The 57671-nt window shown below is 41.4% G+C and carries 42 protein-coding genes and 7 tRNA genes (2 of these 49 cut by a window edge); 10 read left to right on the top strand and 39 right to left on the bottom strand.

Translation table 11 applies throughout. The features are described from left to right. The 3 genes from ACNEUN_RS01215 to ACNEUN_RS01205 form a co-directional block, all read right to left on the bottom strand. Window positions 1-2216: the 5' portion of a hypothetical protein gene (locus ACNEUN_RS01215; protein ID WP_463630286.1), read on the bottom strand. Its footprint begins 1453 nt before the window's first position; the window shows 2216 of its 3669 coding nt (coding positions 1-2216); the start codon lies at window positions 2214-2216; its stop codon lies beyond the left edge, outside the window. Window positions 2217-2652: 436 nt separating this feature from the next. Continuing rightward, window positions 2653-2739: transfer RNA gene (locus tag ACNEUN_RS01210), tRNA-Ser, on the bottom strand. Between the two features lie 135 nt (window positions 2740-2874). Then, entirely contained in the window at window positions 2875-3807 is a 933-nt protein-coding gene (locus tag ACNEUN_RS01205) for an EamA family transporter (protein WP_463630284.1), read from the bottom strand. Window positions 3808-3926: 119 nt separating this feature from the next. On the opposite strand from ACNEUN_RS01205, the gene dinB reads away from it, so the two are divergent. Continuing rightward, window positions 3927-5243 (top strand): DNA polymerase IV, encoded by a 1317-nt coding sequence (dinB, locus tag ACNEUN_RS01200; RefSeq protein WP_427875837.1) that lies wholly within the window; start codon window positions 3927-3929, stop codon window positions 5241-5243. Window positions 5244-5362: 119 nt separating this feature from the next. Here the strand turns inward: dinB and fdxA are convergent, their stop codons facing one another. The 10 genes from fdxA to ACNEUN_RS01150 all read right to left on the bottom strand — a co-directional run bounded on the left by fdxA (window position 5363) and on the right by ACNEUN_RS01150 (window position 12909). Next, entirely contained in the window at window positions 5363-5692 is a 330-nt protein-coding gene (fdxA, locus tag ACNEUN_RS01195) for a ferredoxin (RefSeq protein WP_427875838.1), read from the bottom strand. Window positions 5693-5822: 130 nt separating this feature from the next. After that, window positions 5823-7454 carry an APC family permease gene (locus ACNEUN_RS01190; protein WP_427875839.1) on the bottom strand — a complete coding sequence of 544 codons (1632 nt, stop codon included), beginning with the start codon at window positions 7452-7454 and terminating at the stop codon, window positions 5823-5825. Window positions 7455-7651: 197 nt separating this feature from the next. Beyond that, on the bottom strand, window positions 7652-8974 hold the full coding sequence (locus ACNEUN_RS01185) for an FAD-binding protein (protein WP_427875840.1): 1323 nt from the start codon (window positions 8972-8974) through the stop codon (window positions 7652-7654). A 129-nt stretch (window positions 8975-9103) separates the two neighbouring features. Further along, window positions 9104-9274, bottom strand: a complete 171-nt coding sequence (rpmG, locus tag ACNEUN_RS01180) for a 50S ribosomal protein L33 (protein WP_004105548.1) — start codon at window positions 9272-9274, stop codon at window positions 9104-9106. Window positions 9275-9327: 53 nt separating this feature from the next. Further along, window positions 9328-9401 (bottom strand) — tRNA-Met (locus ACNEUN_RS01175). A 4-nt stretch (window positions 9402-9405) separates the two neighbouring features. Further along, window positions 9406-9477, bottom strand: a tRNA-Thr gene (locus ACNEUN_RS01170). Window position 9478: 1 nt separating this feature from the next. Then, window positions 9479-9560: transfer RNA gene (locus ACNEUN_RS01165), tRNA-Tyr, on the bottom strand. A 138-nt stretch (window positions 9561-9698) separates the two neighbouring features. Next, the gene (gene hisC / locus ACNEUN_RS01160; RefSeq protein ID WP_463630281.1) at window positions 9699-10793 is read right to left on the bottom strand and encodes a histidinol-phosphate transaminase; all 1095 of its coding nucleotides are present in this window, start codon (window positions 10791-10793) and stop codon (window positions 9699-9701) included. Between the two features lie 165 nt (window positions 10794-10958). Next, a complete protein-coding gene (gene groES, locus ACNEUN_RS01155) occupies window positions 10959-11252 on the bottom strand; it encodes a co-chaperone GroES (protein WP_004114319.1) in 294 nt (97 codons plus the stop codon). 175 nt (window positions 11253-11427) lie between these two features. Then, a complete protein-coding gene (locus ACNEUN_RS01150; RefSeq protein ID WP_463630280.1) occupies window positions 11428-12909 on the bottom strand; it encodes a hypothetical protein in 1482 nt (493 codons plus the stop codon). A gap of 228 nt (window positions 12910-13137) precedes the next feature. On the opposite strand from ACNEUN_RS01150, the gene ACNEUN_RS01145 reads away from it, so the two are divergent. Both ACNEUN_RS01145 and ACNEUN_RS01140 read left to right on the top strand, forming a co-directional pair. Then, window positions 13138-13314 (top strand): FmdB family zinc ribbon protein, encoded by a 177-nt coding sequence (locus ACNEUN_RS01145; protein WP_427875843.1) that lies wholly within the window; start codon window positions 13138-13140, stop codon window positions 13312-13314. Window positions 13315-13464: 150 nt separating this feature from the next. Continuing rightward, window positions 13465-14202 (top strand): SAF domain-containing protein, encoded by a 738-nt coding sequence (locus tag ACNEUN_RS01140; protein WP_463630279.1) that lies wholly within the window; start codon window positions 13465-13467, stop codon window positions 14200-14202. A 46-nt stretch (window positions 14203-14248) separates the two neighbouring features. On the opposite strand, the gene ACNEUN_RS01135 is transcribed toward ACNEUN_RS01140, so the two are convergent. The 8 genes from ACNEUN_RS01135 to ACNEUN_RS01100 form a co-directional block, all read right to left on the bottom strand. Further along, window positions 14249-14452 (bottom strand): hypothetical protein, encoded by a 204-nt coding sequence (locus ACNEUN_RS01135; RefSeq protein ID WP_427875845.1) that lies wholly within the window; start codon window positions 14450-14452, stop codon window positions 14249-14251. Beyond that, complete coding sequence (locus tag ACNEUN_RS01130) at window positions 14449-18210, bottom strand: helicase (RefSeq protein ID WP_463630408.1); 3762 nt, start codon at window positions 18208-18210, stop codon at window positions 14449-14451. The genes ACNEUN_RS01135 and ACNEUN_RS01130 overlap by 4 nt, the downstream gene beginning before the upstream one ends. Window positions 18211-18295: 85 nt before the next feature. Then, a complete protein-coding gene (locus ACNEUN_RS01125) occupies window positions 18296-19663 on the bottom strand; it encodes an FHA domain-containing protein (protein WP_463630277.1) in 1368 nt (455 codons plus the stop codon). Between the two features lie 62 nt (window positions 19664-19725). Next, window positions 19726-20697, bottom strand: coding sequence for a purine nucleoside phosphorylase YfiH/LACC1 family protein (locus ACNEUN_RS01120; RefSeq protein WP_463630275.1), 972 nt, complete (start codon window positions 20695-20697; stop codon window positions 19726-19728). Between the two features lie 14 nt (window positions 20698-20711). Further along, window positions 20712-21575 carry an aldo/keto reductase gene (locus ACNEUN_RS01115; protein WP_419398878.1) on the bottom strand — a complete coding sequence of 288 codons (864 nt, stop codon included), beginning with the start codon at window positions 21573-21575 and terminating at the stop codon, window positions 20712-20714. Window positions 21576-21772: 197 nt separating this feature from the next. Then, window positions 21773-24529, bottom strand: coding sequence for a polyribonucleotide nucleotidyltransferase (locus tag ACNEUN_RS01110; RefSeq protein WP_463630272.1), 2757 nt, complete (start codon window positions 24527-24529; stop codon window positions 21773-21775). Between the two features lie 443 nt (window positions 24530-24972). Further along, a complete protein-coding gene (gene rpsO, locus ACNEUN_RS01105; RefSeq protein WP_427875850.1) occupies window positions 24973-25242 on the bottom strand; it encodes a 30S ribosomal protein S15 in 270 nt (89 codons plus the stop codon). Between the two features lie 194 nt (window positions 25243-25436). After that, entirely contained in the window at window positions 25437-26240 is an 804-nt protein-coding gene (locus tag ACNEUN_RS01100; RefSeq protein WP_463630269.1) for a teichoic acid transporter, read from the bottom strand. A gap of 236 nt (window positions 26241-26476) precedes the next feature. Between ACNEUN_RS01100 and ACNEUN_RS01095 the strand changes: the two genes are divergently transcribed. Then, window positions 26477-27178 (top strand): DedA family protein, encoded by a 702-nt coding sequence (locus ACNEUN_RS01095; RefSeq protein ID WP_427877620.1) that lies wholly within the window; start codon window positions 26477-26479, stop codon window positions 27176-27178. A 118-nt stretch (window positions 27179-27296) separates the two neighbouring features. After that, a tRNA-Ala gene (locus ACNEUN_RS01090) sits at window positions 27297-27369 on the top strand. 79 nt (window positions 27370-27448) lie between these two features. Here the strand turns inward: ACNEUN_RS01090 and ACNEUN_RS01085 are convergent. The 10 genes from ACNEUN_RS01085 to ACNEUN_RS01040 form a co-directional block, all read right to left on the bottom strand. Further along, the gene (locus ACNEUN_RS01085; RefSeq protein ID WP_463630267.1) at window positions 27449-30013 is read right to left on the bottom strand and encodes a hypothetical protein; all 2565 of its coding nucleotides are present in this window, start codon (window positions 30011-30013) and stop codon (window positions 27449-27451) included. A gap of 85 nt (window positions 30014-30098) precedes the next feature. Continuing rightward, on the bottom strand, window positions 30099-31688 hold the full coding sequence (locus tag ACNEUN_RS01080; RefSeq protein WP_463630265.1) for a hypothetical protein: 1590 nt from the start codon (window positions 31686-31688) through the stop codon (window positions 30099-30101). A gap of 320 nt (window positions 31689-32008) precedes the next feature. Beyond that, a complete protein-coding gene (gene murA, locus ACNEUN_RS01075; RefSeq protein WP_463630263.1) occupies window positions 32009-33370 on the bottom strand; it encodes a UDP-N-acetylglucosamine 1-carboxyvinyltransferase in 1362 nt (453 codons plus the stop codon). Between the two features lie 90 nt (window positions 33371-33460). After that, a complete protein-coding gene (locus ACNEUN_RS01070) occupies window positions 33461-34780 on the bottom strand; it encodes a metallophosphoesterase (RefSeq protein ID WP_427875854.1) in 1320 nt (439 codons plus the stop codon). Between the two features lie 388 nt (window positions 34781-35168). After that, a tRNA-Gln gene (locus ACNEUN_RS01065) sits at window positions 35169-35240 on the bottom strand. A gap of 40 nt (window positions 35241-35280) precedes the next feature. Beyond that, window positions 35281-35353: transfer RNA gene (locus ACNEUN_RS01060), tRNA-Glu, on the bottom strand. A 189-nt stretch (window positions 35354-35542) separates the two neighbouring features. Then, complete coding sequence (gene gltX / locus ACNEUN_RS01055) at window positions 35543-37105, bottom strand: glutamate--tRNA ligase (RefSeq protein WP_463630261.1); 1563 nt, start codon at window positions 37103-37105, stop codon at window positions 35543-35545. 49 nt (window positions 37106-37154) lie between these two features. After that, entirely contained in the window at window positions 37155-38108 is a 954-nt protein-coding gene (locus ACNEUN_RS01050) for a hypothetical protein (RefSeq protein ID WP_463630259.1), read from the bottom strand. Between the two features lie 28 nt (window positions 38109-38136). Further along, window positions 38137-38829: a histidine phosphatase family protein gene (locus tag ACNEUN_RS01045; RefSeq protein ID WP_463630257.1), complete on the bottom strand. Its 693-nt coding sequence runs from the start codon at window positions 38827-38829 to the stop codon at window positions 38137-38139. Between the two features lie 31 nt (window positions 38830-38860). Next, window positions 38861-39367, bottom strand: coding sequence for a GtrA family protein (locus ACNEUN_RS01040; protein ID WP_427875858.1), 507 nt, complete (start codon window positions 39365-39367; stop codon window positions 38861-38863). An 84-nt stretch (window positions 39368-39451) separates the two neighbouring features. Between ACNEUN_RS01040 and ACNEUN_RS01035 the strand changes: the two genes are divergently transcribed. Next, the gene (locus ACNEUN_RS01035; protein WP_463630255.1) at window positions 39452-39799 is read left to right on the top strand and encodes a phenylpyruvate tautomerase MIF-related protein; all 348 of its coding nucleotides are present in this window, start codon (window positions 39452-39454) and stop codon (window positions 39797-39799) included. An 85-nt stretch (window positions 39800-39884) separates the two neighbouring features. Here the strand turns inward: ACNEUN_RS01035 and ACNEUN_RS01030 are convergent, their stop codons facing one another. From ACNEUN_RS01030 to ACNEUN_RS01000, 7 genes are all read right to left on the bottom strand, one after another. After that, entirely contained in the window at window positions 39885-40727 is an 843-nt protein-coding gene (locus ACNEUN_RS01030; RefSeq protein WP_463630254.1) for a BRO-N domain-containing protein, read from the bottom strand. Between the two features lie 254 nt (window positions 40728-40981). Beyond that, entirely contained in the window at window positions 40982-42451 is a 1470-nt protein-coding gene (brnQ, locus tag ACNEUN_RS01025) for a branched-chain amino acid transport system II carrier protein (RefSeq protein ID WP_463630252.1), read from the bottom strand. 295 nt (window positions 42452-42746) lie between these two features. After that, a complete protein-coding gene (gene argS / locus ACNEUN_RS01020) occupies window positions 42747-44543 on the bottom strand; it encodes an arginine--tRNA ligase (protein ID WP_463630251.1) in 1797 nt (598 codons plus the stop codon). Window positions 44544-44673: 130 nt separating this feature from the next. Continuing rightward, window positions 44674-47433 (bottom strand): valine--tRNA ligase, encoded by a 2760-nt coding sequence (valS, locus tag ACNEUN_RS01015; protein ID WP_463630249.1) that lies wholly within the window; start codon window positions 47431-47433, stop codon window positions 44674-44676. Window positions 47434-47480: 47 nt separating this feature from the next. Beyond that, window positions 47481-49049 carry an ABC transporter substrate-binding protein gene (locus ACNEUN_RS01010; protein WP_463630247.1) on the bottom strand — a complete coding sequence of 523 codons (1569 nt, stop codon included), beginning with the start codon at window positions 49047-49049 and terminating at the stop codon, window positions 47481-47483. A gap of 83 nt (window positions 49050-49132) precedes the next feature. Next, window positions 49133-49840: an endonuclease III gene (nth, locus tag ACNEUN_RS01005; protein ID WP_427875864.1), complete on the bottom strand. Its 708-nt coding sequence runs from the start codon at window positions 49838-49840 to the stop codon at window positions 49133-49135. After that, the gene (locus tag ACNEUN_RS01000) at window positions 49837-50634 is read right to left on the bottom strand and encodes a winged helix-turn-helix domain-containing protein (protein WP_427875865.1); all 798 of its coding nucleotides are present in this window, start codon (window positions 50632-50634) and stop codon (window positions 49837-49839) included. Before ACNEUN_RS01000 ends, nth begins: the two co-directional genes overlap by 4 nt. 256 nt (window positions 50635-50890) lie before the next feature. Between ACNEUN_RS01000 and ACNEUN_RS00995 the strand changes: the two genes are divergently transcribed. Then, window positions 50891-51670, top strand: coding sequence for a beta-carotene 15,15'-monooxygenase (locus tag ACNEUN_RS00995; protein WP_463630244.1), 780 nt, complete (start codon window positions 50891-50893; stop codon window positions 51668-51670). 144 nt (window positions 51671-51814) lie between these two features. Here the strand turns inward: ACNEUN_RS00995 and ACNEUN_RS00990 are convergent, their stop codons facing one another. After that, entirely contained in the window at window positions 51815-52309 is a 495-nt protein-coding gene (locus ACNEUN_RS00990; protein ID WP_004105658.1) for an inorganic diphosphatase, read from the bottom strand. Window positions 52310-52668: 359 nt separating this feature from the next. Between ACNEUN_RS00990 and ACNEUN_RS00985 the strand changes: the two genes are divergently transcribed. The 3 genes from ACNEUN_RS00985 to ACNEUN_RS00975 form a co-directional block, all read left to right on the top strand. Next, window positions 52669-55230, top strand: a complete 2562-nt coding sequence (locus ACNEUN_RS00985) for an acyltransferase family protein (RefSeq protein WP_463630407.1) — start codon at window positions 52669-52671, stop codon at window positions 55228-55230. Window positions 55231-55338: 108 nt separating this feature from the next. Further along, window positions 55339-56919: a glucose-6-phosphate dehydrogenase gene (gene zwf / locus ACNEUN_RS00980; protein WP_427875867.1), complete on the top strand. Its 1581-nt coding sequence runs from the start codon at window positions 55339-55341 to the stop codon at window positions 56917-56919. Continuing rightward, window positions 56916-57671 carry the 5' portion of a glucose-6-phosphate dehydrogenase assembly protein OpcA gene (locus tag ACNEUN_RS00975; RefSeq protein WP_427875868.1) on the top strand. It continues 186 nt past the right edge of the window, so the window shows 756 of its 942 coding nt (coding positions 1-756); its start codon is at window positions 56916-56918; its stop codon lies off the right edge, out of view. The genes zwf and ACNEUN_RS00975 overlap by 4 nt, the downstream gene beginning before the upstream one ends.

The following is a 57671-nucleotide window of genomic DNA, read 5'->3' as shown; positions in this document are numbered from 1 at the left end:
CCAGACTGAGTGCCACCACTCTGATTACCACCATTCTGAGAACCAGACACAGGCTTTACAGCACCACCAGACTGAGTGCCACCGTTCTGAGAACCACCATTCTGAGAACCAGTTCCAGGCTTTACAGCACCACCAGGTTGCGAACCACCATTTTGATTACCACCATTTTGCGTACCAGACGTGGTACCGCCAGGAGCAGCATTACCACTAGTACCAGCACCACTAGTACCAGCACCGCTAGTACCAGCACCACCAGACTGAGCACCACCAGACTGAGCACCACCACTCGAACCATTATTCGCAGAAGTTACATAAACTCTACTATCTTTATCGTTATACCTAGATTTCAAAGCAGATACACGTGACGAGTCTGGCAAATCGTAAACAAATACATACCATCCAGATCCACTGTTATCTTTCGCAGAAATATTTACATTTTCTTCAAGAATAGCAGATTTTATCTTACAGCCAGCTGATTCAGAATTACATTTGAATGAAATTCCACCATTGCCGATTTTATACTCGCCATTCATAGCTGGAACTGTCCACTCTTTAATCAAGCGATGATGTTCATCTGCCTTAGGTTCATCAGTTTCACTAGCTGGATTGTACTTATTATTTGCTTCTTTCGTAGGATTGGTTCCACCATCGCCAACCCACCATGCACGAATATGTGCCTGAGAATCTGATTTAAACCCATAATCTGCATTGCCTTTAAATTCACCATAATCTTGAGGTAGTCCAGAAATTGTCATAGTGTTTACAATTTCTTTTCCAACTTCTACAGTATTTTCTTTTACTTTAGAAACATATTTTGGCTTAGCTTTATACGCGACTGTAGATTCTTTAGAGCCTAATTTCCCAGTTATATCACTCTCTAATAGCTTTTTACCTTTATCACTCTGCTTAGAACTGTCAATTACCCAAACCCAGGATCCAAATAATCCTGCGTCATTTGCTCCTACTTTATATTGTTCTGCTTTAGGGTCATCAACATCAGCGTCGGCAGCAGATTTATGCGCTACAACAGACACAGTTTCGCTATCTTTCGAGAAATTCGCTTGAGATGTCGCTACCTGTTTTAATCCTTCTATACCACGTATGCGCTTCACATAATCTGCTGCAGATTCGCCATTCCCACGTTCAGCAGCTTTCATGATTTTATCTAGAGAACCTACAAAGAAATAACCTTGAGCATTAATCTTCGTATCTTTATCCCAGGTTTTAAAATCTCCTGTTACAAGATCTGTAACTTCAGCTTTTACAGTATCTCCAACATTTAACTCTTGTTTATTTACTTTTGAAACGATAGTTGGCTTAAATCTATCTTTACTTACATCAAAAGTAATTTGCTCTTTAACCTCTCTAGTTAATGGAGCTCTAAAAACATCCTTGTAGTGTTCGCTCTCGAGACGTTGCGGAATCGCAACCCTATATTGAACACTAATATCAGCAACTCCATCCTCCTTAGCAGTCCACCAAATATCCGTGTCTTTATCGGTTGTAGTGAAAGTCACAGTTCCCTCAGCATTAGCGAACGATAAGGAATTGTTATTTGATGATACTGTTACAAATATTCCAGCTGCTCTTCCTTGCGAAGGATTAAGTAAACCTAAATGAAGTACACCTCTACCCTTTCCTGCAGTATATTCTGGCTTGGCGTAGACCCTAATAGGCGTATTTTGATATGCTTCATTCCACAATCTTTTCGATTCTTTTTCAACGACATTTGTTTCAATTCCATCAAATCCAATATTTCGTATGGTTCTCCAAAGATCTTTATTAATATCAAATTTTTCATGAATAGCATAACCCATAGCAGCGTGTATTAAATTATCTTCACCCAAGTAGTATTTATGCACCATAGTTGCAGCAACCTGAGCATTTACTCCTTTCATCTCTTTCCAAGTACCAAGTTCTAACTCTATTGAAGTATTCCCAGATTCCATAGAATACGTTCGTCCTGATTCTACAAACCTATCATCAGCGCCTAGCCACTCTTCTTTAACGTCATATAAATCTCCATGCCCAGATTTATACATATATCCATATCCGCCTACAACTGATGCAGAAGAAAGATTGCAGTTCATCATTGCAACTAATGTAAATACAAATACAATTATTGAAGATGTAATACTTGTAATTTTTTCGTACTTACTACTTATTTTTTTACTTCGAGCATGATAAGAACAATGCTTTATTACATGTTGTCTCATCTAAATCTCCTTATCCCAACCTGTTCACTACGAATAAATTCCGTGTGCTGAGCACCATACTTAGAGCTCATGAGTCAACTATGGAAAAAGATTTAAGATGTGTAAATATATTTTTTGCATTGTGGATACAGCCTAAGTTATCCACATTTTTATATAAATCTATGTTGATAAGTCGCAGCAAATCGCCAAAACAGACCCTGCTGCAGAAACTGTACTGCATTATTGTCCGAAGATAGATAATCAGAGGCACTCGCGCAGAAACCATACTGCACCAGTGTCCGAAAATAATCAAAATAAGTGTTAATTACCAAAATGAGCATTAGCACATTACGTATTCTGCGCGCGCTGCAAAGCGGCAATATGCACTTAAGTCTATGATGAAAAATAAAAAATCTCAGCGGAATATGAGGACATATCCGCTGAGACATCAAAATCGCGGAGTCAGAGGGATTCGAACCCTCGAGCCGCTTACACGACTAACACCTTAGCAGGGTGCCCCTATCGGCCACTCAGGCATGACTCCAGTTGCTTCATCTAACACATGTGCGAGATAACGCAACAGGTTGCAACTATAGCACCTCTTGCGGACTGCGAAAAGACCTACGCAACACACCTTATACGGTATCTACACAAAACAAATACGTAGATTTCGAAAATATTAAGCAGGATTTTTATCACCCGAGAATGTAATGAAAACAGCACACATTACTAAAGCCATTCCGAGAACATCAATCCAAGTAGGCATTTCACCAAACCCAATACCAACAAGAGCAGCGATAGCCGGGTATAATGCTTGCATTACAGAATACTTTGCTGAAGAAACTCTTCTTAAAAGAAGCTGATCAAATAATGCTGGGAAGAATGAAGCACACACAGCAATAATTATCATTAAACCAATCAGTTTCAACACTCCACCAGATTCAGCAGCCCAGGTTGCACTCTGCTTAGGCCATATAACGTGCTGCACTGCAGGTACTCCAAGAAAAGTAGTTTGAAGAAGCCATCCTATAAACGCAGCAATACTTACACGATCAATTGCATTACTTCCCTTTGCAAGCATACGTCCAGAAACTATATACATTCCCCACATAGATCCGCCTATAAGTATTGCTACAAGACCGATCAAAAAATTAGCGTTAGATTTATCATTCACAGACGCGCTAGCAAGCACAATAATTCCGCATGCAGCAATAACTATGCCTAGTCTTTCTCTCCAACTTTTTCCAGTAATAACAGCCACCATAAGTGGGCCTACAAATTCGATTGTTACTGCAACACCTACTGCCATGCAACTTATAGCAAGATAAAACATAGTATTCATCATTACTAATGAAATACCGACCGCAACTACAATAGCCCATTCTTTAATAGTTTTCGGCAAAGAACTACGCTTATTCTTAGAAAATGGTCTTCTCCATGCGAGTAAAAGTAACGACATAAATCCAACTCGGTACCACACTGAGTAAAGTGGATCAAGCTGACTAAACGCAACTTTCGCTACCGATGTCGCTAAATAAACCATAGCAGCTTCAACAACAACTATAAGTAATACCGGCATGCGATTTAGTATGCTAACTACCATTCGCTTCATACTGAATACAGTACACGAAGTCAATACTTTTACTAAGAATCGGTTGTTACGTAATAAATTTTCTGAAAGTTTTGCAACACGCAGTAGACAAAATCGAACGTTTGTTCTATTCTCAATATATGAGCACAGCACCTCGAGTATCTGCAGCAAAACGTGATTGGGGGCATGACACAACTGGCTGCACAATACTCCACATCGATATGGATGCATTTTACGCGTCTCTCGAAGCTGCGCGAAACCCTGGGCTTAGAGGGAAGCCCTTGATTATTGGAACAGGTAATCGTTCTGTAGTATCAGCTGCTAGTTACGAAGCACGAAAATACGGAGTAAATTCAGCTATGCCTACAGTAAGAGCTAAAAGCCTGTGCCCAAACGGCATTTTTTTACCGGTAGATATGCCGTATTACCGTGCCGTTTCCTACAAAATTTTTCGGGAAGTTCTCTCTCTTATAACCGACAAAATTGAGCAGGTTTCGGTTGACGAGTGTTACATGGACGTACGCTCAGCACTACTGCGCTGGCATACGCCCGTCGCCATTGGGGAGTGGATAAGAAACGAAGTCGCGCGAAAGTTTCATATCACTTGTTCAGTGGGGATCGCTTCCAATAAACTTATTGCAAAAATGGCGTCTACAAACGCAAAGCCTAACGGCATGCTACTTATCCCCCAAAGTCGCAACTCCGACTTTGTGTCGTTAATGCCATTGCAAGCAATACCGGGAATTGGACCATCATTAACTAAAACACTTGCCACATGGGGTATTAACAGTATTGAAGATTTGCGAAATACCGATGAGACAACATTGATGCGTATTGTTGGGTCAAAAATTACCGCACGAACACTTTATTGTATTTCACGTGGTATCGACGACCGACAAGTCATGCCCTACGCACAAGAAAAATCAATAGGCACAGAACAAACTTTAGAAGTTGACACAACAGACATTGCAGCAGTGCAGCGACTGATCAGACACTGCTGCAATGATGTGGCTCAACAATTACGAAAACGCGAGCTTATGGCTAGAACTTTAACATTAAAAATACGCTTTAGCGATTTACATTATGTAACTCGTTCAAAGACTTTGCGCAATCCTACCGATATTGCACATGAAATGTATAAACGGGCTAGCGCACTTCTAAACGACGCAAATCCTGTTGTACATAATTATGCTATCGGAGGCGATAGCAAATGTTTGCTAAGCCCTGTAAGACTTGCAGGAATAACAGCAAGCAATTTAGTTTCAAGCAAAACTACACTTATACAACCTTCATTGAACGATATTCTTGAAGAAGATGATAGAAGTACTAAATCTGATGCTAGTGCATTAGTTAGCGCAACTGCACTTAATTCAACTACGCGCATGAGAAACGCTGAACACGCACTAGACGCAGTAAAAGAAAAATACGGAGAAAAAATAGCTCAGCTTGGTATTTAATTACACAATCAAATAAAAGCAGTATTAGATATTTTGCACAAAATTAGTAAATTTGCAATTTTTCAAACTAAACAGTCACTAAACAAAGCCACCGAACAAAGCCACCGAACGAAACTATATTACTTATCTTCTTTACTACGCTTAGGCAACGCAGCAACACGATCCTCATCCCAACCAGAAGGTCCTGCATCTGATGCTCCGCCAAGATCACCAAGCTTGTCGAAATAGTCCTCTGCAGCATCTTTATACCATGCCCATTCTTCAGGCACATCATCCTCGTAAAAAATAGCCTCTACAGGGCAAGCAGGTTCACAAGCTCCACAATCAACACACTCGTTAGGATTTATATAAAGCGTGCGATCTCCTTCATAAATGCAGTCAACTGGGCACTCATCCACACATGCCTTATCTTTTACGTCAACACACGGTTCTGCAATAACGTATGGCATAAATGCCCTCCTTTCTGCTTTTATTTTTATGCAACTTTTCTATTATAGAACATTTTTTAAAAGTCTATAACACAAAAAGTCGGCATACGAATATAACCGTATGCCGACTTCTTGCTAAATAAATAATTTATTAATTTTGATTATTTTGCGAGGACGCAGCAGACACCTCAGCTTGAACTTCTGCACGAGCCTGCTCTTCTGTCTCTCCTTCAGCTACCTTTTCTGCAGCGGCAGCATCTTGAGCAAACAATGTTTCTACAGGAACACCAAGCTGCTTAGCCTTTCGTATTTGCCTACCAAGAAGCGAATTGCGGTAAGAGTATCCGAAGTACACAGCAAAACCAATTGCCAGCCACACTGCAAAACGAATCCAAGTCAATACAGACAAGTTAAGCATGAGCCAGAATGTAGAAAGTGCTGCAAATAGCGGAAGCCAAGGATTGCCTGGAACGCTGAACGAACGGTGCAAATCAGGCCTACGCATACGCATAATTGGCACACCTGCAGAAACAAGCAAGAATGCAGAAAGCGTACCAATATTCACCATATCTGAAAGAATGCCAATATCGAGAGTGGAAGCAACAACTGCCACAACAATACCAGAAGCAATCTGAAGTCTTGCAGGAATACCACGCTTACTTACCTTAGAGAAGCTGCGTGGAAGCAAACCATCACGACTTACGGCGAAAATAATACGAGTAAGACCAAGCAGAAGAACCATTACAACGGTTGTTAAACCAATAACAATACCTAGAGAAATGATCTTTGCAGCCCAAGTAGCTCCTACAAGTTCGAAGCTTGTTGAAAGCGATGGAGAAGGCTGATTTGCTAAATCTTTGTAGGAAACCATACCGGTTGTTACGACTGCGACGAGAATGTAAAGAACAGTAACAATAAACAAACCAAGGCCGATACCTCGTGGAATGTTCTTATGCGGATCTTTAGTTTCTTCTGCAGTAGTAGCGACTACATCAAAACCAATGAATGCAAAGAACACGAGTGCAGCACCAGAAAGAATACCTGGAATGCCATAAACAGCTGGCTGCATTCCAGTTATCCACTGCCACAAAGGCTGGCTCATAACACCAGAAACTTCTATTCCCTTAACACTGGCTGGATCTTGAGCTGGAGGCACGAATGGAGTGAAGTTAGAAGCTTTAATGTAGAAGAAGCCCACAACAACCACGAACAAAACAATACCAATCTTCAAGATTGTTAAAGCGCCGTCGAAGCGTGCAGAAAGCTTGGTTCCGATAACAAGCATAGTTGTAAAGAATGCAACGATTATGATTGGAGCCAGATCAATAGTAAAACCACCTAAATTAAAACTGGTAGTCATATTTAATCCAAATAGCTTCATTAAATCGTTAAGATAAACACCCCAGTATTTTGCGATTACTGAGCCGGCCATCAGCATTTCCAGGATCATATCCCAGCCGATAATCCATGCAATAAGCTCGCCAACTGTAGTGTAAGTGAAGGTATAAGCAGATCCAGCTACCGGAATCATTGAAGCAAATTCCGCATAGCACATTGCTGCAGCGCCACACACAATACCTGCAATAATAAAGCTAATAATTACAGCAGGACCTGCATGGAACGCAGCTGCTTGTGCACCGACCGAGAAGATACCGGCACCAACAGCAACAGCAACACCCATAACTGCCAGATCCCAAGCGTTTAAAGTTCGTTTCAGATGACGATCGCCATCCATCGTCTCTGCGATAGTCTGTTCAACAGACTTTTTTCTTAATATTTGCATAAGCTTGCACTTTCGTTAAGGATAAGTGGTATATAGGGTTTTTAATAAGATTAACCGAAAAATACAAACACGGGCACCAAAGTAGCGCCCGTGCCGTAATTTTTACGATATTAAATATGCATACTACTGTGATAACCGTAAATATACAACTAATTATACGAAAATTATCAGAAAAATATTAAGTATTTAACTTTAAATTATTTTGTATTATCCTTTTTTATGTTTAATTGCATACCTATTATTACGGGTTCTGGCACTAATGTTACGTTAAAAACTCGCTTAACTCCGAAAATAATTATATTTGCTAAATTTTCTATATCTTTTGCAGACGCACACGATCTATTTGTTAAAGCCAAAGTGTGCAACGAAGATAATCCTGCAGGAGAAACACCACAGACGTGTTTTTGACAACTAGCATCATCCTCATCAGATTCAAGCCTAAATCCTTTATGGAATCCGGCGTGGTCGATAAGCCAAGCTGCAGAAGTTTTTATTCCATGAGAACCATCTTGCGTTATTGCATCAAATTTTGGAGCATCTTCTGGTAAAGCATCGGCTTCAGCAGCACTAAGTATTGGATTCATAAAGAAGCTGCCGCAACTGTGACGATCACTATAAATATCATCACCCTCATGCCATACACCAGTTACATAATCCTCTTCTTGAAGTTTAATAGCGTTTTCTACACCCAACTTACTTTTAGCACCACGCATATATTCATTTTCATAACGAGTAGCATCTTCTAGCATTCCTTTTGAAGCTCTAACACGCAAAACTTCACGACGGATTGAATTTGTACTCATTCGTGAGCCTACTTCTACTCCTAACGCTCGCGCAAGTTGACTGTGTGCCACTGTGCCCATTTGACTATGACGCAGACGGAATGTTACTGATAACACAATGTAGCGCGGTGTAGGAAAATACTCATTATTTGGCACACCAGGTGTCTTATACATACTTTGTTTAAGACTCGAAGTGCGGTATCCAAATTTGAGATCTTCACTAGACATTTCGCACGTAACTTTTGATTTACGATCCCAAACTTCCACAGAAACAACACTTTGAGACACTTCTTGGCCATATGCACCAATATTCTGCACCACAGACGCACCAACAGTTCCTGGCACTCCAGAAAGCCCTTCAACTCCCTCTAAACCAAGTTCTATTGTGTGAGATACAAAATCATCCCAATTGCATCCAGCTTCCGCATTAACTTCCACAATATAAGCACCAGTTTTTGCGTCAATTCTGTCTTCTGCAGGTAACGCTTCGTCTAATACGCTTATATTTCTGCGAGCATCTCTTACGACTACTCCGTTAAACGAATCATCACTGACGAGCATATTAGAGCCACCGCCAATAACGCATAATGGTAAACCAGATTCATCTGCTGATTCTACTGCTTCAATTACTGCGACTCTACTTGTTGGTTCCACAAAATGCGCAATACTACCGCCGACACCAATAGTTGTTAAATCTGCAAAAGTTGGATTCTTACCAGAAGATTCTTGCATAGCCATGGATTCAATCCTAACAGCACTAAATAACAAAAACCCCGCACAAAGCGGGGTAATAAGTTTCTATCTGCGAACCGCCTAACTAGAAATATAACTGAAGCGGTTTAAGCTCTACGCAGTAAGCTGAAAGTTTCAGCGGGTCTCGCGATGAAGCGTATGCTTACCGCAACGTGGGCAGAACTTATTCAACTCAAGACGATCCGGCGTATTACGACGATTCTTCGTCGTGATGTAATTACGCTCCTTGCACTCCGTGCATGCCATCGTAATGCCCGGACGGATATCGGCGCTCTTGCTTGCCATTTCGTTCACCTCTACAATTCATTGTTGGCCAGCCAGTCTCCTACTGGCCGTTGTAGCGAGGAAGAGACTCGAACTCTTGACCTTACGATTATGAGTCGTACGCTCTAGCCAGCTGAGCTACCCCGCCAGAGAGCCTCGAGTGAGAATCGGACTCACGACCTCTTCCTTACCAAGGAAGTGCTCTACCACTGAGCTATCGAGGCGTGGCGGGTAGTGGATTCGAACCACTGAAGCACGAAGCGGCTGATTTACAGTCAGCTCCCTTTGACCACTTGGGAAACCCGCCAGCAGTCTCCGTAAGAAGTGAACTTCAAACGGCAACTTTGTTATTTTGCCACGAGAACGCGACTAATGCAAGTCTAAGACACGCCGATAGACGCACATAAACCCACTATTTTCAACAATCCCTTGCAAAATAATTTAATTATTTTAGCGAAAAACCGTCATTTTTCAGTTTTTGGCACACTTTAATTACTCGATCATTCGCCTCAACTTCTCCTAGAGAAATACGAATGCCGTCTCCAGGAAATGCTCGAACAGATAATCCAGACTGCACGAAATACTCATTTGCACGCTCAGTATCTGCGCCGAAAGGCATCCAGAAGAAGTTTGCGTAAGGATCAGCAATATTCCACCCCTGCTCTCGCAAGGACTTAACTACACGCTCTCTCTCGCCAACAATTGCATCTACACGCTTATGCATCTCGCAAGTAGCATCTTCTTCCAAAGACGCCAAAGCCGCAACCTGCGCAATCTGGCTTACACCAAACGGAACAGCAACTTTACGCATACCTTCTACAACTTCAGCATTTGCAACAGCGTAACCGATACGCAATCCTGCTAATCCATAAGCTTTAGAGAATGTCTGTGCAACTACAACGTTTGGATACTCTTTATACAGTTTTATGCCGTCAGCCGTGCCTTTTGAAGTGTTGAACTGTACATAAGCTTCATCCATAAGAACAAGTACATCTTTTGGTACTGCTTCAAGCACTCTGCGAGCATCTGCATCGCTAAGAGCATTAGAAGTTGGATTATTTGGATTATTTAGAATAACAAGCTTCGTGTGCTCATTTACAGCATTGATAATTCCATCAATATTATGCGAACCATCTGCAAGATTTGGAACCTTAACACTCGTAGCGCCTGAGCCAGATACAATAATCGGGTATGCTTCAAAACTTCTCCACGGATACACGACTTCGTCGCCAGGACCAGCAACCAAATTTACAAGCTGAGTAATAACTTCGGTAGAACCACAGCCAAGTACTACCTCGTCAGGAGTAACACTGTAGAGTTTCGCTATGCGCTCAACTACATCTATACCGCGCATATTTGGATATCGATTAATAACATTAAGCGCTGTTTTGCTTATCGCTTGCTTAACGCTATCTAATGGTTCGAATGGATTTTCATTACTTGAGACTTTATATGCGCGAATACCATCTAATTTAGGAGCCGGACGACCCTGCTTATAACTAGGGATAGTATCTATTACGCTTCTGTGTTTGTATGTCATACTTCTCTATGATACTCACGAATCATGTAATAAATAAAGCGCATTGCATAAAGAAAACGCTGGAAACTACATTATCGTAATTTCCAGCGCAAATAAGTTAACGTTCGCAGCCTAAACAACTATCTTAAATAGAAAGCGAAAAGGCAACTGACAAAACTATTTTAATTAGCCAAGAATAGCAAGCACATCACGCGAAGAGACGATCAAATAATCCTCACCTTCATAGTGCACTTCTGTTCCGCCGTACTTGGAGTAAAGAACTTTATCGCCGACTTTAACATCCATAGGAATTCGCTCGCCCTTGTCGTCGCGACGACCTGGTCCTACAGCAAGAACTTCGCCCTGCTGTGGCTTTTCCTTGGCATTGTCTGGAATGTACAAACCGGAAGCAGTTTGGGTCTCCGCCTGAGCCTGCTTAACAATAATCTTATCTTCCAACGGTGTGAGCTTAATCGACACTGTCGCCACCTCTTTCTTACGAGAGATTAATCCATTCGCGCAAACACAAACTCGATGAGGCTGACGATCACATCTACTTCATATTTACGCTCTGTGTCTCATGGTACCGCGAAATTAGCACTCTGCCAACTAGAGTGCTAATTTTTTATTAAGAAATTTATATTATTTATTTACGCTACCTGCGGCGGCTTGCTAAAACCTCACGTAAATTGGCAACTCCGAGCGAATCTGCAGAACTATCTGGAGCCTCAACCTTAGCTTGTTTTTCGCTATTATGGAACTCTTCTACGGACTTATCTGCAGAATTAGCTGCAGACACAGCTACAGGCTTACTAGGAACAGCTTTTGCAACTTGCTTAGTTGACTTAATTTCTAAGCTTTCTGGAGCACTACTTGCTGCTGATTTTTCTGTTTTCTCTGAATTTTCAGCAGATTTAGAATAATTAGCAGAGGATTTTGAACCCAGAGAGAAAGATATTAAATCCTGCTTTTCAGATTGCGCAGAAGCTGCTAAATCAAACGCGTCTAAAGCTTTAGAAGCTCTAACTTCACTAATCTCGTTAGTTGAGTCATCATATGAAGTCTTCTCAGACTGCTCAACATTCTTAGTCTGCTCAACCTCATCTTTATTACTACTCTGAGTAGAATCCTTCACCGACGAAGAATCATTAGACTCAGAAGTAGAAAGATTAGAAACAGGCACTTCATTTGATTTTGCCGCGTCAGCAACGTCAATTACTTCCATATTTTCATCGCTACGCATAGAAAGTCCACGCTTACGAAGCGCTTCTTCGCGATCTTTCATAGTGCGACGCAACGCAACGCGAATCTCACGCGCTTCCATAATAGAAGTTTCTGTGCTGTCTCTTACTGCTTGGCAATCTTGCACATAATTCTGATTGCTATAAGAAGAATTTTCGTATGAAGCATTATGGTAGCCAGTATTTCCACTACTGTAATCTTCGCGATTTTCTTTTACGGGATGAGTTTTATTAATAGTCTTGCCGTATTCAGATTTCTTTGCATCAATAAAATCAGAAGCACCAGCGGTAATAGCTTTTACCGTGTTCACAAAGCTATTAACCATGCCAAAACGATCATCATTCTTGGTTATAACTTGCTCACTAACATTAGTAACATTTGCTGTTACTACACCATCAGCGTCTTTTTTTCGCATACTTGCCACGCGCGCTTCCCAAGCACGAGCATGTTTAGAAGCACGAGCGCCACAAACCAACACAATCGCTAAAAATGCTAACGGTATAAGCGCAAAAGCTGGAGAATACAATCCTCCAAAACCAACCAAGGCAACGAGAAAAGTTAGAACCGATAAAGCCAACACAAGCATGCAACGACGACGCACAGCAGCACGCCTTAAACTACGAATATGATTTATATACTCTTTTGTAAATCTTTGTTTACGCTCTGTTTTTTGCTCAGTAGGTTGCATATCAACCCCTTTCGCCGTAGTCCTGGTTCCATCACACACGCGAGTGGCACTCCACTCATCAACAAGATGCAGTGAAGGCGAGTACCTATCCTCGCGATGTTCAAGTATGCTTTTCATACCATTAACCGTGTGCTTAGGCAACCACCCAAACCATAAGGCTACGAGGATGATCAACACAAGCAAAGCACTGACCGATTCATAACCCATAGATACAAATATAAGTAGTGAGCGGGATGTGCAAGCTGTAATAGGAATCGGCGTGTCGCAATTTATATCATCTTTAAGCGTGCCGAACGTATAAGCTGTCTTATTATTGACTAGGATATTTGAAGGAATAGAAAGTTACTAATACTTACAGATTTTGCTTTTGTTAGTTAAAACATTTCGCAAAGTCGTAACTGATTTTTTGATTATAAATGCATATCGGAGGAACCGTTGCCTACTTATCATTACCGTTGCAAGCAGTGTGGATACGATTTTTCGGAACATCAGGATTTTTCAGATGACCCTATTACTATTTGCCCACAATGCGGCAAAGAAACAGTGCGTAAGATTTATTCAGCACCTCCTATTAATTTCAAAGGTAGTGGATTCTATCGCACTGATAAATAATAAAAATAAGTAATAAAAAATAATTTTTTTAAGAACGCTTATATTGATCCGCAAAAGGATTGCAATATAAGCGTTTTTAGTATAAATACCCTGTATCCACAATGCATATTTTTTATTGCAATAGCTCGAAACATACGAGAAGATGCTTGCATGAGTATGAATTTTTCTTTATTTACAGCAGAAACTAGTCCTCTGAAAACAAATGGACTTGCGCGTAGACGGCAACGTGCCTTTCTTCGCAAAATAATTATCGTATTTTGTGCAGGAATTATGAGTTTACTTGTTATCTCAACTATTATCTCTTCTCAAGCTATACAAACTATACCAATTGCAATTCGTCATATTGCACAGGGAGAACATATAAGTAAAAGCGACATACAGTATGTACAAGTACCACAACACTCCGTTTTTAATAATGTTCTTTCCGAAAAAGATAGCTATAAGGATTTGGTAGCAACTTGCGATATTAAATCTGGGATGCCGCTTTTTAGAAACACCACAAGTAGATCTCCAAAAATACCGAAAGGATTTACAGCACTTGACTTAAATTTGGCGAGCGCAGATCACTCTCTTGTACCTGGAAAACGTATAACTATTGCTTTTAGCAAAGTAACTGCAGATACATCTCAAGCAAAAAACGGCAATACTGAGGATGATCAAGACGACGATTTTAAAGAACATGAGGAAGATAATCAAAGCATAGATGACGAAAGCAACAGCATAGACGAAAGGTATGTTGAAACAATACGTCACGCTCTTGTAGTCTCAATAAGCTACCAGCAGCATCATAGTCAAGCAACTCTTGCTATGCCAGCTAAAGATGCTCTTAAAGTGCTAAATGCGCAAGCAATAAACAGTTCGCTATCTATAGTTGCAATACGAGAGTAAAAGCAATATTAAAAATCAGCTTTCCACTCAATACTCAAGTACAGAATTATCTTCCTCGCTCAGAAAACACAGCCCAGTGAGGAGGTAGTTCGCCTAATATTCGATTATCGTCATCACTCTGTTTTTGCTCAACAGTTTGCATATCGGAAGGCTCGAGCTTTACGCCATCTGCGTCGAAACGTTCAGAACCTTTGCGCACTACGCGAGTATGTTCGCGAGGTGAACGTCGATTTGGATTATAACCACTCACTGCTCGTCACCGTAAAGCTCTCCGAGTCTAGAAACTACTCGATCTACTTCTTTTTCAGGATTTACGAATGCTCCAACACTCCACACGTTCATAACAGACCATCCGAGTGATTCCAAATCCTGAACCATTATGCGGTGGCGTTCACGAGTAGATTGCACGCTCATAAACTGCGCATCGTCAGTCAAAATTGCTACAGCAAAAGGTTTATTTGAAAGACCAACGGCCAGCGGTATACGAAGTCCACGATCAAAACCGTAATTTAACGCTACTTTCAATCCGCGAGCGCGTATACGTTCCGCTAGATCTGAGAACAGAACGTTTCCTACAGCTGCGGCTTCAGCTTTAGCAGTTACTGCAGCAAATCCTTCTTCATCTTCTGGTCTAAGAGGATCATCACCAAGCTGTTCTGCCCAAATAAGCAATTCTTTAAGAAGTTTTGGACCTTCCTGATGAATTCTGTCATCTTCCATATCTTTAGAAGTAAAGGCACATACAATATCCAAGTGACGTTTAGCTAAAGCCAAAGCGTCAAGAAGCATTCCACTGCCGCCTTCTTCTTCCAAAATGCCAAACTGTTGCAAAAGTCTTCCGTGAGATGTTTTTGCGTAGCAAAGTGAAAGTATTACATCAGTTGCTACAGCTCCTGGAGCCTCATGAATGCTCACTAGTCGCACATGGCGTAAGAAGCGAGCCATGTTGTCATCTTTAATAGCAAGAGACTTTAACTCTGCTCCTAGTCGACTACGGAACACGTTTGTAAGTGTTACTACTGCAAGAACGTAGCTTGATGGAACCACGGTGAAAGTTTTCGCACGTTGCTCAATGAGTGAAACAACTTCATCTATTTCTCGTTGACTACTCTCGATCAAACCAGTTGACATTACTGGCACACCAGTAGCTTCAATCTGATGCAAACGAACTTTTCCTTGCAAACGCTCAACAGGAATATCGTGTCGAAGTAAACCATATCCGTGTTCTTCAAGGAAATTAGCTAAACGCAGCGAACGCCTCGATGCGCGAGATTCTACTGTAACATTCGGAAGAATATTAATCAGCGCATTTAAACTTTGCGAGCTAACAGTCTTTTTATGAGCTAACACAACTACTTGCTTAGCGCGCGCAAGAATAGAAAGAAGCTCAAGATTATTCATATGCTCTGCGGCATCTATTATAACCGTGTCAACAATTGGACTGCACGATGTGAGCATTACAAGAGTAGACGGCATAGCAACAAGAATTGGCTTAGCTGCTAACACAATATCTTTGTGATTTTTAAGTAGATTTTTAAGAGTAATACCAGCTCTGTTACTTGCGAGCATAGTATGAAGCTGATTAGCTTCTTGTGTACGCGAAAATAGCAAATCACAAAGTTTCTTCATGCTTTCCTGTTGAATCATAGGACCAACAGAACGAACATGCTCAGTATCGACTTGTACGAAACGGTCAGAAGCATCTTGTAAAGCAGAACCATCTTGATTAGAAATAATCGCTGAAGAACTAACGATATCTTCAAAAACAGTAGTCCACCATGCTAAGTGAATTTCTCCGTCCAATGCTTCACCAGTTACTTTACGATGACGCAAATCGTTTACTAAATCAGATAAACCGACGCTCTTAAACTCACTTTCGAGCTTGCAGCGTCCAGGTAAAGTATCTAAAGCAGCGCGATCATCATGTAGGTCTTGCAAACGGTTATCGAGTTGAGCAAACTCAATATTTTCAAGATCTGCACCAAGTTTTGTAGTTGCAAGTACTGTATCAAGTGCTACAAGGTGACGAGCAAGCATTTCTTGAGTGCTAACTATTTCGTCTAATTTTGGTGGTAGTACAGGCCAGCCTCCATGAGGTACGAACATGCGCCATTGATCTGCCTGCTGTGACACGATTTTCAGTGCTTCATGAAGATCGTCGACTTTTGCTCCAACTCGTAGCATATTACGAGCTTCTTTAACGTAATGTCTACGCTGCCAGAAGCCCATAACAGTACCCTCAGCTTTTCGCACAGCTTTAGGCTTGCTTGCCTCTATCATAGCGTCTAAGTCACGCTCAAAAATTTCAGGCTGGAAAACGTCCAGAACTCTACGCAAATTTTTAAGTACACTAACCTGCCTTCCCCATTCCCGAGCAGTAGAAGGAACTGGGAATCCACAGCTTTGTACAGTAGTTTTTACTTGTTCTCTAGTTGCAGGAAGAAGTTTAAGAAGCAAATCAACTACACGCTGATAAACTGCTACAGCTTCGCCTTCATCAAAAACAGACGCACCAAACCAAGGTGTATCATCAGGCTGAACCGTAAACTCACCAAGCTCATCAGCTTCATGAAGTTTTTGTACCCACTTGTCAAGATCATTAGCAAGAGACCTAGCAGCGTCAACATCTAAACGCACATGAGTAGAAGGATGTGAAGGGAGCATTGCAATAGCAGCCAAATTTTGCATAGTCTGGTATGCGGAAACGCCCCAGCTCTCATTTACTCCATGCAAATCACCAAGATATCTTGTTAATCGAGAGCGAACTCCTACAAGCTCATCAGCAACCTGCTCAAAACGAGATGTTGCTACACTTTGCCGCGCACCTACTGCAGCAATAAGCTGTGAATCAATATGTTTTGCAGCATGACCGTCAGATACGTCAAGAGAAAGAGAAGAAATTTCGTTATCGCTTAAAGTACGCCTAAATCTGCGTTGCTGTTCTATAACATTTGGCACGTAAAGCACAGAACGTCCGAGAAGAGCCGAATGTGATGCTATTGCACTAGCAACATTAGTGGAATCCGATCCTGCATCAACATCAATAAAAAGCGAAGTTCCTTTTGCAACAAGATCCGCAGCGTAACGCACACTGTTATCAACATCTCCGACTTCGTACTCATTGTGAGGATCCGCATCGAACGGGCTGTATTCTTGTTTATTTTCCGCCTTAAGTTCATTTGCAGCGTACTCATCACCAGCTAAAGCGTCAATTACTGTGTTACCTACACTTCCAGCTTGTAACGCTTCAAAAATTTTGTCACTTTCTGAAAGGAATCTTGAACCTGCGTCTGTAAAGCAGCCGAGAATAATATCTCTTTCAATATCAAAATCTGGGAACGCACGACGAGCCTGCTGGCAGATTGCTTCAAAAACTACTGAAGTTTCTGGCGTTCCACTCTCGTAATTAGATCCGTCAAAAAGTACTTCTTCTCGCAAATCAATTCCACGCTCTTTTAGCCTTACTACAAGCGAATGGTTAAGACCAACGTTGCCAGAGAAGCAGATTGTTGCAGCAGTCTCATCTTTTGCAGTATCTCTTACTACGTGCACAGGATACGTAAGTACAGGAACGTGATTTCCATTCCAAGAAGCTACGCCAACTACAAGCGATAGTTCAGAAACGCCGCTTTCATGCGCTTTTGCATCTCTATCTTCAAAAACTCTCTCAAGTCTTCTTCCTGCAGCTCGCAACATTCCAGCATCTCTGAATAACGCTTTTAATGTCACTTTTCCGCTTGCAAAAAGCTGAGCTATACCAGATGGATGAGCATGAGTTAATTCCAACTGTGCCTGCAGTTTTGTGATATCTTCTAGCGGAGAAGGCGTAAGTTGCAACTGGTACTGTTTACGCCACTCTTGTATGCGCTGCAACGCTTCAGCTCTAGCGGCAGACACTGACTGCCTGTTAGATTCATCCCTGCTTAGAAATACATTGCGTTCTGTTGGCGAAGCATTTCTATCTTGCAAATCTTGTGGAGAATTATTCAAATCTTTTGCTTCGTTCATACCATTAATATTGCTCATACTGATTCTCTCACTTTGTTGCACTCATCGTCACTTGTAATCGTCTAGTTTTAATAATATCCACGAATCACTGGCCTATAGCTTTACGGTAAGCACTATATCCCTCATTGTGGGCTAATGCTTTTTCTACATCACTGTTACCAGAAGCTGCTAGCCAAGCATACAAATCATCGTATAATCCCGTATTTTCTGCAAGGAATGGAAGTAGTTCGCGATATTTTGCCATCTCAAACTGTTCCGAAAAATCTGCACTATTTTTAGCTTCTTCAGAAGTAAATCCTCCTGCTTCAACTAAATCTTGATGAGTATCAAACTCGCCTTTTGAAACTTTATCAAATACAGATCCTGGTTCAAAAGCTGGTTTATAAGCTGTATCAATATCTTCATTATCAACGATTCCTGCGGTTTCTGCAGTTTCAGCAATTTCTACAGATTCCGGAGATATTTGAGATACTGGATATGCCTGAGACATTTGCGCTTCCAGATCAACTTGTTCGTCACTTACTTGTGCGTTTGCTTCCGGAGTAGTTTCTGCATTTACTTCAGTATTTACTTCAGTATTTACTTCAGAATTATTATCTCCTGCATACTGATTGTCATCATTTTGACCGTACAAAGATTCAGACTGAGATATTGCAGCATTAGCAAACATTGCTGCTTGCATCATATGCTCATCTTCCACGTTATCATTCTGATTGCTGTAAGTGTTTTCAACAGATTCAGTATGCTCTGACTTATCCTGAGAAATCTCAGCTTGAGCATCATCAAAAAGATTACGAGGCTCAACAGGTTCCTCTTTCTGTTCCATAACTACAGGAAGAGTTACATTATTATTTTCTAATAAAGCTCCAGAATTCAATGCCGCATTTACTGCAGAATCTGCACCATTATTATGATTCCACGACAATCCCGGCTGAGAAACAGACTGCGCGTGGAATATTCCCGTAGGTTCTCCAGCTCGCAAATCAAGTATTTGATCTACAGAAAGATCAGAAGCATCCGGTTCCTTACGAGCTGAATCAGTAGCATAGGAGAACAAATCTTTTACATGCTCTCCAGAATCAGCATCTTCTTCGATATGTACGAAATCTATAGGAACATCACCGAATTGCATTCGCATAAGAGTATCTGGGAGCTGGAAGTCCACTCCTGATTCCAAACGCATCAAATTACCATTATTGCCAACTACATAAGTGCCGTTTGTAGAATCAAGATCGCGTATAGTCGCAACTCCCTTTTTATCTACAATAAGTAGTGCGTGACGCTTAGACATAGAACGCTTGTTATCTACTATGTCTATGCGCTTGAAACCATCTTCGCGCAAAGGACGTATAGGCTTTCTACCTATTTCTACTGACTCACCAGCACCTACTCGTGCTTGCTCTACTCCGCCCACGGTAATCATCCAGCGCTGCACGGTTTGTCTCTCACTCACCTAACCTGCTCCCTTCAAAAAACACACTACTTACTATTGTGTCATGCTTTATGTATATTGCGCTAGTTTTTATCGATTTTATACACAAGAGCAAGAAGTCTACCCTCGTGAGATTTTCCAGCTAAACTAGCGCGCCGATGAGAATACCAGAGTGGATTTTCAAGAGTACACATTGCATTCTGCAATTCACGCATACGATTGGATAAAGATTGTCCCTCTCCATCTACTTCGCAAATTGTTCGCAATTCCTCATCTTCAGATAAATATTGCGTTGCAGCTGTAACTCGCGGTAAAGCATCAACAATATTCGCTACTCCTGCGAGCGCTAAATCTATTCTCGCAGCTTCAGCAATATCAATACCGATTCCACCAAAACGCGTTTGTGTTACAGTTTGCGGATATCTTTTTTCAAAGTCTCGTGCTATTTCATCACCAACTTCGTAACAATTTCCGCAAATGCATGGACCGAGCACTGCTGTTATGCGAGAACGCTCAGCTCCCTTTTCACACATTGCGTCAACAGCAGAATCAAGCACGCCAGCCATCAATCCTTTTCGTCCGCAATGCGCTGCTGCAATAATTCCAGCTTCATCATCAGCAAGCAAAACAGGTAAACAGTCTGCAGCAAACATTCCTAAAGCAAGCGAGCAGGCTGTAGAAACTTGTGCATCCGCATCAATTCTCAATGTAGAATCTGCGAAACCTGTTGCGTCAAAACCGTAGCCTGTATTCCATGAATCAACTATGGTGTCTGCATCAAATACGTTCCTGCCATGAACTTGGCTAACTAAGCATAAATCTGCTTTTATAGCTCTCTGCAATGCGGCTCTATTACTGGCGACTGCTTCTACGCTATCGCCTGCGCGTCCACCTAAATTAAGTGAAGCAAATGAACCTTCAGATATACCTCCTAGTCTCGTAGTAAAAACTGCTTGTGTGCGAGACCCTAAGGCTACTGGGATTGTTACTGGTATTGGTAGTCCTTTATCATCCTCATGCGGAAGTGGCATACCTGTTACGCTTGTTTCTTGCATTTTAGTGTTTTCTTTCAGCCTAAATAAGCCAACTCTTCATTACTTAATTGCAAATCTGAAGCTTTCAAACTATCTAAAATTGTGGCCGGTCTGTGTGCTCCAGGAATTACAAATACGTGATCGCCTTTAGCGAGTTCCCAAGCCAAAACTACTTGCTGATAACTTACGTTATGATTTTCTGCAACTTTGCGGAATGGATCGAAAAGATGCTCATCATAAGGGTGACGGAATCCACCAAGAGGACTCCAGCAAACAAAAGCAATTCCAAGCTTTTCGCAATATTGCAAAGTATCTTCATTCTCTAAATGAACTGGAGAATATTGATTTTGTACTGCTACTAGCTTTTCTCCTAAAATGTTGCGAGCGATATCGATTTGCTCTACAGAAGCGTTAGAAATACCGATTTCTCGAGCAACGCCTTCATCAAGCAACTGCTGCATTGCTTCAATAGACTCATTGTATGGAACTTCTGGATCTGGTCTGTGGAAGTAAAGCAAGTCAATAGTGTCAACTCCTAAAGCCATTGCGGACTCTTTGGCATGCGCAATCAAATGCTCTGGTTTGCCATCCTTACCCCATGTTGGTCGTCCGTCGGTAAAGTTACGGAAGTGACCGACTTTAGTAGCAACCAGAATAGAAGATTTGTCACCCTTCCAGCTTTCTAAAGCCTCACGAACAAGTTTTTCACCAGTTTGTTCCTCGCCGCCAGAGCAGTAATATGCCCAAGCTGTGTCAATATGCGTACAACCTGCATCAAGAGCCGCATGAATTGTTTCAATACCCATGTCATGGCCAAGATTGTTTTCTATTGTTAAAGGCATTTCGCCAAAACCAATAGCAGTTGTATCAAATGAACCTAACGCACGATGCATAACCATAAGTCACCCCTACTTTGACGGTAATTAAAATTTCTTATTTTAACCTATGTTTTTATAATATTTTATTGCAGAGATTGCATAAAGCATTATTTACTAGAAATGCCCTCAAAAGCAGACGCAATTTGAAGGCATTTCTACAAGTTATTTAATTATTAACTATCGATTAGTATTTAGCTTTTTCGATAAGTTTTATGCGATTAGTCCTCTTCAAATGGATCAAAATCGCGGCGAACACGACGGCGAGGACGCTCAGTACGTTCTTCTCGAGCTGCGCGATACTCGTCATAATGATCATCGTCAGCTGCGTAACGTGGGTTGCGATCCAAGCGACGATCTCCCGAACCACGGCGAGGACGCTCATCGCGATCGGAACGATTAGAACGGTCATCTCTATGACCGTCATAACGGTCGTCACTAGAACGGCGGCGAGGACGCTCATCAAAATCATTGTCATCATAACGACCAGCACGATCCGAACGCTCACCGCGATCATCGTTTCGATCTTCATAACGATCAGAACGGCTGTCGCGATCAGAATATCTGTCGTCACGACGTTCATCGCGCATGCGACGGCGAGGACGCTCATCACGATCATCTTCACGACGGTCGTCACGCATACGGCGACGAGGACGCTCATCACGATCAGCGTGATCGTCACGATCTGAACGAGAACGACGATCGGAATTATCAGAACGCTCACCGCGATCATCGCGAGAACGACGATCATTGCGATCTGCTGGAGCTGATTCTTGATTCTCAAAACCTGGAATTGCTAAGGATATCTTTCCGCGCTCATCTACGCTTTGTACGATAACTTCAACGCTATCGCCTTCTTTAAGAACATCCTCAACAGTGTCAATACGTTCGCCGTTTGCTAAATTGCGAATCTGCGAAATATGAAGCAAACCGTCAGTTCCAGGAGTCAAATTTACGAAAGCACCAAAGCTAGTGGTCTTAACTACCTTACCGGTGAAAGTTTCGCCAGCCTTTGGCACGCGAGGATTTGCAATAGAATCGATGATTTCCTTCGCCTTCTCGGCAGCTTCTCCACCTTCAGAAGAGATGTAAACTGTACCATCATCTTCAATAGCAATCTCAGCACCAGTTTCTTCCTGAATCTGGTTAATCATCTTGCCCTTAGGACCAATAACTTCACCGATCTTATCTACAGGAATTGTGGTTGTGATAATGCGTGGAGCGAACGGGCTCATCTCAGCTGGGCAATCAATGCACTCGTTAATAACTTCAAGAATCGTTGCACGAGCTTCGTGAGCCTGCTGCAAAGCGGCAGCCAAAATATCAGCTGGAATACCATCAAGCTTAGTGTCGAGCTGCAAAGCAGTGATGAACTCGGAAGTACCAGCAACCTTGAAGTCCATATCTCCGAAAGCATCTTCTGCGCCGAGAATATCAGTCAAAGTCTTGAAGATATGCTTTCCATCAACATCGCCAGAAACCAAGCCCATAGCGATACCAGCAACTGGAGCCTTCAAAGGCACGCCAGCTGCAAGCAAAGAAAGCGTAGAAGCGCAAACGGAACCCATAGAAGTAGAACCGTTGGAACCAATAGCTTCAGATACCTGACGAATAGCGTATGGGAACTCTTCGCGTCCAGGCAATACTGGAACCAAAGCCTTCTCTGCTAAAGCACCGTGACCAATTTCACGACGCTTTGGAGAACCTACACGACCAGTTTCACCAGTGGAATATGGAGGCATCTCGTAGTTGTGCATATAACGCTTAGTTTGTGGACCAGAAAGCGCATCAACCTGCTGCTCCATCTTAAGCATGTTCAAAGTAGTTATGCCCAAAATCTGGGTTTCACCGCGCTGGAATAAAGCAGATCCGTGAACGCGAGGAACAACATCAACTTCTGCAGAAAGTGTACGAATATCGCGCAAACCACGACCATCAATACGATAGTCTTCAGTCAAAATGCGACGACGAACGATCTGACGCTGCAATTCCTTAAATGCGTTGCCAAGTTCCTTTTCCTTTTCGGCTTCGTCCATATCAGTGAACTCTTCGGCTATTGCAGCACGCACGCCTTCTTTAATTTCCGCAATGCGATCCTGGCGTGGAAGTTTTTCTGCAATTGAAAGAGCCTCATCCAAATCTTTATGCGCGATTTCGTCAATACGTGCGTAAAGTTCGTCAGTATACTCTGGGAAAAGCTGGAATTCCTTAGTTTCTTTAGCTGCTATACGCTTCAACTCATTCTGAGCGTCGCAAATAACCTTAATAAATGGTTTAGCAGCTTCCAAACCACCGGCAACAACTTCCTCATCTGGCTTAGTTTGACCCTCATTGTAGATCAAGTTCCAAGCGTTCTTACCAGCACCAGCTTCAATCATTGCGATTGCAACATCACCGTTTTCAATAACGCGACCAGCCACAACAATTTCAAATACCGCACGCTCGCGCTCGCTCCAGCGTGGGAATGCAACCCACTGGCCGTCAATCAAAGCCAGACGGACACCGGAAACTGGGCCTTCAAATGGCAAACCAGAAATCATAGTAGATGCAGAAGCTGCGTTCAAAGCAATAACATCGTAGGCATCATCCGGATTAATTGCCAAAATTGTTTCAACAACTTGTACTTCGTTACGCAAAGTATGTGGGAACAATGGACGTAACGGACGGTCAATAATACGGCATGCAAGAGTCGCTTCGTTAGAAGGACGTCCTTCACGACGGAAGAAAGATCCTGGAATCTTACCAGCTGCATACATCTTCTCTTCCACATCAACAGTTAATGGGAAGAAGTCGTAATTTTCCTTCGGGCTAGAACCTGCAGTCGTTGTCGACAAAATCATGGAATCGTCATCCAAATATGCAGCAACAGCACCATCTGCTTGTTGCGCAAGTCGACCAGTTTCAAAGCGCAATGTGCGCTTACCAAATGAACCATTATCAATAACGGCTTCTACAGCCTTAATTTCGGGACCCTCCACGGGTTCCTCCTTTTCTTAACTTACCTAATCAACCAACATGCGTAATAACATTGGCGACTTCGCATCATTACCATCCATGCGACTATTTGCAACATTTGCAACATTTGCGCAAACGCCAACATTTCATTTCGTAGTGTTTTTTGTTTCGGCTACTTCAATCATCCGTATTCAGTTATATTCACATCCTATGATGTGCTTTTCTTCTTCAGTTATAAACTCTTATTGCGATTTACATGCAACTTTAATGCACTTATTATCGTACTCGCATAATTGATTGGCTACTCACTTACCAATTTTCATACTTTTCTTCACTTGATAATTGCGCTTACCACAACGTAATTTTTACTGCTAAATTACACAAACATAAAGCGAAACTATATAAAATAACAGAAATATTTAGTTATAAAAATACAGAAGCCCGAGCTTATGCCCGGGCTACAAAACTATCGACGCAAGCCGAGTCGTTCAATCAAAGAACGATAACGATTGATGTCAACACGCTTCAAGTAGTCAAGAAGACGACGACGATCACCAATCATGAGCATCATGCCACGACGAGAGTGGTGATCATGCTTGTGCTCCTTCAAATGCTCAGTAAGGTCAGCAATGCGCTTGCTCAACAATGCGACCTGCACTTCTGGGGAACCCGTGTCACCCTCGTGAGTCGCGAATTCGTTGATGATGTTCTGCTTATCTTCAGCCGTCAATGCCACGGCGTCCTCCTTAAATCGCTGCGCGGTGCCACAACCTTATGTTGTAGCGCTCTGAATCCGCGGGCGTTACACGCCAAACGTCAATGTTACATCACATGTAGAACAAAACTCTCTGCAACATAATTAAATAATTTTCCGCAACTTTCCTCATACCTACATACATACCTACTAGCAGCAACTGATACTAGTGATTCTCACATTGCTGTTATAAATCCACCAAATAAAACAACAATTAAAGACATAACTTCAATAAAGAAGAACATAATAAAAGATGCCCAACTTTTTGTAAGTACATTTAGGCGGGAACGTTTTGGTATAAGAACAAGCAAACCAACAAAAAGTACCGAATAAATTATTACGCCAGAACCTGCAGAGATAATACCCAAATTTGCTGCATTTGCCTGACCGCTTGCAGACCCGTACATAACGTACGTGCCGTACCAGAAGTTCATATTAAGCAAGCATAATCCTGCAATAAACTGTTCAAAAGATAAGAAAACAAGAAGTAGCAATCTCCAAAACCATTTGCTTGACTCTATTAACGCCATTGCAATGCTAGTAAACACTAGTACTGTGATCATCCAAGATATGAATACAATACCTTGTGAAGAAAAATGTGAGCAGTAATCTATAACTGAATAAGTACTGCGCAAAGCAAGAGTACGTCCAGCCCAATAAGGAAGAACTATTGCCATTAGTAACACAATTAAGTACACTACCCAACGTTTTGGTTTTGCGTTTTTTCTAGAAATATCCGCTATCGACAAATCTGATTCGAAAGATTCAGTTTCATAGCTTTCATACACATCTTTTTTTGATTTTTTTACGCTTACTTGCTTCTTAACAGCAACTTCGTCGTTACTTGCAACTAAATGTTCGTCAGCGCACGCTATATCTGAGTTTTTTGCGTGATCCTTCTCTACATTTTCCGCATCTTTATGCGCATTATCGCTACAATCAAGATTCTCAGAGGTTACAGCCTTACCCTTCGCTGTCATTTACTCACTCCTTTTGAACGTCTCAAAATTTGAAATAATTTTAAAGACGTTTCACGAAATATACTTCCAACATTTACGTGCTTTTTATCTATTTTAAAACATGATACTCAACCATGTATCCGTTTATACTGACTGCTACTCTCTTATACATACAGTTACAGCTACGAATGTGTTGCAATACTTACTTAATCGTACATGTTGCAGACATTCCACGCGCATTTATGACAGGAATTTTCATGGGATTTGTTCAGTTTATTCTTCACCTGCTTAAAGATCCTCGCTCGGCCATAGCCAGCTGGATTGCGATGGGCACAGCCCCAGCACTCGGACTTATTTTCCTTATTATTTTTATAGAAACAGGCGTAGTTTTCTTCCCATTCCTTCCGGGAGATTCACTTCTTTTTGCATCAGGATTCTTCGCCGCAAAAGACTCTACTGGGCACAGTCCACTTCCTCTGCCTCTTCTACTTGTTGTAGTTTGGCTAGCACCTATTATTGGTGATCAGTGCAATTATTTTATTGGTCATTTCTTCGGTCGCAAAATTGTAGAATCCGGCAAAGTTAAAGCTTTAACTCCAGATCGAGTCGCTAAAACAGAAAAAATGATTGACAAATGGGGACCTTTAGCGGTGTTCTTAGGACGTTTCTTCCCATTTATTCGCACTTTCATGCCGTTTATCTCTGGAATTTCAGGAATGAAATGGTCTCGTTTTACTCCTTTCTCTATCCTTGGCGGCATTGTATGGTCTACTTTGTTTACTCTTCTTGGATATTTCTTCGGTAATATTAGTTTCGTACAGAATAATTTTGAGTTAGTAATCGTTGCGATTTTGCTCATTTCACTCGTTCCTACTTTTATTGGGCTATACAAAGCACATAAAGCAAAGAAAACATCTAAATCAGCTAAAGCAGCTGAATCAGATAAAGCAACAAAATAACTGATAAATCCGAGAAAAATAAATAAATTTCGACACTCAAGCACACTGCACTATAAGAAATATTGTTTTTATACAAGATTTGTAGTACAGTGTGCAGAGTTGTCGTAAGACACACATTGGGGCTATAGCTCAGTTGGTAGAGCGCTTCGTTCGCATCGAAGAGGTCGTGGTTTCGATTACCATTAGCTCCACGAAGCCCACTGCATTCATTCCACCGCAGTGGGCTTTTTTATTTCAACAGACTTTACTTTAACAGCAGAGATTTTTTATTCACCTTCCTCTAGTTTTCATATAGTATCCAACACCTAGCAAAGCTGCTACAACAGCTATCACAACAATTCCTGCATATATAAGTACTTCTGAAGATAATGCAGATTTTTTGTGCGTCTGATAAGCAGAAATAGATTTAGAAACAGGCTCTTCGTTTATTACTAAATCATCTTCACTATCTGTAGAACCATTAGTTTCTTGGTTATCTGAACTATCACCATCATCTGCAGATTTTGTAGATTCTTCAGTTCTTATTTCACTATTTTCATTAGCGTCTTTCTTTGCAGCATCTTTCTTCTCTGCCTCTTTTTTTGCAGCGTTTTTCTTTAGCGTGCTTTTCTTATCAGTACTCTTATTGTCTTCACCGTTCTTATCTTGTTTATCTTTTTGTTTATCTTTTTGTTCATCTTCTTTCTTATCTTTCTTACCTTTTTTACCTTTCTTATCTCGTTTATCTATAGTAGAAACGGCAATATTTTTATATTCAGAAGTAGTAACATTACCAGCGCGATCGCAAGCTTCAATCTTCACATTATGTTTCTTATCATCGGCCTTAAGAGTGTGAGAAAAAGAAGTAGCAGAAGCATTTTTATCTGACCACTGTCGAACCAACTTCCCATCTATACTAAGCTTCACAGATTGTAAACCCATATTATCTTTCGCATTCATTCGCAGTACACGACCCTCACCTTCCTCCTGATACGACGTATTATCTTTCAGATTGAGAATGCTTACAGTTGGAGCTGCTGAGTCTACAGAAAAACTTAAGGATGCTGACTTAGCATCAGTTGCTCCACTTTTTACTAAATTATCGTTCGACGAATAATGACCAGCATTATCTATAGAAGAAACTCTTACATGATACGACGCATTTTTCTGAAAATTTTTCGCAGGAATCTTATAAATTCTGCGATACCAACCATTCTCTCTATTAGTTGTAACTGAAAAATCTTTAGAATCTAAAGCCTTAAAATGCCCATCTTGTATTAACGAGACAGTTGGAGCATCGCGCCAACCACTAGGATTAATCTCTTCAATATAAACACTTGGAGCGCTTTTTACATTATGATTATTCAACGAAGTGGTTGGAGAATCAAAACTGTAAATTGATCCTCCTCTGTTTACAGAAAAACTTAAATTACCTTGCGCAGAGTTGCCAGCTAAATCTTGAGCACTCCATTGCAAAGTATAAAAATCATCATCAGCAGTACTACGACTTAAATTCCCGTATTTTACACAAACATTTCCGTCATTTTGAGTTACTACAGGCTTTGCGAGCGCAGTATGCTTTGAGGCACGCAAACTGTACTTTATGCTTGAAGAATCAAGTAGTGAATCTTTGAAAATTATTTCTGGTTCTACTTTTCCAGCATAAGATCCCGAATTACGAACTCCTATAACTTCTACTTTTGGAGCTGTAGTGTCTATAACAAACTCATCTTTTATTGGTTCAGACATATTACCTGATAAATCTTGTACAGAATACACTGCTTTCCATTGCGCATCTTTATTAAAATCCACATCTGTATACCAAGTATTCTTCTCAGTTGAACTGTTAGTGAATTTATCTGGAGTAATATTAAACGGTTTATTATCTGCCATGATTATTGCAATAGGAATATCACTATGCGAGTATTGCAAGAACGCGAAATTTGCTTCATTAATTGTTATACGAGCATGCATATAAGTTCTGTAGTATTTGTCGTGCTTTGCAGCAGAATTAGCATATTTAACGCTTATTATTGGCTCCGTATAGTCAACAATAACAATATGAGGTAAAGCAGTACCGTCAGTGGAAATAAAATTAATTTTAGGATTTACAAAGCGAACAGGCTTTTGCACATACGATACAGATTTAACTAAATTCTTATTTACTTCGTCAAGCGACTTTAACGATAAAATCTGCTTATTTTCTTGGTTTTTCTGCGAATTTTTATACAATGTATCAACTTTAATTGAGATTGTATCAAAATCATATATTGTTTCACGATTAAGCGGTACAACAGCAAAGCCAGCTAACGGATTACTTTGGTAGTAAAAATTAGTACTTTCTTTCAATATACCGTTGCTTACCAGCTTTTCTCCATTTCGAGAAACACGATAAGTTTTCATACTCACTTCAACGCTACGAATTAATTTAGCAGCGTTAATATCGAAACCTCCTATATTAACGCGCACAACAATAGGTTTATTTGTAAAACCGTAGTTGTTAACACTATGAACTAATGATTTATTCGAAACTAAAACTACATCTTTTACAAAAAGTCCGTTAGGCTTACGAGTTTGACTTTCATTAGATTTATCGCGTTTCCTTGCATCTTTTCTATTTACTCTATTCACCGCAGAGTAAACAGTGTGCTGTTGAACAGAATAAGACCTAGTAGTCTTTGCACTACCACGCTCATTTATATTGCACAGCACACTCAAACCAACAGACACAAAAACAACGAATACTAGCATTCGCATTGTGAGCATAATTATGTTCTTTTTACGCTCACTTTGCTTTCTTTGCATATGCTGATTTCGTCTATTATTAGACTGCTTGCATTTGTTATTTGAAACCATGATTCCCCCTTTTTTATTCGAACAAATATCTTATTTTTTTACATATTTGCTCGTTTTATATCCCCAATTTTTTAATTATTAAAAGTTAAGTTAGTGTAGTTTGTACATACTGTTTAACAGCATTTTCTATATCCAAAATATGCTGCTTTCGTTTCATACATTCTTCATTTGTTACATTTGTTTCGCGAGCGCAGCTTACTGCGTTATTCACTAATTCCAAAACTTTTTGTGAACTAATTCCACTCCACTTAAATGCAGGTGCCCAAGATTGCACAGATTCCATAACAAGTTCGCTGGAATCTAAACGAATCATATCGTTATTATTTTCTTCCGATAATTTAAGAAGTGAGCTAATTTTTTCAATATAATCTACATAGTATGAGGAGTTATTATTACTATCCGTATTATTAAGTAGCGAATATAAATCTGCCACTTCGCAATACAGTGTTATTTTTGATTTAATATCTTCTGCAGCATTAGAATCTTTTTCACTATTTTTTGCTTCCTCCATCCATACGGAAGCAACATTAATTCTTGACTGTCTTTCCTCATCCAATACTTCACCAGAAAATCCAGCAAAGTAATACCAGTAGGCTTGACCAACTGCATAAGTAAAGCGCGTCCAACCGTCAGCATTCTTTCGCATTAATGGCTCATAGTCAGCCATAATTCCCATAAACGACTGTTCTTCCGCAGAATCCCAACGTTTATCTGCAATCTGATATTTCAGAAGCTGTAATAGCGGTTCTGGAGAAATCTTAGCAATCTCATGTTTTTTTAACATACTCTTCTGCAAATTCATCGAACGCTCAACATATGAAAACACTTTATTAGCATTGCCAGTTTTTCTTATTTCTCTTAAGCATGCTCTATAAGAGGTTCTTACATCTTCATTATCTAAAGCACATAATTTGTCATCAGAAATCATTTGAGCTTGTACGCTATGTTCACTATTTGCAATATTTTTCGAAGCAGTCTTATTAGCGGCTCCTCTACTTTCTGCTCCGCAAGATCGCAAAAAATGCAGTGACATAATAAAACACGCAACAAGAGCAAGCATTGAGCAAATTACTACAGCAGTGCGCTTGGCTAGAATCTCTCCGCTTTCTGCATAAATATTATTAGATTCATATAAATGTGCAGATTTTTGTTTACGAGCAAAAAATCCAGTAAATTTGTTAACAGTGTTTCCATGCTTTGCACGTAAGCTATTACGGTTGCTTGAATCCGAACGCGTTTCCTTAGCTCTGCATAAAACTCCGTAATTATTTTTTACGGCTTTAGTATTATTATCTGCATTTAATTCCTCAGAACTTGCAGAAATATTCTGCAATCCGTCTGCTTTAAGTAAACAAGAACGCAAAGCTATTGCTGCAATTTCATGATTTCGATATTGATCTATAGAATCGCACAGATACTCGCTAACTAGATAAGCATTACCGTTTTCTTCAACAACATCGACAATATTTGGAAAAGATAAATACTGTACTTTATGTAAAGCGTTTAGTATGCTATTTCGACGCAAAAACAGTTTATTACGATCATCTTGCGTAAGTGGAAATAATGCTACAAGAACACGTTTTTTACGAGATATTGTATCTGAAGCAAGAAAAACAGCAGCATCATCTGAAAAAAGTTGCCCTAGCAACTGATATCTACCTGATACCAAAGCCATACTAAACACCTCCCCAATTACGCGTTAAGCACAATTATTTTTTAGATACTTAAGTTAACTAAAAGTTTTTAAACGTTTTTGATTGGCAAAACTTACGTAAAACTAATAGTTGCGACCACTTTACACAATAAAAAATTTTAAAAAAAGATTTTTTCAACATTGTGGATACAGGCTTAACAAACCCTAGAAAAATAAGGATTTTAGTATGTTAATAAGTTAAATTTAATAAAAAAGGCGCTGAAACGTAAAGTCCCAGCGCCTTAAAAACTCTAGTAGAAAAACTCTAGTAGAAAACTATAGAAAAATTATTAAAAATAAAACTAATCTATATCAGCTCCCAAAGCCAGAAGTTTTCCACGAAAATCTGCATAACCGCGATCGATTAACGAAATACCGTGAACATTAGAAGGACCTTTAGCCGTTAAAGCAGCAATCAAATGGCTAAAACCACCTCGCAAATCTGGTACGTCAATATCTTGTCCAGTAAGCGGAGTCGGCCCAAAAATAACAGCAGAATGTTTATAATTGCGCTGCTGAAAACGGCATGGAAGAGAACCTAAGCACTCACGATACAACTGAACCATAGCGCCCATCTGCACAAGAGGCTTAGTAAAACCGAAACGGTTCTCGTAAACAGTTTCGTGCACAATACTCAAACCTTTAGCCTGAGTTAGAGCAACAACAAGCGGCTGCTGCCAATCTGTCATAAACCCAGGATGAACGTCTGTTTCAATAGCAACAGGATGTAAATCTCCACCTGGATGCCAGAAACGTATTCCTTTATCCGTAACGTCGAACTTTCCACCAACTTTGCGGAACACATTCAAAAAAGTCATCATTTCAGGCTGTGTAGCACCCTTAATAAACACGTCACCGTGAGTAGCTAAAGCTGCAGAAGCCCAAGATGCCGCTTCTATCCTATCTGTTAAAGCAGTATGAGTGTATCCTTGAAGCTCTTTAACACCCTCAATTCTGAAGGTCCTATCAACATCAACCGAGATAATAGCTCCCATTTTTTGCAAAACAGCAACCAAATCCATAATCTCAGGTTCAATAGCAGCACCTGAAAGTTCCGTACGACCTTCTGCTAAAACTGCAGCAAGTAGCGTCTGCTCAGTAGCACCAACAGACGGATAAGGTAAATGAATCTTAGTACCATGCAAACCATTAGGAGCAGTAATATGAATACCATCTTCATGATCTTTATCTACATTTGCTCCAAGTTTTCGAAGAGTTTCAAGATGAAAATCGATTGGACGGCCACCAATATTACATCCTCCAAGCGCAGGAATAAAAGCTTCACCCAGCCTGTGGAGAAGAGGACCCGAGAAAAGAATAGGTATTCTTGAAGATCCAGAAAGCGTATCAACGTCCGCAACATCAGCTAGCTGCACTTTACTAGCGTCAATAGTAACAACGCCTTCAGCTCCATTTACTTCAACGCCAACCCCATGCAAACGCAATAAGTCAGAGACCACGTGTACATCACGAATTTCAGGAACATTATTTAGTACGGACTTACCAGGAGCAAGAAGAGCAGCAACCATCGCTTTACTCACAAAATTCTTAGCTCCTCGCACTTTAATAGTGCCATTTAGCGGCTTTCCGCCTTCTACATGCAACACATCCTCATCATTGATACCAGTGTTGCTATTATGCTCAGACGTATTCTGTGCGGACACACTTACCTCTTTCGTTCACACTTCACAAACTATCACTATCATACTGTAAGAGTTGCCAAAATGCTTGTAACCCTCAATTAGAACATAGTTTTAATAACGTGAAGATTTATTACGCCAATGATGGACGATGCGAGCCAAAAGTGAAGGCTTACGCAATAAATCGACCTCAGGAAGCTCATGCTCAGATTCTGCAGTAAGACCATAAGTATAAGGTTTTTTAGAAGAAGATTTTCCCACTAAATCGCCAAATTCAAGCATTTGCGTACGAGGCTCAAATGGGTGACGGATATCAAATTCGAGAAGTCGTACCCCTCTTTTTGCAGGTTCCGGACCATAAGATCCAAAACCGCATGTGGCAGTAGCGACAAACAGAATACCATCTTTACTTACTTTTCCAGCAAAAGCGTTCCTGTGATCGTGTCCTGCTATAACAGCGAATGTTTCAGAATTTGAAAGAATATCAAACTCACCACTGTCTTCATCTGGACAGCTAATACCTTCCCCAAGGTATCCATCTGGCAAAACTTTAGACTCATCCAAAGCATAATAATGCTCACTAAACTTACGATACCCTTCAATCGCATGTTCTTGAGCCGCAAACTCTTTCGGAACCTCGCGCATAAGATCGTAATACTGAGGAAGTGGAAAATGCTGAAAAACGCACAGAGGTGAATTAACTAAAGTTGGTAATTTCTCAAGGAAATTAAGCGCTTTTTTAGACGGAGAACCATACCCACCTTCAATCGCGTAATCTCCAGAATCAACTAAAACTAGCGAAAAAACGTTACGTTCCTGCTGCACATCCATAACAGGCAATGCAAAAGTACCTGGTTCGCACGGAACAGCTAACTGTTTTGGCAGAATAGAATTAACGCATTGTACAGTACCGAAACTTTCTTTATGAACTGTACTTTTGTTCATACAACAAGAAAATTCTTGATACAAGCTATCAAGTTCAGCATTGCTAAGACCACACTGAAAATCATGATTACCATAAGTGACAACCCATGGAATATTACGTTTTTCTAGAGGCTCTACCATGCGCGAAATATGAGATTTAACCTGCGAAATAAGATTCTCTTTGTCTTTAGAATTTATAGAATACGTAATTTCACTGCTGCCGTTTTCTTTTTGAACGTTACGACGGCGGAAAGTGCGTGAAAAATCTTTTTCGTAACCAGCAATCTGATTACCTGTAAAAATCACTATATCTGGGCGCACTGCATCACAGGCCGCGCTTATAAGGCTGATTGTGTCTTTAGAAATATGCGCTACATCCTGTACGTCTGCACACTGCAGCACACGAAACTTTCCAGAAAGGTGAAATTGTAATCTCCCTAAACGTGCTGAAATTGACGAAGGTAGTGTGGAAGTTGCATTATCAACTTCAGACTGTGCAGAATCTGTCATACTTCAAGCATACGGCACATGCACTTAGTATGTAACCGCAAAACTCATAAGCATTTTGAGAAAAATTGTACAAAGCTTCAAAAACAGTAAAAATATTTGAAATTTACAGAAAACTCACAGGAAACAACATACTTACCTTAAGAATCATATGTTTAAAATAGAGACATCAACGAAAGAAACTATCGCAAAAGATAGTTTGGTTTAGATAATTAAACTTCTCTTCTTCTCTTCTCTCTAACCCCGGTCTTGAACCGGGGTTTTTGATTTCTAATCCTAATTATTGATTTCTAATCAGATTTAATTCCCAAAATCGGGTAAGTAGCATAACGGACTATATGCCAAAATAACACAAATAACAAAAAAGCCCTCGTTCTACGAGAGCTATTCGCTGGGGTACCTGGACTCGAACCAAGAATGGATGAACCAGAATCACCTGTGTTGCCAATTACACCATACCCCAATTGGCAGGCTTCGCGGCTCTTGGAACCGTTCCGTCTTTGTACCCCCGACCGGATTTGAACCGGTGTTGGCGCCGTGAGAGGGCGTAGTCCTAGACCGCTAGACGACGGGGGCTTTCATTTATCAGCTACGCCTCTTGACGCAACAAATGACGACTTTACAACATAACAGCTCAACACGCAACCGCGGCGTGTCGAAAATATATTAAAAGTAGCAGAAAACAAATAAAAAGCGGAAATATAGCATTTAACTACATCCCCGCTTTATACAAAATCTACTTAAGATTTAAAAGCTATTTGCGATTTACAAATGCTCACGCAATCCAGCCAAACGCGCCAAAGTCACATCTTTGCCCACGATTTCCATGGACTCAAACAGTGGCGGAGAAACGCGACGGCCAGAAAGTGCAACTCGCACAGGGCCAAATGCCAAGCGCGGCTTGTAACCAGCTTCCTCAACAAGTTTCTTGTTCAAAAGCTCATGCAGGGAATCAGTATGCCAATCGGCGGTATCAACACCCTTCAAAGCAGCGAGCGCAGCATCAAGAACTTCGCCTGCAGATTCCTTCAACTGTTTACGAGCGTCGTCATCTGGCTCAATATAGCCGTCTTCGCTAAGAAGGCTACCAACCATGCCAGCAACTTCGCCAAGCAAGCGCACGCGAGGCTGTACAAGAGGTGCAGCAGCTGTGAGCACTTCACGCTCGCGGTCAGTTAACGCATCCCAAGAATCCGCACTTACTACGCCATCCTTATGCAAGTAAGGCACAGAACGATTCAAGAAATCTTGCGGATCGAGCATACGAATATGCTCAGCGTTAATGGAAATTGCTTTATCCAAGTCGAAGTGTGCAGGATTTGCTTTAACATCGCGAACATCGAACTTTTCAATCATTTCGTCCATAGTGAACACGTCACGATCAGGAGCGATAGACCAGCCAAGCAAAGCCAAGTAATTCAGCAAGCCTTCTGGAATAAAACCGTTATCCCTATGCAAGAACAAGTTAGATTCAGGGTCTCTCTTAGAAAGCTTCTTCTTACCTTCGCCCATAACGTAAGGCATGTGTCCGTAAAGCGGAGTTTCCTTAGCAATACCCATTTCCATAAGATAACGGTAAAGCACAATCTGACGAGGCGTGGAGCTCAAAATATCCTCACCGCGCAAAACCACATTCACATCCATTAACGCGTCGTCAACAGGGTTCGTAAGAGTATAAAGCGGATCGCCATTCGGACGCACAATCACATAATCAGGAACAGATCCAGCTTTAAAGGTGATTTCGCCACGAATTAAATCGTTAAAAGTAATGTCTTCATTCGGCATCTTCAAACGAAGTGCAGGCTTGCGACCCTCCTCGCGGAAAGCTTGCTTCTGTTCTTCTGTAAGATTGCGATCGTAACCATCGTAACCAAACTCAGCTGGACGACCTGCAGCAACATTACGCTCTTTAATTTCTTCAGGAGTAGAGAAGGATTCGTAAGCGTATCCTGCTTCAAAAAGCTTTTGCGCTACGTCTTTATAAATTTCCATACGCTGTGACTGGCGATATGGGCCGTTATCTCCACCAACATCAATGCCCTCATCCCAATCAATATTGAGCCAACGAAGAGCCTCAATAATCTGCTGATAGCTTTCCTCGCTATCGCGCTCATTATCAGTATCTTCAATGCGGAACAGCAATTTGCCGTGAGTATGGCGAGCTTCAGCCCAGTTAAATAGCGCGGTACGAACCATACCTACGTGAGGTGTACCAGTTGGGGAAGGGCAAAAGCGCACGCGAACATTCTTTGGAAGTTCAGGCTTTGTGGATTTTGTTGCATTATTAGCAACTTCTTGAGTTTCCTCGATATCAGTCATAGGTTCCATTGTGCCGCGCGTTACGGACGTGAATCCACGTTTATAAAATCAAAAGCTTTTAATCTAAAGATTGAGTAGATTCTTTATTGCCTTCAACATGCGCAAACTTCGCCGCAAGAGCTTCGCGAGACTTTCTATCATCCTCTTCCTTAGCGAGCTTCTTCGCAACTTCAGGATCCCACAACACATCTTCACGATGCTTTTCCCACTCTGAAATAAGCAGAGGCGAGATAAAATTGATCAACGCACTTATATCACAATTGCAGTTATCACAATTGCAGTTATCGCTAGAATTGCGCACACAATCAACAAGCTCACGCCACTGAGAATCTTTAAACATCATTCGCGGAACGCTAGCACACTCACACACCTCGTTAATATAAAGAAAAATCGGTAAAGTTTCGCGAATATCGTTAGTTTGCAAAATAAGATTACTTAGAATACTTAATATTGCAGTGATTTTTTGCACTTCTATAGTTTCTGATTTATACAGATAAGACTCTTGTTTTGCGCAATTTACTGCAGTTTGTAAGTTCTCACTACTCCAGTTTCCCTTAACTCCCAGCGTATTTGCAGCATTGTTAATTGCGTCAATATCTTCAGAAATGTGAGCTGTAAGTTTTTTAAAAATAGAATCTATATTGTGATTATTAGATTCTAAAATTTCTTCTTCCGCATCATCATAATGAGGATCATAACATGAATCCATATTGTCATAAGCATCAGCAGCTGCAAGAAGAGCGTCTACTATTTCTTGAGGTCTCCCTGGAATTTCATCCGCACCTTCGTAAACGAATTCAGCATCCGGCACTGTAACATCTAGGCCAGTAAGCATACGGGCAATCGCTCGCATTGAGCGTACTTCAAGATTTTCAGCATATTTCGCATCGTTATCGAGATGACGCACTTCTGTAAGAGGCCACAATGCAGTTAATTTTATTGCAGCTTCAGCAGCCTCATTTAAAGATGAAATACTTTCAGTATCTTTAGTTACTTCATCAGTATTCATCATTTCAACGCTCCTTTGCACACTCAACTATTTATTTCACATTCGCAGCGGGATCAACATATGTTATAGAAAGCACGCGCAAAGTATCACAATCGTAAGTAATAGAAGTGATTGACGCTAGTGCAGTGTGACGAAGTAGCATATTATGCTCAGCGTGGCCAGTTTCAAGCAAATGGCGATAAGACCATATTGGAGATTCATGAGTTACAGCAATAATCTGTTCTCCTGGATGCTTACGAACTTGTTCACGAGCAAAATCACTTACGCGAGTAGCAATACTTTTGTAGCTTTCTCCCCAACTTGGCTTCCACAAATTCGCAACAAGCTTCCAATTATTGTTTTTCCACAGAGCACCTTCACCGTAACCTATGCGTTTTCCGCGGAAATTATTTCCAGCTTCAATTAAACGTCTATCTAAAATGATGTCGCTCTCTTTAGATTGAGTAGAATCTTCATCACAGTGAGCTTTTACGTAATCAGAATCTGGAATATTTCGCAACGCATTTTCTATTTCACGCGCTGTTTCACGGGTTCTCTCTAGTGGAGAAGAGTATATTTCCGTTATTCCGCGCATTTGTGGAACTGTAGCTATATATTTTGCAGTAGCCTGTGCCATCCTCACTCCGCGAGCCGAGAGATGAAATCCCGGAAGACGCTCATACAACACGTGCTTAGGATTATCTACTTCACCATGTCGCACAAAATGAATTGTTGTAGCTGGCATTGCGCTCTACTTTCTGCTTATAAAATTCAACTTACTTGCAATTTTTTGTATGTTTAAGCGACCACATTCCTAAGCGATGAGCAAAACTCGTATCTTCTTCGGCCACATACCCAGGTTTCTGAGACTTAGTATCGTCAAGCAACCACTTTCGTATAATAAAATTCCATACAGCAACAACAACAGTTGCTATAAGCTTTCCTATATTTGTGCGCAGCACGTAGATTGCAGATCCACGTAAGCTTTCAGCTAACCCAAGCGTACTAGCCCAAATAATTAAATCGTTAATAAGCAAACCTATGACTGCAGAAATAACAAAAATCAGAAGTTCCATCCACTTTGCCATATCTTCGCGATGCTTAAAAACATATTTCATGCTGGCAATATAGTTAAAGATTAGTGAAATTACAAAAGAAATAGTACCAGCGATCACGTTATTTAAGTGCGCAAGCATTAATAAATTGAGTAACGCAACATCAATAATAAGCGCAATAATGCCTACGATTCCGAATTTAACAACCTGCTCAATAAGTTTCTTCATAATCTCCATTAAACACGCGACTGCTAACAAATAACATATAATTGTGTAGTAATAAAACTTACTGAACTCAGCAAAGGAGCGATTATGCCAGTTATTCATACTCATGTTTCTGTAAGCACTACGCCAGAGCAGCGCGAAGCTTTAAAAGCTGCTTACGGCAAGGCGATTAGCGCAGTTCCAGGAAAAAGCGAACGCTGGCTTATGTGCCCATTCGAGGACAATATGCCAATTTATTTTGCGGGAGACAATACTAAGCCTGCAGCTTACGTTGAAGTGAACGTGTTCGGATCCAGCGTACCAGGGTCAGCTTGGGAAAAGTTGACAGAGCAGATTATGGCAGCTTTAGAGCGCGAGCTTGGCGTGCCTCAAGACCGTACTTATATTCGTTACACTGCAACAACTGACTGGGGTTGGAACGGCAGCAACTTCTAATCGCACGTTTATAATCGCGTCAAAAATCTAACCAAAAAGCCTACCGCAAACAAGCACGGTAGGCCTTTTGCTTTAATCACCTAAATCATTCAGCCTCTTTAGCAACATCCTCAATAAGTTTCCCAAAGTCAATTGCATTTTGCGATGTGACAACTGGTTTACCTGTTTCTTTTTCAATCTCTTTTCTAGCATTTCCAGCAATACTTCCACCACGTTTAGCAACTTGCTTATTTTCCGCTAAACCCTTTGGATTACTGGTTTTAGTAAGTTCAGTAGTTGTTGCCTCAGCAAGCATATTCAGCACAATTTCAAGCGTGGTCATATTGTCTCTAAGATTTTCTTTCTTAAGACCCTTAAAATCTTTATACGCTCTCGTCGTCATCCCCGACCAAGCTTTAGACACTTCGTCCGTTAAAATTGCATACTCTTTCCCAGCTTTCACACCATGATCCTGCCAAGCATCAGTCAATTCTTTTCTTACTTGAATTGACTGAAGCCTTTGATTAATCCACTCTCGTGAATAACCTTTTTTCAAATACGTTGCTAAGGCCCTATCAATAGCTTGCTCAGGGTCTATTACTTCATCAATTCTCTCTTTACCAACTGTCGCTAACCACATTTTGAATGGCTCAGCTTTGGGAGATGGTATTGACTGAATAATACGCAAAATTCCTTGCACATCAGCGGCGTCTGTCTCATATTTTTTCCCGTCAGACGATGCAAGTTTCAGTTGTCGACAAAATGTCGACAACTCACTTTTTTCTTCCTCGCTCATGCGCTTTTTTACACGATACCAATAGTCTCTCGGATTCTTACTATCCGTCAAAACGGCAACCACATCCACTACCGAAAAATACCATTCTTCTTTTTCGTTATTCCAAACGGAACGTACTTGCTTACCTTCAAATAATTTAATTTCATTATCCATATTGATCCCCTTCAACACAGTTATCCCCTCATTAACTATCAATTTTATAATATCGTCCAATTTACAACAATATGTATTTAACACTTGGAAAGAAGCAACTTCTAACGTTAAATTTTATGCACAAATAATAAAGCGCGGATACGTTTACTTACTAAATAATTAGTAAATAAAATATCCGCGCTATTGCTATGAAAATATTGTAATAATTCTAAAGAAGATAGCGAGTTTTATAATTTTATATCAGATAAACAAATTTACTCATTTTCTACTTCAGTTAGAACACTCCCCTCAGCAGTAGGAGCAACAGTATTTTCAACCATCTCTTTCATATCCTTGTTGTCAAATAGAACCATGCGAACATATCCAACAACAAATCCAACAACAGCAGGGCAAAGCCAAGCCATGCCAAATTCTGAGAACGGCAGCCAGTTTTGAGCAACTACCAACATATCGTTCATGTGCAATGCGTCGCGCAAAGCTGTTGGCAAACTATTCAAAAAGTCATATACCGCTGCAACACCAGTAAAACCAAGCGTCCAAGCATACACAACTTTGGAATTGTCAAAAAGTCGACCGCACAAAGCCAAAAGAATCAAAACAATTGACAGTGGATACAAGAACATCAATACTGGAACCGCGTATTCGATGATTGCACTCAAACCAAAGTTTGCAAGACCAAACGAAACAAGCGTAATCAACACAGACCAAACGCGATAGCTAGGACCCTTAGGGAATAACTTAGAGAAGGTTTCCGAGCAGCTTACGATTAAGCCAACCGCAGTCTTTAAGCAGGCAAGCGTTACAGTTGCAGCAAGCACAAACAAGCCAACGTTTCCAAGATGGTAGCGTGCAACTTGCGCCAAAGTTACGCCACCATTTTTCGCAGGTGGGAACATTGCACGGCTACGCACACCAACAATAACAATTGCGACGTAAATCAACGCCATAAGCAAGCAACTAAAGAAACCAGAACGAGCAGTATTCACTGCCACATCTTTAGGATCTTTCACACCAAACTGACGAATGGTGCTAACAACCACAATTCCAAATGCCAAGCTAGCTAAAGCATCCATTGTGTTGTAGCCATCTAAGAATCCTGTAAAGAATGACTTATTAACGTAATTTCCTATAGGAGCAGCATCCGCAGAAGCGCCGCTTACAGGAGAAAATAGTGCTGTAAATACTAAAATCGCTAGGAACACAAGGAAGATTGGCGTAAGAACTTTACCAACCCACGTAAGTATTCCGCTTGGCTTCATAGCAAAGAAGAACGCAAGTGCAAAGAACACTACTGAGAACAAGAATAAGTAAAGCTGACCGTTTCCGTCTTGTGGAACAACGCGCTCTAAGCCAACAGTGTATGAAGTTGTTGCGCAGCGAGGAATTGCAAAGAATGGGCCAATTGTTAAATACAGCACACATGTGAAAAACATGCCGTATTTTTTGCTAGGCTTGCTAGAAAGCTCAAAAAGGCCATTTGCGCGACTCATTGCGAGTGCTGTAACGCCAAGCAATGGCAAACCAACGCCAGTAACAATAAAACCTAACGCTGCAGGCGCAGAATTAGTTCCTGCATTAGCACCAAGAAACACAGGGAAAATCAGGTTTCCAGCGCCAAAGAACATACCAAACAACATGACCGCCACGTACGCGGACTCAATAATTGTCAGGTTCCTTTTTTTCGGGGCACTGTCTGTGCTGACACTTTGTGTTGTGACGCTCATGCTTACACCTCCTATAAGGATAAATTTGTATTTACATACTATTCAGCTAAATCTCTGACTTTATATTGTGGATTTAAAGCGAAAATAATATTAGGGGGTATATTAATAAATCACATGTACTTAATCGACAAAAATTTGCAATTTCGCGCGTGTCTTCTCATAAAAATGTCAGAGAATAATCAAAAATAATAAAAAATAATAAGAAATAATTTGGGTTAATTTCAAAAAATAAAAGGACGCTAACATAAAAGCTAGCGTCCTAAACAAATCTTAAATGCTCAATAATAGCAAAAAGTTACATCTTTTCCGGAGCGGAAACTCCAAGCAAATCAAGTCCAGATGCAATTACTGTACGCACAGCTTCGTTAAGCTTTAAGCGAGCTGCAGCGCGCGCAGGCTCTGGGCACTTTGCAATGCGCTGAGCTTCACGCTCGGCTTCTGGCAAACGATTTTCTGGGTCAGTTAACTCCATTGGCACAACGCGCTCAAGGTTGTACCACTTGTGGTAGCTTGCTGCCAAATCCTCAAGATAATGCGCAACGCGGTGAGGAGCGCGCAAATCGCCAGCTTGAGCCAAAGCTGCAGGCCATTGAGCCAAAGCAGCCAACACTTCGCCGTCAGCCTCGGTATTAAGCAAGCTTAAATCAGCGCCATCTTGCGTAATTCCAGCGTCTGCAGCATTGCGAGCCACATTGCAGCTACGTGCGTGAGCGTATTGCACGTAATACACAGGATTATCGTTGCTGTGGGAAGCAAGCAAATCCAAATCAATATCAACGCTTGTGTTGTAATCTGTGCGAGCAAGCGAGTAGCGAGAAGCGTCAACGCCAATTGCATCAACTAAATCGTCAATAGTAATAACGTTTCCTGCGCGCTTGCTCATGCGTACAGGTTTTCCGTCTTTCATAACGTTTACAAGCTGGCCAATAAGAATCTGCATGTTTTCGCCAGGATTGTCTCCAAAAGCCGCGCACATTGCCATCATTCGGCCAATATATCCGTGATGATCCGCACCTAGCATGTAGATTGCTACATCTGCAGGATTCTGTTCGCGGTGGCGTTTGTTGCGATAGTACGCAATATCTGCAGCAAAGTAAGCGTAATTGCCGTCAGACTTAATAATTACGCGATCCTTATCGTCGCCATGCTTAGTGGATTCAAACCAAGTTGCACCATCTTTTTCGAAAATATCTCCGCGAGAACGCAAGTCTGCAATAGCGCGCTCAACTTCGCCATCCTCGTACAGGCTGTTTTCATGGAACCACACGTCGAAACTAACGCGAAAATCGCGCATTGATTTACGAATCTCCGCAAACATCATTGGAACTGCGCGCTTGCGGAACTCTTCGCGCTGCTCGGAATCGCCTTCGCCAAGCGGCAATCCTTCCTCGTCTTTTCCAAGATCAATTCGTGGCAAAGAAAGAACGTCAACACCGTCCGCATTTGCTTCTTTTATAACAGCGTCCGCGATTTCGTTAATATACGCGCCTTTGTAGCCGTCTGCAGGCGTTTCTTCGCCGTGAGCTGCAGCAACTAAAGACTTTGCGAAACGGTTGATTTGCTCACCGTGATCGTTGAAATAGTATTCGCGTACAACTTTTGCGCCGTTCGCTTCCAAGACTCGAGCCATAGAATCACCAACTGCAGCCCAGCGAGTGCCACCGATGTGGATTGGACCAGTTGGGTTTGCGGAAACAAACTCAAGATTCAAAGTTTTGCCGCTTAAGTGCGTATTCTTGCCAAAATTAGCACCCTGCTTTAAGACCTCGTCTACGACAGCCGCTGCAGAAGCAGAATCAAGCGTTATATTAATAAAACCAGGACCTGCAACTTCTACAGACGCAATACCTTCTGCCTCTTGCAAACGCTCGGCAAAAAGTTCAGCTAAATCGTGAGGCTTCATACCAGCTTTTTTGGCGAGCTGCATAGCAACGTTCGTAGCCCAATCGCCGTGTGCGCGATCTTTTGGCCTCATAACTGCGAGTTTTTCGGCAGCAGGAATCAAATCTTCTGTTAGATTTCCAGCTTTACCGCTTGCTACTAAATCTTTAGCAATTTTTTCAATTAATTCACTTAAGCTTTCTGGATTCATGGTTTACAGTCTAGCGTTACCGCGCGATGCTTAGTATTTACAATACACAAAAAGCGCTGGAGTCGAAGATTGACTTCCAGCGCTTTTGTTTTGCGATTAATTATTTTCGACTACTTGCGATTACCGGCAACTACTTCTTTTTTGCAGGAGCTTCGCCAAGTTCGCTTTGAGCAACTGCAACGTTCACGTTAGCAGCATCAGACTCCGCAGATTCAGAATCAGAAGAATCCTCAGCAACTGCCGCCTTAACAGCGTTAAGCTTTACTTCTCCAGTAACACGTCCAGCTTCAGCAACATCATCCAAAGTCTCCTCAACAGCTTTGTAAGCGTTTTCTGCTACGTTCAAAGTCACTTGCAAAATAGGAGTCTTCATAGAAACTTTTGCTTCAGACTTAATCTTTCGCAAAGTAGCCAAAGCTTCACCTGCATAAGCCAAAGTATCTGCAGAAACACCGTTTGCAGCAGCCTCATACGCCTTAGCGCATGGCCAGCTAGCGCGATGCACGGAACCTTCTCCGTCATGCATCCAGCTCCACACTTCTTCAGTAGCGTAAGGCAAGTAAGGAGCAAGCAAGCGAGCCAAAGCATCGAGTGCAAGACCAAGAGTTGTGCGAGCAGACTTTACAGCAGTTTCGCTTGGAGTGCGTCCAGTGGATTCTGCAGTACCATAAGCACGATTCTTTGCAAGCTCAATGTAATCGTCGCAGAATTCCCAGAAGAAGGTTTCGATTGCTTCCAAAGCCTTGGAATGCTCGTAAGATTCAAGCGCATCAGTTGCGGTACGAATAACGGATGCGAGCTTTGCCATAACAGAGCGATCCAAAACTTCCGTAACGTCTGCAAAATCCCAGTCCGCGGTAGCAGACTCAAGAACCTGATGCTCCTCGTCTTCTCGGCCAATTGCGAGCGCAAACTTCGTAGCGTTCAAAAGCTTAATCGCAAGACGGCGACCAATCTTCATTTGGCCTTCGTCGTAAGTTGCATCCAAGCCAAGTTTTGCTGAAGTTGCCCAGTAGCGCACAGCATCCGCACCAAACTCTTCGATTGGCTTATTTGGCACAACAACGTTTCCCTTAGATTTAGACATCTTCTTATGGTCAGGATCAAGAATCCAGCCAGAAAGCGCAGCATGCTTCCAAGGCAAGCAGCCGTTTTCAAGATGCGCGCGGTCAACCGTACTAAACAGCCAAGTACGAATAATATCCTGGCCTTGTGGACGCAAATCCATTGGGAAAGTAGCCTTAAACAAAGCCTGATTTTCCTCACCTGGCTCTTCCCAACGAGTCACGATTTGTGGAGTTAAGGAAGATGTAGCCCAAGTGTCCATAATATCTTGCTCAGCTGTAAAGCCGTTTGGTTGGTCTCGCTGAGACTCATCGAATCCTTCTGGAACGTCAATAGTTGGGTCGATTGGCAAACGATCTTCGCTAGGCGTCAAAGGATGCTCGTAATCCACTTCCCCATTTTCGTTTACTGGATACCAAAGTGGGAATGGAACACCAAAGAAGCGCTGACGAGAAATAAGCCAGTCGCCATTCAAGCCATGAACCCAATTCTCATAGCGCACGCGCATAAAGTCTGGGTGGAAATTAAGTTCCTTACCACGCTCAATAAGCTCAGCGTTCAGCTTTTCGTCCGTACCGCCGTTCTTTAAGTACCACTGGCGAGAAGTGACGATTTCCAAAGGCTTATCGCCCTTTTCGTAGAAATTCGTCATACGCTTTGTTGGCTTTGGATCGCCTTCCATGTCTCCAGCTGCTTGCAAAGCTTCAACAACTTCCTTACGAGCAGAGAACGTGGTTTTGCCAGCAATTTTCTCGAACATTTCGCGACCGGACTCATCAGTAATCCAATCAGGAGTCGTCATTACAATGCGACCGTTACGCTGAATGATTGGTCGAGTTGGCAAATTCAAGTCACGCCACCACTCAACGTCTGTTACGTCACCAAAAGTGCAGCACATTGCAATGCCAGCACCCTTGTCCATTTGAGCAGCAGAATGAGCCAAAATCGGAACCTTCACCTTAAACAGCGGTGAGTAAACTTCCTGGCCAAAGTACTTCTTGTAACGCTCATCATCTGGATTTGCAATCAAAGATGTGCAAGCAGCAAGTAATTCTGGTCGCGTGGTTTCAATATAAATTGGCGTACCATCTTCGAAACGGAACGCAATCTTATGGTAGAAACCAGGATATTCGCGCGATTCAAGCTCAGCTTGTGCAACTGCAGTTTGGAAAGTCACATCCCACAAGCCAGGAGCGTCTTTCTGATAAGCTTCTCCGCGAGCAAGATTACGAAGGAATGCTTTTTGCGCAACTCGACGAGGCTGCTCGCCAATAGTGTGATAAGTTTGCGACCAGTCTACAGAAAGACCGAGTCTGCGCCACAATGCTTCAAAAAGCTTCTCATCTTGAGAAGTCAAGCGCTCACAAAGCTCAATAAAGTTCTGCCTGCTTACAGGAACCTGATCTTTAGCTTCAATCTTCTTGCCTTCAGTGCCTTCAAAAGGCGGCTTAAAATCAGGATCATATTTAAGCGAAGTGTCTACGCGCACGCCGTAATAGTTTTGCACGCGACGCTCTGTTGGCAAGCCGTTATCGTCCCAACCCATTGGGTAGAACACGTCAAAGCCTTGCATTCTCTTATAACGCGCAATCACATCCGTATGCGTGTAAGAGAATACGTGACCTACGTGCAAGTGGCCGCTAACGGTTGGAGGTGGAGTATCGATAGAATATACGGCCTTACGGTCGCGAGAATTATGGAATGCGTAAGTCTTAGCTTCGTCCCAATTGCTACGCCACTTGTCTTCAAGACCATCAACGCCAACTTTGTTTGGAAGAGGCGTTAAATGTGCGCATTTTACTGTGTTATTATCCTGTTCACTCATGAACTGAATATTAGAAACTCAGCGCGACAACGCAAATCTTATGCTTTCTACTTAACAGTTAAGTCATGTAATGGAAGCAACTGATCAGTCATATTCTTTGTGTAACCGCTGATATTAGACTTCACAGCCATAATGCTTTTACGCGCGTAAAGCCAGTGAGCTCCAGCATTTTCACTAAGAGCCCTGGCATATTTGCTAGCATTAATCCTGTACTCATCAGCATTCTTTGCTCTTGCAGCATTAGCCCAATATTGTTGAGCAGCAGCATTCTGGAACAAGAAGGCAGAACCATTCTCAGCAAAACTGCCCTCATCTAAAGTATGAGTAAATGTTGTAAGCGCCAAATGATACTTATTTTCTTTAATTCTTTGAGCAATAGTATCTTCATCCAGTACTTCTAGGTTAATTTTCGCGCCACTAAATGCAATAATCTGATCAGAATACTGTTTACCTAGCTTCTCGTAACCTTTAGGAACTAGGAAATCAAGTGTTTTAAGGTATCTTCCACCAAAGTAACGGAACTTTGCGCGCGCCTGCTCAGCACTGTAAGGAAATATATTATTTAAATCTTCATAACCTGGAGATAGTGGATCAATAGGTCCGCCCAATTGCACGCCACCGTTACCGTCATCAGCAATAGCAATCTTAGCGTCTAAAGAAGATCGAACTGCTTTTCTAGCCCACTGATCTTCAAAAATAGAATCAACAGTGTTGCTATTAAAAGCTATAAAAACAACGCGAGTAGATTGGCCTTCAACCATATTAGTATTAGCTATCTTAGCTAAACGAGCATTTTCAGTACCTTCTTTAGGAACAGCCATCTGCACTTCATTACGTTCCATAGCTTCAGCAAGCGCTGAATCAGAAGGATAGTATTGCAAAGTAATTCCTGAACATTTAGCAGGATCAGACCAATAATTGTTATTTCTAGAAAGCTCTATACTCTTACCAGCGTCGTAATTATTAACAGTAAAAGGACCAGTTCCTAACGCACTGTTAGCATAATCAACTCTTGCGTCTACGTCGTACACTATTCCAGCACGACCAGCTAAACGCCTCAAAAGTAGAGGATCCGGAGCTCGCAAAGCAATGGTAACTGTGTACATATCAGGATTCGTAACAGTTTTAATATTTTCAAGCTTTGCATAACCTGGATAATTTTTCGTAATTCCCTGCTGCAAAGAACGCAACACAGAACTTGATGTCATCTTGTCACCGTTACTAAAAGTGACTCCTTTTTGTAAACTAAACTTATAGTTCAACCCATCAGATGAAATTTCCCAAGAAGTAGCTAAACCAGGCTGTAAATTGTTGTTATCGTCTCGCTTTACCAAAGTCTCATAAACGTTTCCCAACAACGCTTGCTGCAAAGCATCACTATCATCTTGTCGTATATCAAGAGATTTAGGAGCTGTGCGCAAACCAACAGTTACAACCGAATTACCAGAAGGCTTAGTAAGAATTGCAAGAGGAGAACGCCCCTTATATATTTGCCACCCAAACCACAAAGCTACTATCATTACCGCAGAAACAATAACGAACAAAATCCACGGCGCTAATCCCCTATTACGATGACGTGCATAGCCACTATACGCATCTCTGTTCATTCTTGACATATCTTACAGTGTATATCAAGAGATGAATTGCAAACAACACACTAATTGAGCAATAGTCTAATAAACTTAGAAAGCATATTATGCTACATATTCACATACGGACACGTAAAACGTAGAGGACATGAATCACATTTAGGATTTACAGCTTTACAAATGTTACGCCCATGCAAGATAAGCCTATGCGATAAATCAGTCCAATCTTTTTTATCAAAACACGAAGTTATTTCACGCTCAATTAATTCAGGACTTACTTTTGATTTATCATCATTCCAGTTAGACCGCCAACGTAGTCTGCCAGTTACTCTAATAACGTGAGTGTCTACAGGAAATCCAGGAATGTGAAAAGCGTTTCCTAGAACAACGTTGGCCGTTTTTCTACCGACTCCAGAAAGAGAAATGAGATTTTTCATATCGGAAGGAACATTCCCGTTAAATTTCTCAACTATTTGCGCTGATAAAGTAACTAAGTGCTGAGCTTTTACTTTATAGAATCCGAGTGGGCGTATAATATTTTCCACTCTGCTAATAGGAGCATTAGCAAGTGCATATGCTCCTGGAAAAGTAGCAAAAAGTTCCGGCGTTACGCTATTTACTCGTTTATCTGTAGTTTGTGCGCTCAGTACAGTTGCAACTAAAAGCTCAAAGGGATTACTAAAGTTAAGTGCACACTTTGGATTTGGTATTTCTTCGCACAAAAGTTCATACTGTGCGTGCATGCGCTTAATTTTGTCTTCATGAGATTCTTCATAAGAATCATTACGAGATTCTTTACGAAACTCACTTTTACTCATACGCAATCATCGTCAGAATTAACACTTTGACTATTTTCTTTCGAATTATCTTCCGAGTCAGCATCTTTTGAAATATCTTCAGCTGATTCTGGAGGATCGAAACGGTAGCCAACATTTCTTACAGTGCCAATAATCTGCTCATATTCGACACCTAATTTTGCGCGCAAACGACGAATATGAACATCAACAGTACGAGTACCGCCGTAATAATCGTAGCCCCACACTTCTTGAAGTAAATGTGCACGAGTGAAAACTTGCCGAGGATGCTGAATAAAATATTTCAGCAACTCAAATTCTTTGTAAGCTAAATCTATAGGATGCCCGTGCAAACTTACTGTGTATCCGCGAGTATCTACTACTAAATCTCCAGAACAAATTTTTCCATCGTCAAGAACGTTTATATCTTCAGAAATAATTCCTTTAGAAGGTGCATGCGAATCATCGAAACGACCATGTTGAGCAGCTAAACGCAACCTTCCTTCAACTTCTGCTGGAGATGCACTAGAAAGTACAACGTCAGATACTCCCCACGTAGAATTTACTACAGTAAATCCACCTTCCGTAAGAACAAGTATTACAGAAGCTTGTAATCCAGAAGCTCTAACTAGTCCACATAATGATTTCGCTAAGGCCAAATCTTCGCGTGCGTCTATAAGAAGTACTGTCTGCTCCGGAAGTTTCACTAAACTCGAAGCATCCATAGGTAGTACGCGCACACGATGAGAAAGCAATGTCAACGATGGTAACACTAGCGCAGGCGATGCGCACGAGGTCATCAACGTGATATCGGTCATATGACGCCTCCAGCCGGTTGAACGATTGATATTAAGCGACAAATTCAGCCGTTAAGGGCATTGTAGTCCATGCTTAAGAAGAATCGACAACTAAATGTCTTAAAACAATATTTTTTACAAAATTAAATACTATTACTAAGCTGTAAATAATTTTTTAATTAACCAAATAATCACAAAGTGGACGCTGAGGACTACATTAGTTATAAGTAAGGCATAAAGAAGCCCAATAAGACTGTCAATACAGACAGGAGAATGAATGATCAGCAACGACAACGAGCATACAGAAATGCCAACGCATGCCAACGTTGTAGGAAACAGCAACGAGACAGAACGTAAATCTAGTTACAATCCTGCATTAATTGTTGCAACGCAACTGATTACAGTTGTGCTTCTTGTTACAGCAGCCTTGCTAAATACTTCAACACACAAGGTGATTATTGTTCTTTGTGCGATTATGATTGCGCTTCTTGTAATATTTTGGCCGTTTAAAAGTAGCATTATTGATAGGGCAATATCGGCAGCCTCTGGTTGCGTTTCTCTTTGGTGCGTTACGCTCTCGTTAAAAGGATTACTTCCAAGTAGCGTTATAGATAATGAAACTGTTTGCATGCACAAGTTCGTTGCAGCAATGCGACCATACGAGCGCTGGGCTGTGTCGTTTGCTTTAATACTAGTTGTAGCGACTTTTGTTAGTTTCTTTAGACAAATGCTTCGTGAAAAAAGAACAAATTTAGTACGAAATCTTTCACACACATTAACTGCTTGCGTATCTTGCGCTGCAGCCGCAGGGTGGATGTTTTTGCCTTCTATTATCAAATTTACTGCATCATTACGTAATTTTAATTACGGGATTTTCGTTGCCTCTTTTGGAGCACTAGCAGTAATCGTACTTTCTGCACTATCGCACTTGTGGTCGAAAGGAATTGACCATGATTCAAATATTCCGCTACCTTCTATTGGCATAGCACTTGTACCGATTATGATGTGCGGATTGGTTATATACGCAGTTGGTTTAGGAATGCTTTTAGTTGCTTAATTTTTGAAATAAAAAGTGGCAAGAATTCCGCATGCACTTTATGTATCTTACGGATTTTCTTGCCACTTTATTTTTACTTTAATAAAATTCTCGCAACGTAATATTACTTAATTTATTACTTACAGAATCTTATAGTTTAATATTTTACTTTTCGCTTTCTTCCAAGCGCTTGCGAGCTGCGACGATTTCCTTCTCAGCCTGCTCTACACCAGCCCAGAAGTCACCAGGAAGAACTTCCTTGCCTGGCTCCAAAGCCTTGTACTGCTCAAAGAAGTGCTTGATTTCAGCCTTGTGATACTCGTTCACATCATCAATATCCTTGATGTCGTCAAAACGAACGTCTGCTGGAACGCACAAAACCTTATCGTCTCCGCCAGCTTCATCAACCATGTGATACAAGCCAACAGCGCGGCACTCAACAACGCATCCTGGGAACACAGAATTTGGAATCATAACAAGAGCGTCGAGTGGATCGCCATCTTCACCCAAAGTGCCATCAATATAACCGTAATCATCTGGATAACCCATAGCTGTGAAAAGGGTACGATCCAAGAACACACGACCTGTTTCGTGATCCACTTCATACTTATTCTTAGAACCGCGTGGAATCTCTACCACGACGTTAAAAGTTTCTGCCATTTTGGCTCCTTTAATAACAAGTCATAAACTTTGCTATTTCACTTTACCGCGCGCCAAAGAGGAGAATAATTAACCCAATAAAATAAAGTCGTAAAATCGCACAAAATAACACAAAATAAGCTAAGCAATATTAACAGAATAACAATGTTTTACAAGTAAAATAAACACGTAAAAATAAGACACGCTCTACACTTCAAGACTGTCTCAATACGCAGTTATTATCATCATGATTTATTCAAAAAATGCTATAAAACAAAAGCAGATACCAGCGAAATGCAGGCATTATGTCACAGAAGAAATTAGCAGCCGTTACCGCTGTTTCACAGGGTTCAACCGCCCCTGAATATCAAAGCGAAACAATGATTTCTACTAATGGCAATCTAAATGAAAGTGGCAATTTAAACACGTCTAATAATCAGAATCAAAATACGCAATCATCACGTAGAAATCCTGCAATAGACGGTTTACGCGCATTGGCTATTGTGGGAATTGTTTGCTTCCACATGAGGCCAGTAGGACTTCAAGGTGGTTTTCTTGGAGTTACGTTATTCCTAGTTTTAGCAGGATACTTCTGCACTCGCACAATTCTTCGTTCGCTTAGCGGCAATAGCGGCGACTCTAGGATGCACTACTGGAAATATTTGTGGCATAGGATTATTAGAATATTCCCTTCGACTCTGGGAATTATTGCAGTTTTTGCACCGGTCATGTGGCTTATGTCTCCTAGCCTGCTACCAAAATTACAGTCAGACGCATTATATGGGGCAAGTTTTACTAGCAATATCTCTTACATAGTTCGTAAGCTTTCATATTTTGAACAAGCTGGATTACCTTCTCCAATTAAACACTTATGGTATCTCGGCATTATTATGCAAGCTTTTGTGATATGGCCACTACTTTTGTGGATTATTGTAAAAGTATTTAAATCGAAAACAATAAGAGTATTTGTTACTCTCTTATTAACTTTAGCTTCTAGCGCAACTTGTGCATTTATCTCCTGCTCTAGCAGTGATTATATGACACCTGCACGCGTTTACTATGCTCTTGATACTAGAGCATCCGAGTTTCTTGTGGGCGCTCTTGTTGCCATGTGTAGCACTTGGTTTGCAAACTATCCTATAAGAGCACTTTTTGGAAATATTTTTGACGTAATTACAAAAAAGCAGCAACTAAAAACTGTTATAAAGCAGTTAGATCAGCACGCTTTACTATGCGAGCAGCTTAAATATCAGAATGTAAATAGCACTAACGGTATTAACGGCACTAACAACGTCAACGCTGTTAACAGTTTTAACGTAACTAATAGCAATTTTGCTGATAATATTCCTGAAGATTTGCGAGCAGGATTACAGATTGATATGTACGATGGCAAAGGTCAAGGTGAGTATTACGAAAACAGCTCACAAAATTACGCTGCTGTCGCAAATAAGAACAATCCTTCCACATACGAATCAGATATTGTGGAACTTCCAGATGATGTATTTAATCGGGAGAAAGAACGCAATTACACTCCTTCTCCTGCATGGCAGCGTTCTATTATAGGCATTGCAGCAGTAGCAGTATTATGCTGGCTTTTTGTAAAAGAAGATGGAACCTCACTATGGCTTCCACGCGGAGGGTACACTGCTGTTGCAATATTATGCGCTGTAATACTTTCTGTATGCAAAAATGAAGATAATTTGTGCTCTAAGATTTTTGCGTTCGCGCCTTTTGCATATCTCGGAAGACGCTCTTTCGCTTTATATTTAGTACACTTCCCAATTCTAGAAGTCTGCAATCCTGCAACTAGAACAACTCTCGCTCCATGGTGGGAACAAGTCGCGCAATTTGTTTTATCACTGATTGTTGCCGAATGTTTCTACAGAATATTTGAGATGCCTGTAACTCATAAGCAGTTCTCTCTTAGTATGCTCAAGTTTGATCAAAACGAAACTGCTTACGATAATCAAATTAACAGTTCTGTTATTCCTGCTACGCAAGCGTATGATACTGCACAAAATATGGGTCAAAATGCTGCAGAAAATACATCAGAATACGGTATTGATAACAGCAGTATAAATGTTTTAAGTAGAGCAGTACGCACCCCTTCCGCACTACGACAAACAGCAACTGTTGTATGCGCAGCGCTAACTGTAATTCTTATTTTTGTTCCTCTAAATTGGAAACAAATCGCTCAGGATCGCGCAATTCAGCTTCGTCCAGAATTGGCTGCGCCTGTACAAGAAGCACCATTGCCTGGATTACAGAATCCTAACGGTGCTTTGGCAAATAAAAACGGCAAAGCTACTGCCAAAGCACATCGCAAGAAATTCACAGGTAAAGTGGTAGATACTTCAAAAATAGCTACGCCTCCTGCACCTTCAAAGCACCGTATTTTAAACGCGATTGCTGAAAAAGTTCCAGAAAATCTCATAACTTCACATTCAAGTATTGACAGTACTAAAGGAACTTGCTCAGCAAAATTCACAATGGTTGGCGATTCTATTGCTGAAGGCGCAAAACCTTATTTGCTGCGTTCTCTTCCTAACGCTTTTGTCGACGGAAAAGTTAGTAGGCAAATTTTCCACGGAGCAGAAAGCTATATACAAGACATTAATAATGGTCACCCTGGTGAGATTGTTGTTTACGCACTTGGAACGAACGGTCCACCTCACGACGAAAGCGTTTTGCAACACATGGTTGATGTTGCTAAAGGTAGACCAGTGTATTTCGTCACTACTCGCGTACCGCAACCATGGCAAGACACTACTAACGATCGTTTGCGCAAGTTCGCTGCCAAACACCCTAACGTTGGTATCATAGACTGGCATGGATTAAGCAACGGTCATTCAGAATATTTGACTGATGACGGAGTTCACTTAACGCCAGTTGGCGGTCCACAGTATGCTCGAATGATTCGTTTAGCAGTGTGCGGAGGCTGAAATTTAAAGCTTTAATAGCGCGCTAAAAAAACTTTTTAATACTAGATTGACCGTATTAAATTGCGTTTCGCGTGGTGAAAATAGCAGCGAAATATTACGATAGTATTTATGACTGAGTTGAGGACACCATGTGATTCGCAAGGCGTTGGGGCGGATACGCCTAATTGGACAAATCCGTTACGCGATCCACGAGACTTGCGTTTGGCTCGTATTGCAGGACCGTGCAGTTTAGTAATCTTCGGAATTACTGGAGATTTAGCGCGCAAGAAGCTTATGCCAGCCGTATATGATTTGGCTAATCGCGGGCTTTTGCCTCCAGGATTTGGTTTAACTGGTTTTGCAAGACGCGATTGGACGGATGAGCATTTTGTAAACTTTGTGCGCGAAAATATTGAGCAGCATTGCAGAACGCCATTTCGTGAATCAACTTGGATTAATCTTGCCAAAGGCATACGTTTCGTACGTGGTACTTTTGACGACGCATCCGCGTTTGAACGTTTAAGCAAAACTGTCAACGAGCTAGATAGAGACCGAGGCACTCGCGGAAATCACGCTTTTTACATGTCTATTCCGCCTTCCAGCTTCCCAGTTGTTGCACAACAGCTTGCAGCATCCGGCCTTTCGCATTCTTCTGAGCATGCTTGGCGTCGCGTAATTATTGAAAAGCCTTTTGGCCACGATTTAGCGAGCGCGCGAGAATTAGATCGCGTTGTTTCTGAAGTTTTTGATCCTAATTCTGTGTTCCGAATTGACCATTATTTAGGCAAGGAAACTGTGCAAAATTTGCTAGCTTTCCGCTTTGCTAACGCAATGTATGAGCCGATTTGGAACGCAAATTACGTTGATCACGTGCAAATTACAATGGCTGAAGATATTGGCATTGGCGGAAGAGCTGGATACTACGATGGAATCGGTGCTGCTCGCGACGTGATTCAGAACCATTTGCTTCAACTTATGGCTCTTACTGCTATGGAAGAGCCTGTAAGTTTCCGCGCTAGCGATTTGACTGCTGAAAAAACGAAAGTTTTATCCGCAATCAGACTTCCTCAAGACTTGGCTGCTAATACTGCTCGAGGACAGTATGCAGCCGGCTGGCAAGGATCATATAAAGCTGTTGGATATTTAGAAGAACAAGGTATTGATCCTAAAAGTACTACTGAAACATACGCTGCGGTGCGACTAGATGTTGATACTCGCCGTTGGGCTGGAGTTCCGTTCTACTTGCGTACAGGCAAACGTTTAGGTAAGCGCGTCACAGAAATTGCTGTTATTTTTAAGCGCGCTCCGCATTTGCCGTTTGAGTCTACTGCTGTAAGAGAACTTGGAAGTAACGCTATTGTGATTCGAGTTCAACCGGACGAGGGTGTTACTATGCGCTTTGGCGCGAAAGTTCCTGGAGGAACTGCTATGGAAGTGCGTGACGTTTCTATGGACTTTAGTTATGGACGCTCTTTTACAGAAAGTTCCCCTGAAGCTTACGAGCGATTAATTCTTGACGTGCTTCTTGGAGAGCCTCCACTGTTCCCGACTACTGAAGAAGTTGATTTGAGTTGGAAAATTCTCGATCCTATTGAGGAATTCTGGAGTTCTCTTGGCACACAACCTCAACCGTACCGCGCTGGAACGTGGGGGCCTGCAGAAGCTGATGCCATGCTTGCTCGCGATAATCGCCATTGGAGGCTGCCATGATTATCAATCTTTCTGATACTAATACCAGCAAAATTGCAGCTAAAATCGACGAGTTGCACGAAGAGCGTGGTGAATCTGCTACTGGCCGCGTGCTTACTTTACTTATCGATACGACTTTTAAAGAGTTAGAACATGCGCTTGAAGCTGCGAATAATGCAAGCCGCGAGCATCCGTGCCGAGTTATTGCCATGGTTCGTGACTGGTCTAGTGAACACGCAGCTGAACGTGGTGAAATCGTGCCAAATCTTGACGCTCAAGTGCGTTTTGGTGCGGATGCTGGCGCTGGCGAAATCATTATTTTGTATCCGCATAATGGTTTAGTTCGCCACCCGGATACGCTTGTTATTCCGCTACTTGTGCCAGATGCACCGATTGTAGCATGGTGGCCAACTGATGCTCCTGAGGATCCTGCTCACGATTTGCTTGGAGCTATGGCAAGTAGCAGAATCACTGACGCTCAGCGAGCAAGCGATACTCTTAAAACTGTACAAAACTTGCGCAAAAACTGGTCTCCTAAAGATGTTGATTTATCTTGGACGCGCTTAACTCCTTGGCGTGCACTACTTGCTTCTATGCTTGATCAGCCACCTCATTTACCTATTATTAGCGCGAAAGTTACTGGCCCTACTCACTATGTGTCTTTGCATTTGCTTGCAGCTTGGTTGAAGAGCAGTTTGCACGTACCGGTTGAAGTAGTTGAAAATCCTAATGCTCAAGCAATTACTTCCGTAACTTTAGAGCGCGAGGACGGG

Source organism: Gardnerella sp. C0684A1 (assembly GCF_055326835.1).
Note: the sequence above shows the minus strand (reverse complement) of the source record. Positions and strands in the feature narration are given on the sequence as shown.

What these genes read in the sequence shown, in the direction of transcription:
- ACNEUN_RS01000 (WP_427875865.1), bottom strand. Translation starts at nt 50,634, where the DNA reads ATGACCGATATCACGTTGATGACCTCGTGCGCATCGCCTGCGCTAGTG.
- ACNEUN_RS01085 (WP_463630267.1), bottom strand. Translation starts at nt 30,013, where the DNA reads ATGGTTTCAAATAACAAATGCAAGCAGTCTAATAATAGACGAAATCAG.
- ACNEUN_RS01185 (WP_427875840.1), bottom strand. Translation starts at nt 8,974, where the DNA reads ATGGCTATGCAAGAATCTTCTGGTAAGAATCCAACTTTTGCAGATTTA.
- ACNEUN_RS01030 (WP_463630254.1), bottom strand. Translation starts at nt 40,727, where the DNA reads ATGGATAATGAAATTAAATTATTTGAAGGTAAGCAAGTACGTTCCGTT.
- ACNEUN_RS01205 (WP_463630284.1), bottom strand. Translation starts at nt 3,807, where the DNA reads ATGAAGCGAATGGTAGTTAGCATACTAAATCGCATGCCGGTATTACTT.
- fdxA (WP_427875838.1), bottom strand. Translation starts at nt 5,692, where the DNA reads ATGCCATACGTTATTGCAGAACCGTGTGTTGACGTAAAAGATAAGGCA.
- gltX (WP_463630261.1), bottom strand. Translation starts at nt 37,105, where the DNA reads ATGGAACCTATGACTGATATCGAGGAAACTCAAGAAGTTGCTAATAAT.
- ACNEUN_RS01095 (WP_427877620.1), top strand. Translation starts at nt 26,477, where the DNA reads ATGGGATTTGTTCAGTTTATTCTTCACCTGCTTAAAGATCCTCGCTCG.
- ACNEUN_RS01130 (WP_463630408.1), bottom strand. Translation starts at nt 18,210, where the DNA reads ATGAACGAAGCAAAAGATTTGAATAATTCTCCACAAGATTTGCAAGAT.
- ACNEUN_RS01070 (WP_427875854.1), bottom strand. Translation starts at nt 34,780, where the DNA reads ATGACAGATTCTGCACAGTCTGAAGTTGATAATGCAACTTCCACACTA.
- ACNEUN_RS01115 (WP_419398878.1), bottom strand. Translation starts at nt 21,575, where the DNA reads ATGGTTATGCATCGTGCGTTAGGTTCATTTGATACAACTGCTATTGGT.
- ACNEUN_RS01045 (WP_463630257.1), bottom strand. Translation starts at nt 38,829, where the DNA reads ATGCCAGCTACAACAATTCATTTTGTGCGACATGGTGAAGTAGATAAT.
- ACNEUN_RS01080 (WP_463630265.1), bottom strand. Translation starts at nt 31,688, where the DNA reads ATGGCTTTGGTATCAGGTAGATATCAGTTGCTAGGGCAACTTTTTTCA.
- ACNEUN_RS01150 (WP_463630280.1), bottom strand. Translation starts at nt 12,909, where the DNA reads ATGGGTTATGAATCGGTCAGTGCTTTGCTTGTGTTGATCATCCTCGTA.
- argS (WP_463630251.1), bottom strand. Translation starts at nt 44,543, where the DNA reads ATGAATCCAGAAAGCTTAAGTGAATTAATTGAAAAAATTGCTAAAGAT.
- ACNEUN_RS01140 (WP_463630279.1), top strand. Translation starts at nt 13,465, where the DNA reads ATGAGTATGAATTTTTCTTTATTTACAGCAGAAACTAGTCCTCTGAAA.
- ACNEUN_RS01050 (WP_463630259.1), bottom strand. Translation starts at nt 38,108, where the DNA reads ATGATGAATACTGATGAAGTAACTAAAGATACTGAAAGTATTTCATCT.
- nth (WP_427875864.1), bottom strand. Translation starts at nt 49,840, where the DNA reads ATGAGTAAAAGTGAGTTTCGTAAAGAATCTCGTAATGATTCTTATGAA.
- ACNEUN_RS00990 (WP_004105658.1), bottom strand. Translation starts at nt 52,309, where the DNA reads ATGGCAGAAACTTTTAACGTCGTGGTAGAGATTCCACGCGGTTCTAAG.
- ACNEUN_RS01190 (WP_427875839.1), bottom strand. Translation starts at nt 7,454, where the DNA reads ATGCAAATATTAAGAAAAAAGTCTGTTGAACAGACTATCGCAGAGACG.
- ACNEUN_RS01040 (WP_427875858.1), bottom strand. Translation starts at nt 39,367, where the DNA reads ATGAAGAAACTTATTGAGCAGGTTGTTAAATTCGGAATCGTAGGCATT.
- brnQ (WP_463630252.1), bottom strand. Translation starts at nt 42,451, where the DNA reads ATGAGCGTCACAACACAAAGTGTCAGCACAGACAGTGCCCCGAAAAAA.
- ACNEUN_RS00985 (WP_463630407.1), top strand. Translation starts at nt 52,669, where the DNA reads ATGATTTCTACTAATGGCAATCTAAATGAAAGTGGCAATTTAAACACG.
- ACNEUN_RS01120 (WP_463630275.1), bottom strand. Translation starts at nt 20,697, where the DNA reads ATGCAAGAAACAAGCGTAACAGGTATGCCACTTCCGCATGAGGATGAT.
- ACNEUN_RS01035 (WP_463630255.1), top strand. Translation starts at nt 39,452, where the DNA reads ATGCCAGTTATTCATACTCATGTTTCTGTAAGCACTACGCCAGAGCAG.
- rpmG (WP_004105548.1), bottom strand. Translation starts at nt 9,274, where the DNA reads ATGGCAAGCAAGAGCGCCGATATCCGTCCGGGCATTACGATGGCATGC.
- ACNEUN_RS01100 (WP_463630269.1), bottom strand. Translation starts at nt 26,240, where the DNA reads ATGACAGCGAAGGGTAAGGCTGTAACCTCTGAGAATCTTGATTGTAGC.
- ACNEUN_RS00995 (WP_463630244.1), top strand. Translation starts at nt 50,891, where the DNA reads ATGATCAGCAACGACAACGAGCATACAGAAATGCCAACGCATGCCAAC.
- dinB (WP_427875837.1), top strand. Translation starts at nt 3,927, where the DNA reads ATGAGCACAGCACCTCGAGTATCTGCAGCAAAACGTGATTGGGGGCAT.
- hisC (WP_463630281.1), bottom strand. Translation starts at nt 10,793, where the DNA reads ATGACATACAAACACAGAAGCGTAATAGATACTATCCCTAGTTATAAG.
- valS (WP_463630249.1), bottom strand. Translation starts at nt 47,433, where the DNA reads ATGAGTGAACAGGATAATAACACAGTAAAATGCGCACATTTAACGCCT.
- ACNEUN_RS01010 (WP_463630247.1), bottom strand. Translation starts at nt 49,049, where the DNA reads ATGTCAAGAATGAACAGAGATGCGTATAGTGGCTATGCACGTCATCGT.
- zwf (WP_427875867.1), top strand. Translation starts at nt 55,339, where the DNA reads ATGACTGAGTTGAGGACACCATGTGATTCGCAAGGCGTTGGGGCGGAT.